Genomic DNA, 57,671 nt, shown 5'->3' with positions numbered 1-57,671 from the left:
TTTTGCAACCTGCCACAGCTGTGGCGCTACAGCTGTGGCATATGCCTCACCTTCAGTGAGGTTTTCCAATACCGAGGCGCCGTATACGGCGGTGGAGGGTCGTGCGGTCTATACCGAGCCGGCGGGCGGCCTCCGATACATTGCCGTTGCAGGCGGCCAGCAAGGCGCGAAGGTCGGTGCCGTTGCTGTCGATCATGGGCGTGGAGGATGCGGGGGTGAGCTGCTCCGGAAGGTCTTCCACAGTAATCACACCGTCGTCGCAAAGGGCTGCTGCAAAGGCGATCGCATTGTCCAGCTCACGAATATTGCCCGGCCAGCGGTGGTGCAGGATTGTCAGGCGGGCAGCGTTGGAAAGCGTCAGCGGCCGGCCGGGCATGCCGTGTTTTTCGAGTATCCTGTCGAGAAGCCACGGAAAATCGTCGCGCTCGCTAAGCGCCGGCAGCGTCAGGACCGCCGCGTTCAGCCGATAATAGAGATCTTCGCGGAATGCACCTGTTCGCACCATGTCGTTCAGGGGACGGTGAGATGCCGAAATCACTCTGAAATCCACTTTCTGCGGGGTGGAACCACCAACAGGCAGAACCTCGCCTTCCGCCAGAACGCGCAAAAGCCGGCTCTGGGCCGCAAACGGCATGTCGCCGATCTCGTCGAGGAAAAGCGTCCCGCCCTGCGCCTCTTCCACCAGCCCCTTGCGACCTTTCGCCAGAGCGCCGGTGAAGGCGCCCGGCAGATAACCGAACAGTTCACTTTCGATCAGCTGTTCGGGGATGGCAGCGCAATTGACGGCGACGAAGCGGCCGGAAACACCGCTGGCATCGTGAATGATGCGGGCGAGGTGCTCCTTGCCGGTACCGGTCTGGCCCTGCAACAGGATGGGTAGTCTTGCGGGTGCGAGTTTCTCCACCTTCCGCCTGAGATTTCGAACCGCCGGGCCGTCACCGCCGATCCTCTCCGTTACCGGCTGCGGTTTCGAGCGGGCAAGCGGAACGGTCGACCTGCGCTGTTGTGGTTCGATCGCGTGCGCATAAAGCACGGTCCCGTCTCTGACGATGATGCGTCTGTCCTGGGGCAGGCTGGAGCGGGTAAGTGAGGCAAGCTCATCGAAATCGGCTTCGAAAAACTCCTCCACCCGCTGTCCAAGAAGGCGCTCGGGCATGCGCCAGTCGAGGCCGCGGGAGGCGGCGAGAAGACGGGCTGCGGCGTGTGTCATGCCGGTGATGCGGCCGGAGCCGTCAACCGACAGCGCCGCTTCCGGGTCGACATCCAGAAATTCGGGCGCGCCTGCAAAGCGCAGAACGAGATCATGCCGGCTGCTTGCCATCAGATTGGCAAGTTCGATCCTGCGTACCGTCGATGAAACGAGGTGGCGGGCCATGTTCTGGCTTGTCTTCAGGATCGGCGAACTGAGCAGCGAAATATCCAGTACGGCGGTGAGCGCGCCCTGCGTATCGTAGATCGGCGCTGCCGTGCAGGAGAGCGGCGTGTGCGTGACATCGAAATGATCGGTCTGGTGGATGGTGAGCGGCTCGCCCGTTGCGATGCAGGCACCGACGGCACAGGTGCCGGCGCGGGGTTCCGACCATTCCGAGCCCAGATAAAGCCCGGCCTTGCGCAGATTATTGTTGAAGGAGGGATCGCCCAGGAACTCAACCGTCACGCCCTGCCGATCGGAAAGGAGAAGGACGTAATTCTGCTCGGCCACCTGCCGGTAAAGCCGTTCCAGGCCGGAGCGGGCAATGTGCACAAGGTCTTCCGCCTGCTGGCGATGCTCGCGAAGACGTGTCTCGGAAACGATGACCGCTTCGCGCGCCTTGGTCGGATCAAGCTGGTAGGTGTCGAGGCAACGCCGCCAGGATTCCAGCACCACCGCATCCCGGCCGGTATTCCTGCCCTGACCGACGGTCTCGATTTCCTTGATGTGATCCGAAAAACCCATAAACCACCGGCTCTGGACAGCCGCCTCCCGTGATTTTTCCGGCGATCATAACCAGTTTTATGAAACCTGGCTAATCTTCCGGCGATTTTTCAGCCCGTGGGATCGGATGAACTGGCGGCGCTATGTGAGGCCGGGTTTCCCTTCATGGTCCGGGCATCATCAACTGACATTTGAGCTGCGTGTCTGCAAACGTCGCAACCGGACCTCCATCTGCCTTTTTGCCTGAATGTCACCGCACCTGATGGCCACGGCCACGCCTTCCACCCAGGCCACTGCGGCACCGTCATTGTCTCCCAACCGCGCTCGGCACTCGCCGAGTTCCGCCCAGACCGCCGAATAGTCGGGATTCTGCCGGATGGCCTCTTGCAGATGTTGCGCGGCGTCTTCGAACTGCCGCGCTTCCACCAGCGCCTTCGCGATGGAAAAGCGCAGGACGGCGCTATCCCTTCCGCTTTCCAACACCTTCATGAGCTTTTCAATCATCGTTATTCCGTTGCAATGGTGGTGCCTGTTGCAAATCGGTACGACGTCAAGCGTGGTTGAGGTCAAGCGAAGATTTCGGCCCTTTTGGCAGGGTGTTTCACTTCGCCATGCGCCGCAATGCAACCGGGTCCCATATGTCGTCAAGCGGCCCCTTGAGGGCGGTTCGCGGGGGAATGAGTTGCGGTTCGATGATGGTGACGTCGGGTTCCGTCCGGTTTTCCTCCAGCAGTTCGAAGCCTTTTTCGAGCATCTGCGCGATATCGGGTTTGATCATGTAAACCGGGAAGGGAAGAAAAGACGCGAAGGGGTCGTAGTCGAAGCAGCCGACGACGATGTCGCCAAAGGCCTCGCCGTCATGGCGCCCCATGAAACGCAGCAGCCCCTCGAAATTGATCGAGGAATTGACGAAGAAACAGCGGGGCAGGCGGCCCCTGCGGGCAAAGAAACGCTCAAATGCCAGTTCCGTCATGTGCGGTGAATAGCCGGTGATCTCGATGTCATCACCGCTCTCAACGCCGAAATAATCGGCTTTCGCGGCATGAAAGCCGTCAATACGCTCGCGGCTGGCGTGGTCGTCATGGCCGCCGAACAGTATGACGTCATCCGGGCCAAGAGGACCGCCCTTTTCCGCATGGGCAAGGATCGCCGCTGTCAAAATTTCCGCGCCGTGCCGGTTGTCGGAAATGACCGAGGAGACAAATTTGCCCGGCAGGTCGATGTTCACATGCGGAAGGGCCGCGCGTGCGCAGACCTGATGCACGCCATCGGGATCTGTCACACCGGCGATGAAGAGGGCATCGATCGAATAGGCGATCAGGGTCTCGACGGTGCGCCGCTCCTCCTCGGGGTCGCGCCGGCCGGAAACGACCATGGGCGACAGGCCACGTTTGCGGGCTTGCCCCTCGAAGGTTTGCGCCATCGATGAAAAGAACCGGTTGTCATAAACCGGCACCAACAGTCCGACGAGGCCGGATTTCGAACTTCTGAGGCCGCGCGCCTGCAGGTTGGTGGTGTAGCGCTGGGCCTTGGCGAGCGAGAGAATCTTGTCAGCGGTCTCCTCCGAAATCCGCCGCTTGCGCCATGATCCGTTCAACACCGCACTGACCGTCGAGGCGGAAGCGCCGGACAATATCGACAAGTCATAAATGGTGGCTTTCTTGGAACTTATGCCCGTCACTGTGATCTCCCCAACTGATTCCAATTATTAGAGCACGCATCCCCTTGACGGAAGGGCGCTTCATGTTATGGTTATTGCACCATCGATTGTGCAAATTGGCAATATCGATTGTGCATGGTGGTTGCTGTGGGAGTGGCAAGGGAGAGTCTCGAATAAGCGAGATGAGAAATTTTGAACGCGTCCGGGAAAAACGGGCTGCGGGCGGATTTTGTTTGCCGAATTTTTGAGGAGGAACATCAATGAAGAAAATTATTGCTGCGGCGGTTGGTCTGTCGCTTGCGTTGCTCTCATCCGCAGCCTTTGCCGAAGGGCCGAAGGTTGGCGTCGTTGTGAAGATCGGCGGTATCCCGTGGTTCAACGCCATGGAGGCCGGTATCAAGGAGCAGAGCAAGAAGCTCGGCGTTGACGGTTTCATGGTCGGTCCCACCAGTGCCGACCCGGCCCTGCAGGTTCGCGCGATCGAAGACCTGATTGCCCAGAAGGTCGATTTCATCGGTGTCGTGCCGAATGATGCCAAGGTGCTGGAGCCCGTGCTGAAAAAGGCGCAGGCCGCTGGCATCAAGGTCATCACCCATGAATCCCCGAAGCAGCTCGGCGCCGACTGGGATTTCGAACTCGCCTCCGCCAAGGGTTTCGGTGAAGCGCATGGCAAACTGCTCGCGGAAAAAATGGGCGGCAAGGGTTCTTATGCCGTCTTCGTCGGTTCGCTCACCGTTCCGCTTCACAACGCCTGGGCCGATGCCGCCATCGCCTATATCAAGGCAAACTATCCCGACATGAAGCTGGTCGGCGACCGCTACGGTGTGGCGGAAGATCTCGACAAGAGCCGTTCGACCGCACTTGACCTGATGTCGGCCAATGCCGACCTCAAGGGCTTCCTTGCCTTCGGTTCGCAGGGGCCGATCGGCGCCGGACGTGCCGTCGAAGAGCGGCGTAAGGACGGCAAGGTCTTCGTCATCGGTCCGTTCTCTCCGGGGCAGGGCGCCAAGCTGATCAAATCTGGCGCGCTGACGGGTGGCTTCATGTGGAACCCGAAGCAGGCCGGTGAAGTCTTCATCACGCTCGCCGACCGTATCGCCAAGGGCGAGACACCCAAAGCCGGCGACAATATCGAAGGTCTCGGCACCATCAATCCCGAGGGTAACACCATCGTCGTCGACCAACTCTTGAAGATCGACAAGGAAAGCATCGACAAGCTCGTTTCCATGGGCCTCTGATCCTCCCCAAGGCCGAAGGCGTCGCGCGGGGAAAACGCCCGCGCGACGTCCAACCGAAATTTATGCCGAGCGCCACGTCTGCGATGCTTTCGCGGCGAAAGGAGAGATACGCTATCATGAGCGCAGAACCGCTCCTGTCCCTCAAGAATGTCAAGGTCACCTTTGGTGGCGTGCGCGCCTTGAAGGGCGTTTCCTTCGAGGTCAATCCGGGGGAAGTGCATTGCCTTGCCGGCGAAAACGGCTGCGGCAAAAGCACCCTGATCAAGGTCATTACCGGGGTCTACACGCCGCAAAGCGATGCCGAGCTCTATTTCGATGGCAAACCCATCGCTGCTATGACCCCGACGCTGGCGCAATCGCTTGGCATTCAGGTGATCTGGCAGGATCTGGCGCTGTTCGATGAAATGACGGTGGCAGAGAATATCGGTTTCCAATATGCGGTGAACGGCAGATTTGGGCTGGTCGACAAGCGCGCAATCGAGAAGGCTGCCGAAAAAGCGCTGGCGCGTCTCGGCGTCTCGTTCGATCTCGACCGGCCGCTCAAGGAGCTGCCGATTGCCCAGCGCCAGATCGTGGCGATTGCCCGCGCGCTGGTTGGCGAAGCCCGTCTCGTTTTCATGGATGAACCCACCGCATCGCTGACGCAGTCGGAGACGGATTATCTGATCGACATCGTCCGCAACCTCTCGGCATCCGGTGTCGCGGTCGTCTTCGTCTCGCATCGTCTGGCGGAAGTGCTGGAGATATCGGATCGCATCACCGTTTTGCGGGACGGATCGCTTGTTGGTGTTTTCCCGGTCGAAGGCATGACCCAGTCGCGCGTGACCGAGCTGATGACCGGCCGCAACTTCGACAGCGCCGTCATTGCCGCCGACCACGATGACAAGCCTGTCGTTCTTTCCGTGCGCGGCCTGAGCCGGGCGGGTGAGTTCGAGGATGTTTCCTTCGATCTGCGGCGCGGAGAAACGCTCGGCATCACTGGCCTGCTCGGGGCCGGACGCACGGAACTGGCCCTGACGCTGTTTGGCATGCACCGGCCGCAATCGGGCGAAATTCTCATCGATGGAAAGAAGGTGGATTTCCATTCCAACCGGGACGCGATCCGGGCGGGTGTTGCCTATCTCTCCGAAGACCGACTGTCGCTTGGCCTGAACCAGCCGCAATCCATTGCCGACAATCTCGTCATGGCCTCGCTCGATAAGTTGCTGAGCGGCGGCCTCATCTCGCCATCGAAAAAGGCGGATGTCGTTTCCCGCTGGATTTCAGCACTCGGGGTGAAGATCGGCCTGCCGGAAGATCCGATCCGCACGCTCTCAGGCGGCAACCAGCAGCGTGTGGCGATTGCCAAATGGCTGGCGATCGGGCCGAAAATACTCATCCTCGATGCGCCGACCGTGGGTGTCGATGTCGGTGCCCGCGCCGGCATCTTCGAAATCGTCCGCAAGCTCGCGGCAGAGGGCCTGTCGATCATCGTCATCTCCGACGAAGCGCCAGAAGTCTATTTCAATACAGACAGGGTCATCCACATGGTCGAAGGCCGCTTCCACGCCACCTATGATCCGCGACGCCTGTCGCTGACCGAACTGGAGGCCGCCATCTATGCGTAGGCTCATCCTCGGACATACGACCGAATTCACGTTGCTTGTGGTCATGGTCCTGCTCTGCACCGGGCTTTCTTTCGCCACCGACCGTTTCCTCACCATTTCCAACGCCTTCGATGTGCTGAATGTCTCGGCGGTCAACATCATCTTTGCGGTCGGCTTGCTTGTCGTGCTGATCTCCGGCGGTATCGACATTTCCTTCGCGGTCGCGGCCTCCGTCGTTCAATATGTCACGGTGCTGGCGCTCAATGCTCTCGGCGGCGGTAACTGGGCGGAGGGTTTCATCATCGCCGGTGCCGTTGGCCTCAGTCTCGGTTTCGTCAACGCCTTCCTCGTCTGGCGGCTGAACATCATCTCCATCGTCGCGACCATCTCCACCTTCAACATCTTCTTCGGCCTGTTGATGTTCTTTACCAAGGGCGTGTCGATCTATGACCTGCCGGAATGGCTTTCGACGCGCGTGGTGTTTTACGAACGCGAAATGTCCGATGGTTCCTGGGTGGAACTGACGCTGCCTGTGGTGGTGATGATCCTCTGCTGCGTCGCCACCTGGTTCATGATTTCGCGCACCACTGTCGGACGCAAGCTCTATGCCTTCGGTGACAATCCGGAAGGCGCTCGCCGCTTCGGCATCAATATCGGCGCCATGCACTATATTTCCTTCGGCTGGCTTGGCCTGATGGCGGGCATTGCCGGGCTCATGCAGGCGCATTACGCGCAGGAGGTGGTGCCCAACGCGCTTTATGGTCGCGAGCTGGATGTGCTTGCTGCCACCGTGCTTGGCGGCGCGCGGCTCGGCGGCGGCAAGGGCTCCGTCATTGGCTGTGTGCTCGGGGTGCTGATGGTGTCGATCACCCAGAACGGCCTCAACCTGATGGGCGTGTCGCCCTTTGCCTTCAAGATGATCGTCGGCGCCATCATTCTCGTCGCCATCACACTCTCTTCGACCCGCTTCGACAAGCTTCTGCCGAGTGCGCTCCGCACATCCACGAAAAAGGGGAGCGTGCAGCGATGAACAGCCTCATCCGGAAATTCAACGCGATCTTCGGGGCCGACATGGCGGGCCCGGTGATTGCCTTCATCGCCGTCATGCTCATCTTCGGAACCTTTGCGGACAACTTCCTGTCGCTCGCAACATTCGGTTCGGTCGCCTTCCAGCTGCCTGAGCTTGGTTTGCTGACACTGGCGATGCTGTTGCCGCTGCTGACGGGCGGGATCAATCTGTCCGTCACCTTTGCGGCCAATCTGTCCGGGCTTGCCGCAGCCTGGGTGCTGCAGGCCCATGGTGGGGTGGATGCGCCGCCGAGCGCATTCCTGCTTGCCTGCCTTGCCGCACTTGTCACCGGCGGAGCCGCCGGAGCGATGACGGGAGCGGCGATAGCCTACACCCGCGCCCACCCCATTCTGGTGACGCTGTCGATGATGATCTTCCTGCGCGGACTGGGCGAGTTTCTGACGCGCGGCGGCGATGTCTCCGGTTTTCCGGCCTATATGGCGCCGCTCGGTCACGGCACGCTTCTTGGCCTGCCGATCCCGCTTCTGATTTTTACCGTCTGCGTCGGCCTTTGGCATGTGCTGTTGACGCGCACCAAGCTCGGCTTCGGCCTGTTGATGATCGGCTCGAATATCGAGGCTGCGCGTTATTCCGGTCTCAATACCCGCAAGATTCAGGTGCTCGTTTATACGCTATCGGGTCTGATGTGTGCTGTCGCCGGCATCATCATGCTTGCCCGTTTTAACTCCGTGCGTGTCGGCCATGGGGAATCCTATCTGCTGATCACGGTGCTGGCGGCCTTTCTCGGTGGCATCAATCCGTTCGGCGGTTTCGGCCGGGTGCTACCCGTCTTCGTCGCGCTCATCGTGCTGCAGCTCCTGTCGTCCGGCCTCAATCTTCTCGGCGCCAACCAGCATCTGGCGACCGCGCTGTGGGGCGTGCTGATGATCGTCGTCATGGCGGCGCGCGGCCTGTTTTCCAGTTACTTCGCATCTCTCAGAAAGAAGGTATGACGTGAAGGGCCTCGGTGTTCACGCAATGATGTGGTCTCTGAAATGGGACCATGAAAATGCCGCCCGCGCCATTGCCGGTGCAGCCAGTTATGGTCAGGACTTCATCGAAATCCCGCTTGTCGATATCGCGTCCGTCGATGCGGAACACACGCGCAGCCTGCTTGAGCAGCATGATCTCAGTGCTGTCTGTTCGCTCGTGCTGCCGGAACCGGCCTGGGCTTCTGTCCGTCCGCAAGCCGCTGTCGAGCATCTCAAGGCCGCCCTCGACAAGGCTTCCGCCATGGGGGCGAAGGCGCTGACCGGCGTCACCTATGGCGGCACCAATGAGCGCACCGGTTTTCCGCCGACGCAGGGTGAATATGACAATCTGACAAGGGCGCTCTCCGAGGCCGCCCGCCACGCAAGAACGCTCGGCCTGCAATTCGGCATCGAGACCGTCAACCGTTATGAAAACCATCTGCTCAACTCCGCCAAACAGGCGGTGGCGCTGGTGGAGCGCATCGGTGCCGACAATATCTTCATCCATCTCGATACCTTCCATATGAACATGGAAGAAAAGGGCATAGCCAACGGCATCATCGCTGCCCGCAACCATCTGAAATATATGCATATGTCGGAAAGCGACCGCGGCACGCCGGGTTTCGGCAACGTCGCCTGGGACGAGGTGTTTTCGGCGCTTGCGGCCATAAGGTTCACCGGCGTCCTTGCCCTTGAGGGCTTTGCCGCGATGCCGGTGGAGATGGCGGGTGCGATTTCGACGTGGCGGCCCGTCGCGGCCAGCACTGAAGAGTCCCTGGAGAAGGGGCTGGCCTTTCTACGCGACAAGGCAAATCAGTACCGGATTTTCGAATAGCCGGTGGCGAGAACCACTTTTCGAGGCGAGGAGCATCTTGAGTAAAATTGACGATAATGCCGGTGAAATTGCCGGCCTCGCGCTGAAGCGTTTTGCCGGCTCGAATGGCCGGCGCGTGATGATTGCGATTGCCGGCGCCCCCGGATCGGGAAAATCAACTCTTGCCGAATGTGTGGTCGACGCACTGAACGCGGGCAACGGCGTGTCCGCTGCGCTGTTTCCGATGGATGGCTTTCATTATGACGATGCCGTGCTTGAGGCGATGAACCGGCGTGCCTTCAAGGGTGCCATCGATACCTTCGACGCGCACGGGCTGCGCCATATGCTTGAACGTCTCAAGGCTAATGAGGACGATGTCGTTGCCGTGCCGGTCTTCGATCGCGCCATCGAGATTGCCCGCGCCGGCGGCCGGCTGATCCCGCAATCCGTCGATATCATCGTCTGTGAGGGCAATTATCTCCTTGCCAGCCAGTCGCCATGGCATCGTCTCAAATCAATCTTCGATCTCACAGTTTTCGTCGATGTCGAGGAGGACGATCTGCGTGCGCGGCTGCGAGACCGCTGGCTGAGCTTCGGTCTCGGCGAGGAGGAGATCAACCGCAAGGTGGAGGAGAACGATCTTCCCAATGGCCGCTTCATCACGTCCACAAGCGCGGAACCTGATTTTCGCGTCAGAAATCCGGGAAAAGGCGCCGCGTCCTGAGCCCGCCTGAATGACTGCGCCTCCCTATTCAAAGTCAAGCGAAACAGAAAAACGAAAGAGACACCCATGAAACACGGCATCTATTATTCTTACTGGGAACATGAGTGGAGCGCCAAGTTCGGTCCCTATATCGAGAAGGTCGCCAAGCTCGGTTTCGACATCATCGAAGTCGCCGCACACCACATCAACGAATATGGCGACGCCGAACTCGCGACCATCAGGCAGAGCGCCAGGGATAACGGCATCATCCTCACCGCCGGCATCGGCCCGTCGAAAACGAAGAACCTGTCGTCGGAAGATGCTTCGGTGCGTGCGGCCGGCAAGGCGTTCTTTGAACGGACCCTTTCCAATGTCGCCAAACTCGACATCCATACCATCGGCGGTGCTCTGCATTCCTATTGGCCGATCGATTATTCGCAGCCCGTCGACAAGGCAGGCGATTATGCGCGCGGCGTCGAGGGCATCAACGGGATCGCTGATTTCGCCAATGATCTCGGTATCAATCTGTGCATCGAAGTCCTCAACCGTTTTGAAAACCACGTCCTCAACACGGCGGCCGAAGGCGTCGCTTTCGTGAAGGATGTCGGCAAGAACAATGTGAAGGTCATGCTGGATACGTTCCACATGAACATCGAGGAAGACAGCTTTGGCGAGGCCATCCGAACGGCTGGCCCGTTGCTGGGTCATTTCCACACCGGAGAGAGCAATCGCCGCGTTCCGGGCACAGGCAGGATGCCGTGGCATGAAATCGGTCTTGCGCTTCGCGAGATCAATTACACCGGCGCGGTCGTCATGGAGCCCTTCGTGAAGACGGGCGGCACCATCGGCTCGGATATCAAGGTCTGGCGTGACCTCAGCAATGGCGCCGATATCGCGAAAATGGATGAGGATGCCCGCAATTCACTGGCATTCTCCCGCTTCGTCCTTGGTGGCTGATTTGCGATCATATCCTGACCGGGCGGCCGCGATTTGCGGTCGCCCGGTTCGGCACTGCCACCATCCGCGAGTTGAACAGGCCATCGCTTGCGGCTAAAACTCCAGTGTCTCTTCAGGATCAAAACGATCCGCCCAAGGCCACTGGTTTCATGATCCCTGTCGCACTGCCATCCGTCGAAGCGCTGCTTTTCCTCGCCTTCCTTCTCGTCACGACTTTCGTCTGGATCGTCTGGACACTGGGGCTTGTCCTTCGATATGCGGCGGGACGCTGGAAGCGGCCGATGCTGCTGCCCTATGGGCTGGTAAGCGCTGTCGCAATTTTCACCCTGTGGCAGATCGGTGATTTTTATATCCAGATGAATGCCTATGAAAATGAGAGGGTGGCGCGATACCGCCCGGAACTCTCGGAGCCGACACGCCTTGGCCAGATCGATATGCCCAAAGGCACGAAACTCGAACTGTCGGTCGCCGATACACCGGAATCCTTCAATCGCGCCCTGTTTCCGCATCCCGTATCGGTCGCGAATATCGATGCCGTGGAGATCGCCCGTTATATCTCGATCAAAACCAACGAGAATTACGAGACGATCGGCTTTACGCCTGACAATATGCGGATAACCGGCAAGGGCGTGACTACCCAGAGCGGCTGGCGCTGTGACGCGACACAGCCTGTGCAATTCGACCTGAAGCCCGATGGCGGCATATCCGCCTTCAGCACATGTATTCTCGCCGATGGCAATGTTGTTGATGGCATCACCTTGCCGAAAGGTACGTTCCTGCGGTCCTCAACCGGCAATGTCTACACCGATGGCTTTGTCGATTCCGACAGATGGGTTCTCGATACGCCGGAAGGTCAGGGCGTCCGGATCGATAATTTCGATCTTTCGGAGGCAACACTTGCCCTTGATGGCGAGCGAAAACTCCACGAGGTTCGAAGAGGCGTCCTGTCAAAAGATGCAACGCTCGGAACGCATCACCATGCCGCCGGCAGCACTGTTCGTTATAATCCCCGGCATCTTCGCAATGACTATCCCGGTGCGTGGCTGATAGCTCCGCCTCTGCCCGCCTCCGATGCTCCACCGGTTCCGGCGCATGATATCGTGCAGGGCAGAGACGGAAAGCTTCTGGCCGTTCTCGCGAACTGAGCCCCGCGGGGCGCGAGATGCCTGGGCATGGCTTCCGGTAGTTACCTTACCAGCCATAACTGAAGGTCAGGCCGCTGCCGTTGTCGCCATCCTGCACCACATTGGTGTCCGTGTTGCGGCCATACTGGAAAATGCCATAGGCATTGTTGTTGCCGTTCTGCTGAAGTGTCGCGGAATGGCCGTTGCCGCGTTGCCGGATGAAGCCGAGATTGCCGCCGCCATTCTGGGCGATGCCCGCCGCATTGCCGCGGCCGAACTGCTTTATGTCGGCATCCTTGAAGTTGCGGTAAAGCGAATAGGCGCGCAGCCCGGTCGAAAGCAGATCGCCATCAGCACTATTGCTCGGTGCGAGATCAAAGGAGATGCGGCCACCGGCATGGGCAGGTGCTGCAAATCCGACCGGTGCCAGACCGCCAACAAGCATGGTGACGGTGAGAAGTTTCAATATGTTGCGGGCCATTCTTATCTCCATCTGTCAGCACCTTGCCGATGATCCATAATTGCATCCCGCAACTGAACCCGACCGGAATTACCCATTCACATCGCGTTCAGTCACTCGGCGCGCGCAAAAGAAAAGGGCGCCGGAACCGGCGCCCTCTCAGATGAAAATTTATGGCGCGCGGCGACTTAATCGCCGCCGATCTGCTTCGTGCAACTGAAGCTCCTGCCATCGATCACGAGATCGAGCACCGCCTTGTAGCGGGCTCCCTTCGCATCGAGCGTCACCGAGCTCAGCAGTTGCGAACGTCCGGCAGCGGCGTTGAAGTCGCCTCCCTGGCTGATGACGGAACTGCCGCTGCCGCCTGATTTTTCGACGTGAAAGGAGTAGGTCCCGCCGGCACCGGTGTCACCCTTGGCGAGGGCCTCCAGCTTCACCATGCCCGCCTGCGGTGTCGCCTTGATCTCGCAGAGCTGTCCGTCGGCCGGTTCCTTTGCAGTCGAGATGGCCGCAACGGCGCCGACAGGAAGCAGGGCCAGCGCGAGGATTGCCGCCAGGCGGCGCGACTGTCTGAGGGTATGGGGCATGGTTCGTCTCCCAATGATCCGATGTTTTGATCGACCCGTTTCACGTCATTGCAGGCTGCTTACGGGCAGGCCTGCACGAAGGCCGCGACATTGTCGTTGCCGCCCTGGCTCACATTGGCGCTGCAGCCACGGCCAACCTGAACACCGGCGGCGATGTTGCCATTGCCGTCCTGGGTCAGGATGGTGGTGTGGTTGGAACCGAACTGGCCGATGCCGGCCACGTTGCGATTGCCGTTCTGATAGGTGGAACCGTAATTGTCTTGCCCTTCCTGACCGACAGCCGAAAGGTTACGATGACCATATTGATGGCCGACGATCCGGTTGTAACCGCCATTCTGGTAGGTGCGGATCCGGTTGCCATAACCTTCCTGCGCGCCGCCGGCAGAATTGGACCAGCCATATTGTTCGATGCGCACATCATTGGCCATGGCGGGTGCCGCAGCAGAGATGCCAACGAGAGCAACGAGTGCACTTGCAATGAAAGACTTCCGGATCATGACTGTGTCTCCTCAGGCGGATGGGACCGCGGTTGAACGTCTTTGTTTTAGACGGTCCCATTGGAACGGAAGCTGAAGAGACTATTCAGTCGGAGTTCATGCGCCGGAAGCGGCAGGTTGCTCCTGCAGGGTGTGCCGGTGTCAGACCAGAGCCAGGATACGCGCCGGCCCACCCGTTCCGCCGCGATGTTTGGGTGCGCCGACGATTATGGTCGCGCCCTTGACCGGCAGGGCCTCGAGGTTGTTCAGGCCTTCGATCCCGTAACGCCCGGCCGGGAGCCAGGAATTGTGAACGGCGAAATCTGCCGAATTGCCCGGGTCCAGTGAAAGCGTGTCAACGCCAATGGCGACGGCGTCGCGCTCGAGCAGAAGGTCGGTCGCGGACTTGCCGAAACCGGGGAAGGCGAATTTTCCGGCGTCGTCGTTGCGGAATGACGGGCTTTTCACTTTCGTCGCCCAGCCGGAGCGCAGAGCCACGACCGCACCTGCCGGTATGTCGCCATTTGCGGAGATCCAACGCTCGATGTCTTCGGCCTCGACGGTGGAATTGGCATCTTCTTTCGCGCGGTCGGTAATATCGATGATGACCAGCGGCGCGACGAGTTTCTGCGGCTCCAGCTGATCGACGCTCGCGCCGTTGGCACTGAAGTGGAACGGTGCGTCGATATGCGTCCCGGTATGTTCGTAGATGGTGAGCTTGTGGAGCTGATAACCGCTCTTGGCGATCTCTTCCGCCCACTCGAACTCTATTCCCGGTTTGCCGTCGAATGTGGGAAATGTGGAATCATAGGCGTGGGTAAGATCGACGACCTGCCGGGGTGACTGTGCCAGCGCCGGGGCCGCGAGGCTGCCCGCCGCCATTGCCGTTACGCCGGCCACCGCACCTTTGAACAGCAGGCGTCGTGACAGCATGTTCCGTTTCACGTTCTCGATTACGCAGCTATTGCACATGCCTCAGTCCCTCCATTGAGAAATCCCTGATTGCAAGGGTAGCGCAAAGGTGGAGTGACGCAAGGCAGGAGCCCCACTGATTTTTGACCCGTATTTACATCGCGGTTTCGGCAAGCCGCCGCCCATAGGCGGCAATTCCCTTGCCCACCGGCAGGCGGGTTCTCTGATATCGCGAAAGGGCAGTGGGCAGATCGTCCGTTTGCCGCAGCACATCGCGCAACGCCATCGCGTCGCCCGCGGCCTTGGAAACGCCCATCGCCGTGTGAGGGCGAACGACAAAGGCGGCATCGCCGACCAGCGCGATACGCTGCGACACCATCTCTCCGGCCTCATAGTCAAAAATGCCCTGGATGGATGGGGTTTCCTCCGCTTCCACGGCGAGCGCCAGTTGCGGCGGCAGAAGCGAAAACGCGTCTTCGCGCAATTGCCTGCGGCGATGCTCCGAGAGTTCTCCACGCGGCAGGGAATGTTCGAAATGCCGGCCGTCGCGGCCGGTGAAGGTCAAGTCAAGCTCATCAGTCGTCGTCGGGCGATACCAGACCCAGTTGTAACGGCGCTGCCCCGGCTGTGTCTCACCACGCGGTCCCGGCACGAGATAACCCAGAACATGAATTCCGGGCGCGATGTAGAAAGCAAAGCGGTCGAGCAGCAGGGCCGCATCGGCAGGCAATGCTGTTTCGGGGATAAGCCCGCGCCAGGCGACATAACCCGCATAGGCGTTTTCCGAATGGCGGTTGACGGCGCTCCGGATTGCAGAACCCAGACCGTCCGCGCCGATCACCAGATCGGCGCGTTCCTCTGTGCCGTCGGCGAAGGACAGCGTCACCCCTTCCGGGTCTTCCCGAACGGCATCGACCTGATGTCCGAGACGATAGGTATCGGCGTGGAGACGGGAGGATACGCGTTCAAACAGATAGTCCCATGAAACCTGCATCTGCGGCGTTTTTTGGCGCTGGGCGACCCGGCCATCGGCATCGAGGTAGATGCGTTCCTTTGCAACCACCCCGACATGGGCGACGTCTTCGCAGCCGATCTGACCGAGAACCTCGAACAGGTCTTGCTGCGGCACCAGCCCCGCACCGCGCCCGGCGAGGCCGGACGACGAGCGTTCATAAACTCTCACATCGTGTCCGTCCTCCTGCAGCAATATCGCCGTAAAGAGACCGGCAAGCGAGCCGCCGGCGATGCGGATTGTCAATGGTTTCATGGCTCGTTCCTGTCTTTCGAAAGTGTTTTGCGGCGTAATGTCTGGTCTTCGCCAGAAAGACCGGCGGATCGGACATGCCGAAACGCCGGTCTATAAGCGGACAGGGTATTCAACCCGGCATGATCGCTGGCTGGTTTGCGGGAAATTTCGCCACATCCTCGATGCTGACGTTCAGGTGCTGGGCCACCAGCGCCGGCGGGGTATGGGTCAGCCAGGACGACAGGCTGACCTCCTGATATTCGGCGGCCTTGAAGACCGCGACGAATTGCAGGTCGGTCTTCCCGGTATTTTCGATGATGTGACCCTGGCTTCTTTTCACATAGCCAATATCGCCGGCACGGAAATCGGCGGTCTGGCTGCGCGGGCCCGCGTCGAACACGGTCATCCGGCCTTCGCCCTTGATCCAGTATTGCCATTCATCCGCATTGGGGTGCCAGTGCATTTCACGCACGCCGCCGGGCTTGATCGTTTCGATGGCGGCGGCAATGGTTTTGGACACGGTAAAGGCGCTGCTGTCCGCAAGGCGAATGACGCCGGCGGTATTTTCCTTCAGAGGCTTGGATGCCGCGAGCTTGTAGGTGAAGGGGAAAGGCGGCAGACCGGCACCGGCAACGGCTTCCTGATCCCTGGAGAGTGGTCCCGGCTCCTTGCCTTGGAAGATCCAGAGGTTCTGCAGCGGAATGTTGCGGAACACATCCTGCGCGACGCCGAAATTCTTGGCCAGCAGTTCGGGGGAGGTATGCGCCAGCCAGTCCGTCAGAAGCAAGGTGCCATATTCGGATTGATCGCCTTCGTCGAACACGATGACGAATTCGCATCCATCAGGACCAAGGCCCTGCAGCGAATGGGGGTAACCGGCCGGAAAATACCAGAGGTCACCGGCCTCGACATCCTGCACATAGGCGCGACCCTGTGGATCGAGCACGGTGATGCGGCAGCGGCCATTGGTCATGATCGCCCATTCGGCGGCACGGTGCCAGTGCATCTCGCGAATGCCGCCCGGTCCGAGCCGCATGTTGACGCCGGAGACGGCATCCGAAATCGCGAAGTCCGACTTGGTCACCTGACGGGCCCAGCCGCCGTTCTGGATACGCTTGGCGGCATTGTTGAACGAGCCCCAGAAGAGCTGCATGTCGCCGACATCGGTCGCGGGCGGGCTCTGGAAGGAGGGAAACTGGTCGTTGATCGCCGGGTTCTTCGGGCCGGGATCGCTGAGCCCCGCGGCATTGGCATTGATGGCTCCCTCGGCGGGCTGGTCGGGATTGCCGAAAGATGCTGCTCCGGCTGCGCTGGCGGCAAGGGCGGTGCCGCCGACGGCGCCGATTGCGAGAACTGCACGTCTGGTCAACGTTTCCATTTCAGAACTCCTTGTTCATGGCGAGTTGGGACGAGCTGTCGATAGAGCGGGTTTGTGATGCGAGCTGGAGCACCGCGATGCGGTCGATCAGTTCGGCATTGAAGAGGCGTTGCTGCAACTGGCAGAAGGCCTTGGGATCGAGTGCGTCATGCCGGTCCGTTTTCCGGGCGGCGCGGGTGGCGACGCAGGAGGTCTTGTCCTCGGCCGGAACAGGCTGCGCGCCATCGTCCGCATCGCTGCCATCCGCAACGGGCGCGGAAAGTCCCGCCAGCCTGTCGATCGTCTGCGGTGCGAGGATGTGCAACGCGCCTGCCGACGTGATCTCTTCGGAGGCCGCGAGCGCCGGTTCGGCATCTCTGATGAGGAGGAGATTGCCGCCGAGCACTGCAATCGCACCCAATGCCAAAACCGCTGCGACTTTGAGACGACGAGGTTTGCGCTCGTCCGCATTCTTGCTGATGGAGGTCATGCCGTGCTCCACAAAAAGGGTGATGGTGTCGTCAGGATCGTCCCTGAAGGGAGGCGCTTGACTGGAGCAAAGGCTACGGCGGGGCGGAGGCGCCGGCATCTATACAGAGGTCTAGTTCGTATGGCAGAAGGTGTTGGTGGCTGGGCGCAGATGGAAGGCGGATGGCTGCCACGCCGGTTCGGCCCGCGCGGCAGCCGATGCCGGAGAGCCCCCGGCATCTTCACATGGACGACGATGCAGCCGATGTCCGGCTGCTGCTGTTACATGACCTGAGATAAGGAAGCGCGGCACCGGGCCGCGCTTGCAGAATGATAGTGGCTCTCAGCGCAGATTTCTGAAAGCTTCGCGAAGCTCCCTGGAGAAAATTTCCGGCTGCTCCCATGCCGCGAAATGTCCGCCATGATCCACCCGATGATAATAGGAGAGGGATGGATAGGCCTGCTTGCTCCAGCTTTCGGGCGCTTGATAGATCTCTTTTGGAAACACCGTTATGCCGACCGGGATTTTGATTTCCCGTGTCTTCTGGGCGTCCGCGCTGAAGTTGTTGTTGTTGTTTTCCCAGTAGAATCGCGCGCCGGACGCACCGCTATTGGTCAGCCAGTAGAGGGTGATGTCGTTCAGCATTTCATCGCGCGAAAGCACGCTTTCGGGCTGTCCGTTGCTATCGCTCCATTGCGCGAACTTCTCGTAGATGAACGAGGCAAGCCCGGCCGGGGAGTCGGATAAGGAATATCCGATCGTCTGAGGTCTTGTGACCATCATCGCGCCATAGGCGGCGTTCCTGCCGAAAAATCCCTGCAGCGCGTTATAGGCATCTCGTTCCGATGGCGACAGGTTCGCCGGTGCTGGATCACCGCCATTGATACCCTTCATGAGCGCTCCGGGAACGGTGGCCGGCATGTTGAGATGGATGCCGGCGAGACCTGCTGGAGCCTGCCGCGCCAGGGCATCGGAAATGACCGAACCATGGTCCCCGCCCTGGGAAACATAACGCGTATAGCCGAGGCGCTTTACAAGGGTGTCCCACGCCCGGGCGACGCGATCCGGACCCCAGCCCAGATCGGTCGGATGGCCTGAAAAGCCATAGCCGGGGATGGAGGGAATGATCACGTCGAACGCGTCCTCGGCTTTGCCGCCATAAGCGGTCGGGTCCGTCAGCGGGCCGATGACTTTCGTGAACTCGAAGATGGAACCCGGCCAGCCGTGGGTCAGGATGACGGGCAGGGCGTTGGGATGGCGGGAGCGGACATGAATGAAGTGGATGTCGACGCCGTCGATTTTGGTGACGAACTGGGGCAATGCGTTGAGTTCCTTCTCGGCATTCCGCCAGTCATAATCACTGCCCCAATATCGAACGAGGTCCTGAACCCGCGCCAGCTGGATGCCCTGCGAAATATCGCCAACGGTTTCCTTGTCCGGCCAGCGCGCATTCCTGATCCGGTTCTTCAGGTCGTCAAGCTGGGCCTGATCCACATGGACCTGAAACGGCCGAATACTATCGTCGGCAGACGTTTCGGATTGGGCGGGCTTGGTCTGTTCAACTGCCAGAGCAGGGTGGAAGGCCATCAAAACAGTCATTGCAGACCCAAGGACAAGAGCGGTTCTTCGTCCGTATTTTCCGGGGTTAACGGCATCAGTCATGTTTCTCTCCATATCGGTGTGGTTCGCGATCATCTCGCGCTAGGAACAGGTAGATGTTGATCGTATCCCGACTGTTTCTTTCCACCTGCCGTTGCGTCACAAAACGTTGGCTTCCGCGCGGCTGACACATAGGGATACAAATCAGTCTGCCGCAGTGACGGGCGCCCGCCGGGGCAGGCGCCCTGAAATATTCAGGTTACGGGGTGAGAATGGCTCGCGGTTCGAGCATGCCGTCGAGACCGAACGCACCGATCTCCCTGCCAATGCCGGATTGCTTGAAACCGCCGAAGGGCGCGCGTGGATCATGCGGGGCGCCGTTGATCACGACGCGGCCAGCCATCAGCCTTGCGGCGATCTGTTCGGCCTGTCTCAGGTCGGATCCCAGCACATAGGCCTGAAGTCCGTAGTTGCTGTCGTTGGCAATCTCGACGGCTTCGTCCTCATCCCGATAGGCGATGAGGCACAGGACCGGACCAAAGATTTCTTCACGGGCGATGCGCATGTCGTTTCTGACATCGGTAAAGATTGTCGGACGGGCGAACCATCCTTTTTCAAATCCCGCTGGTCGCCCGGTTCCGCCCGTCAGCAGGGTTGCCCCTTCTTCGATGCCAAGCCGGATATAGGCTTGAATTCTCTCCCACTGGGCGGGATTGGCGAGCGGTCCGATCCGGACGTCCGGATCGCGAGGGTCGCCAACCCTGAACCTCCCGGTTTCGATCTTCAGCCGTTCGGCAATCTCGGTGAGGCGGGACCGAGGGGCGAGGATGCGGGTGCCCGCGACGCAGGCCTGACCGCTATTGGCAAAGCCCGACATCAAGGCGACGGGTATTGCCCTGTCGAGGTCTGCATCCGGCAGGATGATGGTGGGTGCCTTGCCTCCCAGTTCCAGAACCACTCTCTTCATGCTGTCGATTGCGGCGCGTTGAATGATCTTTGCCGCCTGGGTGGAGCCGGTGAAACTGATGGTCGCCACGTCGGGGTCTTCCGTCAGCGCCGCACCGACCACCGGACCCGTGCCGTTGACGACGTTGAAAACGCCGGCCGGCAGGCCAGCCTGATGCAGCCTTCTGACCAGAATATCGGTCTGAAACGCACTCTGTTCGGCCGGTTTGATGACAAGGGGAGAACCGGAACCGATCGCATGCGCAAGCTTGGTGGCGATGAAGCCGAAATTGCTGTTCCAGGGCGTGATGGCGGCGAGAACGCCGCGCGGCAGCATCTTGACCGCGCTTTTACCCACGATCCGCTCGAAGTCGTAATTCGCGACGGTCTCCGCCATCACTTCGAAAACCGACGCTGCGTTCTGAAGGGAAAAAGTGGTGAAATAAGCGGGGGCGCCGTATTCTTCGGTCATGGCTTGAGCGAGCTCATCGGGCCGCTCCGCGATCGCGTCGCGCAGGCTCCGCAGCATTTCGATACGTTGCGCCTTGGTGGAGGCCGCCATGGCGGGAAAAGCGCGTTTTGCGGCTGCCACCGCTGCCCTTGCATCATCAGCGTTGCCAAGCCGTACATCGCCGATTTTTTCTTCGGTGGTGGGATTGAAAAGGTTCAGCCGCTCGTTGCCGGCTGGCACCACAAATTCACCGTTGACGTAGATATGTTCAATGGATCGCATTGATCTGACCTCATTCGAGATTGAGTGGCGAACTCGGTTGTCCTGGCTGTTCCGGCCATCGAATGACGCGCCTGACGCGGGCAGCATGAAACGTCGGGACGTTTCGCTGAATTCGTCACGGGGGTGGGAAGGAAGAGAGGAAAAAGCGAAAACGGCACCGGCAGATGCCGAGCCGTTCTCTTGTCATTCACATCGTTGAGATCGCGCCCAGAAGTCCTGCAAGCGGCGAGGGTTCTTGGGAGGTGAGATCGTAAATGCACGGCGCTGCGAATATCGCGGCAGACACGATCACGATGACGAGTGCACGCATGGAGACAGCCGTCCTAAGCGAGTGTGAGCGAGACATCGATGTTCCCCCGGGTTGCCTTCGAATAAGGGCAGATCTGGTGCGCATCCTCGATGATCGCCTGCGCGACGGGGCGGTCGATGCCGGGCAGGCTGACCGACAGGCGCGCCTGCAGAAAGAACGCGCTGTCCGTGGTGGCGAGATCGACTTCCGCATCGACGGCGGTGTCGGCGGGAAGCCGCAGCTGGCGTTTCGCCGCCGCTTTTGTCATGGCGCCGATAAAACATGCCGACCAGCCCGCGGCAAAAAGCTGTTCGGGATTCGTGCCCGGCTTTCCGCTGCCGGGGGGCGAAAGCTTGATGTCCAGCGCGCCGTCATCGCTGCGGGCCGATCCGTCGCGCCCGCCGGTCGTGTGGGTCTTGCCGGTATAAAGAACGGTATCGATGCTGGTCATGGGAGGCTCCTTTCATTTGCCGCTGCTGCGGCGTTTTCTGATAGGAGCTTTGTGACGGACCAGCGTATCCGGCATGTTTCCGGAAACGGCGAAACTGTATCGAAACGTAGCCTCACTTCTGCCGATGGTCGTCTTCGGACGTCGCCCTATCAGCGGAAAGTCACCTCGGCCGCAAGCCCGCCGCCCTGCCTGTTATAGAGCCGCACCGAGCCACCAATGGTTCCGGCAAGCTGCTGCGCGATCGCAAGGCCAAGACCTGTCCCGCCCGTGTCGCGGTTCCTTGATGTTTCGATCCGGAAGAAGGGCTGCATGGCGTTTTGCAGCATCTTGTCAGGAATACCCGGCCCGCGATCCAGCACCGTGACGACCACGGTGCCTTCGTCCTGCCGGTCCACTGCAATCTCGGCACTGCCGGCGAATTTGAGGGCGTTATCTATGAAGTTCGTCAATATTCGTCGCAATGCATGGGGCTTGGTCGAGACCGTGCCGCGGACGATGCCGGAAACCGAGACGGCTTTTCCGGTGTCCTGATAGTCGTAAGCGATGCTGTCGATGAAAGAGGCCAGATCGATGCGCGACGCTTTTTCGCCACTGCCATGCGTGCTGCGTGCATAAGCAATGCCATCCTGCACCAGACGTTCGATTTCACGCAGGTCCTTGACCAGTTTTTCCTTTTCCGGCGTATCGTCGGCCATATCGGCCCGCAATCGCATGCGGGTGATGGGCGTCTGCAGGTCATGCGAGATCGCCGCGAGAATCTGGACACGCTCCTCGAGATATTGCGCGATGCGATCGCGCATGGCGTTGAATGCGCGGGCGGCGTGGGCAACTTCGCTCGGGCCGTTCTCACTCATCGGAAGGCCCTTCTCCCCCGGATCGAGCGCCTCCGCTGCCGCGGCAAGCGCGCTCAGGGGACGGGTTGCCTGTCGGACCGCAAACCAGGTGCAAAGAAGCAGAAGCACCATTTGCGCGGCGAAGACGTAGGGCAGCCAATCCGCCAGCGGCATCACGCCGCGCGGAGTCACGTCGATTGTCAGTGGTGCGCCGTCCGACAGGGTCAGATGCGCCTGGAGCCTCTTGCCGTCACCGGGAATGGACTCGACCTTGACGGGAAACCTGTGTCCCGCCGCTTCCTCGATCCTCTGCGCAATTTCCGCGCCGCGTCCGGACATGTCGGAAACACCGGGAAGGCCGGGGCCGAGGACAAGCTGATAGTTACTGCGGCTCAGGCGATTGACCCATTTGGCGCGCTCATCCGCAGGCAGGCGGTCGATGATGGCAATCGATACCGCAAGGTCGCTCTCCAGCGTGCCGAGCATGACCGCCTTCGCCGACATGTATCTTTCGGCAAAAAGGATGCTGAAGGAGAGGCTGTAGGCAATGGCCAGACCGGCGAGCAGGATGAGAAAGAGCCTCGACCGCAACGAGCGTGGCCACCAGCCGACAGGCAGGCTTCGGCCGTTCATATCCTCGGCTCCGAAATCTCCACGGGAACCGAAAAGACATAACCTTCCGCCCGCACCGTCTTGATGTAGACGGGTTCCCGCGCGTCATCTCCCAGCCGCTGCCGCACACGGCTGACGAGAAGATCGATCGACCGGTCGAAGAGTTCGGCATCGCGTCCCTGGGTGAGGTTCAACAGCTGGTCCCGGTTAAGGACGCGCTGGGGATGATCGATGAAGACCCTGAGAAGCCGGTATTCAGCGCCGCTCAGCGCCACTGCCGTTCCCTCCCTGTCGAGCAGGTGGCGGCTGACCGTGTCGAGACGCCAGTCGCCGAAAGTCAGGAGTTGCCCCGCTTCGCTGATCTGCAGGTTGGGAGGCAGCATCCGGGTGCGACGCAGGATCGCCTTGATCCGCGCAAGAAGCTCCCGGGCCGCGAAGGGTTTAGACAGATAGTCGTCAGCACCCATTTCGAGACCGATGATGCGATCCATCTCGTCATCGCGGGCGGTCAGCATGAGCACCGGCGTCGCCTTGTGTTTGCCGGCCCGCAACTCACGGCAGAGAACGAGCCCGTCATCGCCGGGCATCATTACGTCGAGCACGATCAGATCGACGGCATTGCCGTCGAGAAAACTCCGCATCTGCCGTCCGTCGGCCGCTACACTTGCGCGCAGGCCGTTCTTCTTCAGGTAGCTGGAGACCAGCTCCCGGATTTCCCTGTCGTCATCCACGACGAGAATGTGGTCGATATGTTCCATTGGATGCCTTCGTCGTCCGGACGGTTCGGGTGGCCCGCAACCCGCGTCACTGCTGTCACATGCAGTAAGACAACGGTTCGCGGGCTTCGGCAAGCCTAAAGCTTTGCAACGTCCAGAACGGCCTTTGCAAATGCCTCGGGCGCTTCCTGCGCAAGGTTGTGGCCGATGCCGCCGGTAATGTTGCGATGCTGGTATTTGCCGGAAAACTTCGCCGCATAAGCGGAAGGATCCGGATGCGGCGCGCCATTGGCGTCACCTTCCAGCGTTATGGTCGGAACGGCGATGACGGGGAGTTTCGCAAGCCGGCGCTCATAGTCGTCATATTTGGCTTCCCCATCGGCCAGCGCCAGCCGCCAGCGGTAATTATGGATGGTGATCGCTACATGGTCGGGATTGTCGAATGCCGGGGCTGAACGATCGAATGTCTCGTCGCTGAATTTCCAGGTCGGAGACGCCGTCTGCCAGATCAGGCGGACGAAGTCGCGGGTGTTGGCGGCATAGCCTGCACGGCCGCGTTCTGTCGCGAAATAGAACTGATACCACCAGGACAGCTCCGCCTTGGGCGGAAGCGGCTTCTTGTTGATCTCCTGGTTGCCGATCAGATAGCCGCTGACCGACACGAGGCCCGTGCAGCGTTCGGGCCAGAGCGCCGCCATGATATCGGCCGTGCGCGCGCCCCAGTCATAACCGGCCACGATGGCCTGTTTCACGCCGAGCGCATCGAGAAAGGCGATCATGTCGACCGCAAGCGCCGCCTGCTGTCCGTTGCGTGGCGTGTCGTCCGAGAGAAAACGTGTCGTGCCATAGCCGCGCAGATAGGGGATGAGCACCCGATATCCCGCCGAAGCAAGAATGGGCGCGACATCCACATAGCTGTAGATGTCATAGGGCCATCCGTGCAGCAGCAGAACGGCCGGGCCGTCCGCCGGACCGGCTTCGGCATAACCGACGCTCAGCACGCCCGCTTTGACCTCTTTCAAGGCGCCAAAGGAGGTCGCTCCTTCGCGTCCGGTTGATGGACCCTGCGAAGGCGCTTCGCCCTTGGCGTGAGCGAGGCTCGCCGCCCCGAATTCGACGGCGGCAACGGTCATCGCGGCAATGCCGAAGAAGCGGCGGCGCTGTAAATCGATCCTGGAATTCATTGCTGTCTCTCCTGTCCTTGTTGGATGACGGGCAGGAAACGCGGTTCGTGTATCCTCGATGTGTCCCGGGGGAGGCGAATGTGAATGGTTTTGTAGCAGGGGCCATTCTGGATACATAAGGATACATTCGGCCTGTTCCCCTGAACGCAATCAGCCGCCCCATCGTCAGGAGCGGCTGCAACAGGACCCGTGAACGGGCGATGATGGTCGGGGCTCCGGGCGGTAAAGGCGGCCCGGCGACGACGCCAGCCTCCCGGCCGAACGATCCTGTCATGCGTCAGGGCGCGTATCGCGTGAAGACGAAATCATGGTCCTTGACGTTGCCCTCATGGCAGGAGAGACAGGTCTCATGCTGCGCGACATCGACCGGTTTGCCGTTGACGAACCGCCCGAAACCCCAGCCGTGGCTGTCGGGATATTTTTTGGAGTCCTTCACCATCACCTGCACGGTGGTTGCCGCTCCCGGCACCGTGGCCGGCGGAAACTCCGTTGATTGCTGCCTCTTATAGGCAAGCTTCACCAGGATCGAGCCGTCGGGAAAGGGTAAGGTTCCGCTCTTATAGGCGTCGACCGCGATATCGTTTGCCAGAACGGCGCGCAGCTCGTCCAGGGGTGGGGCTTCCTGGGCGGGCGCGATAAACTGCCAGTCACGATATCCTTCCGGAAGCGTGACACCATAGATGGGAGAGGCGTTTTCCGGCGGTGTGTCCGCAAGGCTGGAATAAACGGCCCCAAAACCTGCTCCTGCGACCGAGAGAGCGACGGCGAAGAAAATCTGGCTCTTCATGAAAAATCCTGCCTGATCCGAAAAAGATCAGGCGATGATCTGCGCCGCAGGTATCCGGCATGTTTCACGAAACCCGCATTTATGTATCGGATTGTAGCCGGACGCCGTGCCGCCCCCGGCCGGGCGTCGTTTTAGATGCCGGCCAGCCCGTTCACGTCGTCGTCCTTTCGTGCCTCCATCGCGGCCCTGATCGCCTTCTGGATTTCGTCCTCTATGGCCTTCCTTTCGTCGGGCGGCATGGCGGCGAGGTCTCCCTCCGACAATCCCCGTGCCTCCAGATATTGCGCCCGGATTTTCTCACCGAGGCTCATATGCGCCCATTTGCTCAACTCCTCCTCCTCCGGGCTCGGTCCGCCGCCCTGCAGCGGAGCCTCCTCGATAGACCCCTGCTGCTGCCCCTGGAGCGACCAGAGCGCATTGGCAAGATTGGAGGAAATGGAGGGCGCAGCCCCACCCGAGATCGGCGAAGCCGACCGCTCGGAAGCCTGGCCAAGGGCCGGTTGAGAAACGTCCTGCGGCCGCGCGCGCGTGTAGAGCAGGGCAGTGGAGCCAATACGATCGATAGTGGACATGGGTGTATCTCCCTTTCGCCCGCAACCTGACGCAACTTGCTTGCGCCTGGCTTGCCGCCATCATCGCCTGCGGTCAATGAACCGCGAAGCGGCATCCGGACATGGCAGATCCGAACCTCCGCTGGAGAGGACAATGCACGGCGCTATGGCGATCCTTACCGCGCTTTTCGTTATCCTTTCGATGGTGGGGTCCCGTCGCCCGGCTGCCCGGAAATCGGGAATGTCAGGGACACACGAGCGCCACAACCGGGCTGAGACGTGATTTTGGCATCACCGCCGCTCTGGCGCAGGAAACCGTAGACCATGGCGAGGCCAAGGCCCGTGCCGCCCTGTTGGGCACGCGTAGTAAAATAGGGTTCGAAAGCGCGGTCCACCGCGTCCTGATCCATGCCTTGCCCGTTGTCCTCCACCGAAATCTCGACTGCATTGTCCGATGTCTGCGCAGCGATGATGATGACCCCTCCGCCTGGCATGGCTGCGGCTGAGTTGAGGCAAAGATTGAGAATGGATTGTTCGAACAGGGCGGCGTCCAGCGCCAGCCTTGGTAGATCATCCTGGAGGCGAAGGCTGATCTGGTTGCGCGTACCGACCGCAATCTCGAGAACATCCACCATTCCCTTCAGGAGCGAGGCGACATCCACATAGACGGGATGGATCGGCTGCTGGCTGCCGATGGAGAGCATGCTGCTGGCAAGCTGGCGGCCACGATCGGCGGCTTTGCGGATGCGATTGATGTTGCGCTGCTGGCGCTCGCTGAAGCCTGTTTCGCGCTCCAGAAGCCCGAGGCTTCCGGTAATGATGCCGATCATGTTGCCGACTTCGTGGCTGAGCTGATGGGTCATGCGCATGATGCCGTCAAGCCGCTGCGCCTTTGCAGCTTCTGCCTCCTGGCGGTCGAGCGCTGTCACGTCGCGGGCCAGAAGCACGATGCCGCCGTCCGGTTGCCGGGAGACGGCAATCTCCGTGACCTGCTGGTCCAGTGTGCGGTGGCGCACGGTTATCCGGCTGGCAAGTCCGCCGGGATCTTCGGAGGAGGGCAAGAGGGCTGGATCGATCTCCGGTATCGTTTCGACGAAGGAGCGCAACGGCAGCTTCCTGGAATAACCGCCACGTTTTCCGACAAGCTCGATGATGCGCCTGTTCATGGTGATGGGCAGGCCGGCGGCATTAAACAGCGCGATGCCCTCGTTCATTGTCCGGAAGGTGGAGCGGATTGTCCGGGCCGCGGCTTCGGCCGTGCGGCGAAGACGGGACACGCGGTCGACGCTGTCCTTGAAGGCACGAAATGCGTCCGACAGGCGGATGAGTTCGGTTTCCGAGCCACGATAGGTGGGCAGGCTGACATTCTGCTCGCCATTTGCGAGGGAATTCATGCCGCCTGAAAGTGTCGTTATGCCGTGTGAGACCCGCATGACGGAGCGGATGGAGAGGGTCGAGAGAATGATGACGACCACAAACGCGATCGCGACCATGACGATCAGCCGGGTGAGCGCCGCCGAAGCCGAGGCGAGGCCCTGCGTCAGTCTGTGTGCGACGGCTTCGCTCTGCGTTTCGGTTGCGTGGGAAAGGTTGCGGGAGACGACGTGGAGTTTCGATACGGAGGACTGGATCGCAAACATCTCCAGAAGATATTGCGTCTGGGCGTCGAACACCCGTTTGTAAGGTGCAAGCCCCTCGGCTCCTGCGTCATCCATCGCGGCCGGCTCATTCATGAAATAGCCGGTTTCCGAGGTGAAACGACGCTGCAATTCACCCAGCTGGAACAGGCTGGCGGAATTGGCGGCAGCCTGTACGATGGCGTTCAGGCGCTGGCGAAGGGCTCCTTCGGTGACGGCCTGACCCGTTGCGATTTCGCCGAGTGCCGCTGCCGCCTCCGCCTTGTGCTGCTGGGCTGCATCCGCATCCGCCGCGAGCGACAGGGTTTGCTGGCGAATGGCCTGGAGCAGCTCGACGATATCGTCGTTTGGAATGGCGTTCTGCGTTTCGGCTTTCTTGTATTGGGCGATGGTCACAAGAAGGCTGTCCACCTGCGAAACGACCGCGCGACTTTCGCTCGATACGCGGTAAGGCGATGTCGCATTCATCAGCAGCGGCGCGCTGGAAACGAGATCGGCTACCTGCCGCGACACGAGCGAAGCGCGTGCAAGGCTGGAGAAGGCCTGCAGGCTGTAAGTCGCCATTTCGGTTTTCGCCTTCTGCAGGCCGTAGATTGCGACCGCCGACAGAATGAAGACCGATGAGCATATGAAGACGATGGCAAAGGGCAGGCGAAACGCGATTGACTGGAGGAAGAGCCTGTTGATCACAATTGCGGCTCGGCATTGTCTGTATGGAGGACGTAACCCTTGCCTCTGCGTGTCTGGATATGTTGCGGCAGATCCGGGTTGCGCTCGATCTTCCGGCGCAGGCGAAGCACCAGAACATCGACGTTGCGATCGATGAAACGGTCGCTTTCCGCGCCGAGGCGATCGAGGATATGGGATCGGCTGACCGGCCTGTTCGGCGTTTCCGCCAGGATCTCCAGAAGCGCGAATTCGGCCGTCGTCAGCGTCCTGCTGCGGTCTGCAAGGCAGACGGCGCGCCGCCCAGAAAGATCGACCGCCCAGTCTCCAAGCCTCAGCGAATTCATTTCGGTTTCGCGTTCCGGCTCTTTTTCGACCTTGAGGGAGGGAGCGATGCGCCGAAGAACGGCCTTGATCCGTGCCGTCAGTTCAATCGGCTCGAAAGGTTTGACGACATAGTCGTCTGCGGCGGTTTCCAGACCCAGCACGCGCTCGGTTGCGCTGCCAGCCGCCGTTACCATGACAATGCCGACATTCAGTCCCAGCTCGGTGCGGATGCGCTGGGCGAAGGTTCTGCCGGAAATTCCGGGCAGATTGTGATCGAGAAGCACGAGATGGATGTGTTCGTGTCCCAGTGTCGCCGCGGCATCTTCCGCCGAGTGTACCACAAGCGGAGACCAGCCTTCGGCCTCCACAAGATCGGCAATCAGTTCCGCCATATCAGGATCGTCTTCGACGATCAGTATCCCGATCCTCTGTTTCTGCACCATGAAGTCCTCCCATCACCGATCATATGCAAGAGGACCGAAATATTCAAAAGCTCGATGATGACTGGTTCTGTTACATTTGTAATATTCGTAACCAATTCCGCCCCGCAGCCGTCTTTTGTTGAAAAATCGGTAACCATTCAACGGATTGCGCAAATCGCGGGTTCTGGCATGCTTGTCCTCAAGAATGGAACGGGGAGGTTCCAGGGGAGGACAAGGTGAAAGCATCGCTTGCGGCATTCAGCGCCGGTTTAGCCCTTTGGGCCCTCGGCACTGCCGGAGCGCAGGCCGATGGAAGGCTGAACATCCTCTGCGCGGCGGATGATGCCTGGTGCGCGACGATGCAGCGCGCTTACGAAACGAAAACCGGCGTGCAGACCATCATGGTCCGCAAGAGCACCGGTGAAATTCTCGAACAGGTCCGCAAGGAAAAGGACGCGCCGACGGTTGACGTCTGGTGGGCGGGTACGGGTGATACCCATTTGCAGGCCGCATCCGAAGGGCTTCTGGAAGCCTATGCCTCGAAGAATGAAACCGAGGTTCTTCCCTGGGCGCAGAATTTCTTCACCATGTCGGGTGGGCAATCGGCCGGCATTTATGCGGGTGCGCTCGGTTTTGCCTATAATAGCGACCTTCTGCAGCGGCAAGGGCTTCCGGTTCCAAGTTGCTGGAAAGACCTGATCAGTGAGACCTATCGCGGCAAAATTCTGGCCGGCAATCCGAACTCGTCGGGCACCGCCTTCACCATGCTCGCGACCCTCGTCCAGCTTTTCGGCGAGGAGGAGGCGTTCAGCTACATGAAGGCGCTCGATCAGAACGTGGCCGAATATACCAAGGCGGGCTCCGCGCCGGTCAAGGCGGCGGCGCGCGGAGAAGCAGTGATCGGCATATCCTTCATGCATGATGCCGTCACGCAGAAGGAGGCGGGTGCACCCCTCGTCATCGTCGCTCCCTGTGAGGGAACCGGTTATGAGATCGGCGCAGTCAGCATCGTCAGGGGCACGAAAAACCGGGAGGAAGCCCGGCGGTTCGTGGACTTTGCGCTGAGCCCCGAAGGGCAGGCCACGGGGGCTGCTGCGGGGCAGAACCAGGTGCCGTCCAATGCGAAAGCAGCGTTGCCGGCGGGCGCGCCGGACCTCTCCCTGATCAAGATGGTCGATTACGACTTTGCGACATTCGGCACACCGGAAGAACGGGGGCGGCTTTTGCGCCGGTTTGATACGGAAGTACATCCCCCCAGCCAATAACCAGACGACTTGAAGCGGACAAAAACGACAGCCACCGGCATGTCGAACGGCGAAGCCATGTCCGCAGACTTATTCAGACGCAAAAAATGGAGGAAATCATGCGACTGACGATCATATCCAGCCTGCTTCTGGCAGGCACAACTCTCTTGAGCGTTCCGGCCCATGCTGCCGGCGACCTCAATCTCATCTGCGCTGCGGATGTGGTGATCTGCGAGCAGATGAAGGGTGACTTCGAAAAGAGCCATGACATCAAGGTCAACATGGTGCGCATGTCCTCGGGTGAGGCTTACGCCAAGATCCGCGCGGAGGCCCGCAACCCGAAAACCGACATATGGTGGGCCGGCACCGGCGATCCACATCTTCAGGCGGCTTCTGAAAACCTGACGCTGGAATATAAATCGAAGATGCTCGACCAGTTGCAGGACTGGGCGAAAAACCAGGCCGAAAGTGCCGGTTACAAGACGGTCGGCGTTTATGCCGGTGCGCTCGGCTGGGGATACAATACGGATATCTTCAAGAAGAAGGGCTACAAGGAACCGAAGTGCTGGGCTGATCTCCTGGCGCCCGAGCTGAAGGGCGAAATCCAGATCGCCAACCCGAATTCCTCCGGCACGGCCTATACCGCGCTTGCCTCGCTGGTGCAGATCATGGGTGAAGATCAGGCCTTTGATTATCTGAAGAAGCTCAACGGCAATATTTCGCAATACACCAAGTCGGGCTCGGCCCCGGTCAAGGCGGCGGCGCGTGGCGAAACGGCTGTCGGCATCGTCTTCATGCATGACGCCGTGGCACAGACGGCGGAAGGCTTTCCTGTGAAGTCGGTCGCGCCGTGTGAGGGCACCGGCTACGAAATCGGCTCCATGTCCATCGTCAAGGGCGCGCGCAATCTCGAAAACGCCAAGACCTGGTATGACTGGGCGCTTCAGCCCGACGTTCAATCGCGCATGAAGGATGCGAAGTCGTTCCAGCTTCCGTCGAACAAGACGGCCGAAATCCCCAAGGAAGCGCCGCGCTTCGAGGATATCAAGCTGATCAATTACGACTTCAAGACCTATGGCGATCCTGAAAAGCGCAAGGCCCTGCTTGAGCGCTGGGACAAGGACGTCGGCGCCGCCGCCAACTGATAATCCCATGCCGGCTGCCTTCGTTTCTCAATGACGAAGGCAGCCCCTTTCCGACACACTCAATTTTGTGAGGTTGACCATGACCCATGGCAATCGCAGGCTGGACATCGTTCTGGCCTTGGGCCTTGCTGCCCTGGTGCTGGTGCCGTGGTACCGCATCGAAAGCGGCTTTTTCGGCCTCGGCTGGCTATCGGAATTTCCGACATCGTCGCAGGTCGCGCCCGGCATTCTCCAGATGATAACCGAGGGCCGCACCTGGCTGTCCGGCGTCCTGTTCTTCTTTCTGGCAGGGGCCTTTGCGCGGATGCTCTCCGATCCTCTCCTGCGCGGCAGGCTTCTTGTGGCCGCTGGCGCGTTCGGGCTTGCCTTCCTCGTCCTTCAGGGACTGGCGATCGGCTTTAGCGGATGGACCTGGCAGGTGACTGAAAGCCTTTTCGGAGCCATGGCCGACGGGCAGCCCTCCATGGGTGCTGGCGCGGTGACGATGGCTTTCGTCTTTGTGCTCTTCATTTCCTTTGGCCTCGCCGAACGGGGTTTCATGAAGGGCGACGTCTTTGTCGTCTCCTCGATTTCACTTCTCGTCTTCCTGGTCTGCGTTTTCGTGTTCTATCCCATCGGCAGCATGATGGTCGGCGCGGTGCAGGACTTTGACGGCTCGTTCAATCCCGACGGATTTATCCGCAACATGCGCGATCCCGGCATCTGGAGCCTTGATTGCGTGATCGGTGCCGGCCGCTGCGGCGTCGCATGGCGCACACTCTTCCTCGCGATCATGACGGCGGCGGGATCGACCATCCTCGGTCTGGCCTTCGCGCTGGTCGCCACCCGCACGCGTTTTCCGTTCAAGAAAGGCCTGCGGCTGCTGACGATCTTGCCGATCATCACGCCGCCTTTCGTCATCGGCCTTGCCCTGACGCTGCTTTTTGGCCGTGCAGGCGTCGTCACCGAATTCATGTCGAGCATCTTCGACATCGAGCCGGGCCGCTGGCTCTACGGCCTGACAGGCATATGGATCGCGCAGGTCCTGTCCTTCACGCCGATTTCATTCCTCGTCCTGATCGGCGTGGTCGAAGGCGTCAGCCCGTCGATGGAGGAGGCGTCGCAAACGCTGCGCGCCGACCGCTGGCGCACCTTCTGGCGCGTGTCGCTTCCGCTGATGAAGCCGGGCCTTGCCAATGCGTTTCTGATCGGCTTCATCGAAAGCATGGCGGATTTCGGCAATCCCCTGGTGCTGGGCGGCAGCCACGGCGTTCTCTCGACGGAAATCTTCTTCGCCGTCGTCGGCTCGCAGAATGACCCGTCACGCGCGGCCGTCCTCGCCATCGTGCTGCTCTGCTTCACACTGTCGGCCTTCATTGCGCAGCGCTTCTGGCTCGCTGGCAAGAATTTCGCCACCGTCACCGGCAAGGGCGACAGCGGCGCGCATGCCGCTCTCCCGAAATCCATGTCGATTGTGGTGCACGCGCTCGTCGTTCCCTGGATGCTCTTCACCATCGTCGTTTATGGCATGATCCTCGTCGGCGGTTTCGTGAAGACCTGGGGCCTGGACAACACGCTGACGATCGAACATTACGTCCGCGCCTTCTCCGTCAGCCTCAGCAATGGTTCGATCGCCTGGACGGGCGTCGCCTGGAATTCCTTCTGGACGACGATGGAGATCGCCCTGATTTCCGCTCCGCTGACCGCGGCTGTTGGTCTCCTGACGGCCTATATCATCGTCCGGCAGAAGTTTGCCGGCCGGAACCTGTTCGAATTTGCCCTGATGATGAGCTTTGCCATTCCCGGCACGGTCATCGGCGTCAGCTACATAATGGCCTTCAACCTGCCGCCGCTCGAAATGACGGGATCGGCACTGATCCTCATTGCCTGCTTCGTTTTCCGCAACATGCCGGTCGGCGTGCGCGGTGGCATTGCGGCCATGAGCCAGCTGGACAAAAGCCTCGACGAGGCCTCGCTCACACTCCGGGCAAACAGCTTCCGCACCATCCGCCTGGTGGTGCTGCCGCTTCTGCGACCGGCCATCAGGGCAGCGTTGGTCTATTCCTTCGTCCGGGCCATCACGTCCATCAGCGCGGTGATCTTCCTCGTCAGCGCCCAATACAACATGGCGACGTCCTATATCGTCGGCCTCGTTGAAAACGGCGAATACGGTGTCGCAATTGCTTATTCCTCGATGCTGATCGTCGTCATGATCACTGTCATCGCAGGCTTCCAGCTCATCGTCGGCGAAAGACGTCTGCGGCGCGAAAACCGCGTCGCGGGCCTCGATGCAGCCAAATCCGTTTCTCACCCTCAGGAGAAAGTCGCATGATTACCGTCAAACCGGGCTCCGTCGTCTTCGAAAACGTCCGCAAGGCCTTCGGCGCATTCACCGCCATTCCAGATCTTTCATTGACCATCGAGCCCGGCACGCTCGTCACGCTTCTTGGCCCCTCCGGCTGCGGCAAGACAACGACGCTTCGCATGCTCGCCGGCCTTGAACATCCCAATTCCGGCCGCATTCTCATCGGCGGCAAGGATGTCACCATGCTTCCCGCCAATGAGCGGGATGTCTCGATGGTCTTCCAGTCCTATGCCCTGTTTCCGCATATGAGCGCGCTGGATAACGTCGCTTACGGCCTCCAGTCCTCGGGCCTGAAAAAGGCCGAGGCGCGGGAAAAGGCCGAAGAGGGGCTCAAGCTCGTCGGCCTTGCAGGCATGGGGCACCGCCTGCCGGCGGAACTCTCCGGCGGCCAGCAGCAGCGCGTCGCAGTCGCCCGCGCCCTCGTGCTGGAGCCGCAGGTGCTGCTTCTCGATGAACCCTTGTCGAACCTTGATGCGCGCCTGCGCCGGCGCGTGCGCACCGATATTCGCGAGCTACAGCAAAGGATCGGCTTCACCGCCGTTTATGTCACGCATGACCAGGATGAAGCACTTGCGGTGTCGGATCGCATCATCGTCATGAAGGAGGGAGAGATCGCCCAGTCCGGCGCGCCCCGCGAGCTTTACGAGGCACCCGCATCCTCCTTCATCGCGGACTTCATGGGGGAGGCGAACGTGGTGCCCTGCGAAGTCATTTCCCAGACGGGTGAAGAATCCCTGGTGCGGGTTGGCAATATGGAACATCGGGTCCGAAGTCGCGGCCCGCGCTCCGGCACCGCCAAGCTTGCGGTGCGGCCCGGCGCCATCACCATCGGTGCGGCGGGCGGCAGCGGCATGCCCGGTCGCGTGCTGCACACGGCCTATCTCGGTGGCCACATCGAATATGAAGTCGAAACCGAAGTCGGCACGCTCTTCATCGTTGACCATGAAATGAACCACACGCAACGCGAAACGAGCGATGTCACACTCAATTTCAAAAACCGTGGCATAGCCCTCATCGACGCTTGAAGACTCACAGACTTAAGGAAAATGGAAATGACAGGACAGAATGACGGCCTCGATCAACGCTTCGCGCTGGCAAAAACGCTGGCGGAAGAGGCCGGTTTAATGGCGCTCGACTATTTCAACAAGCGCGACAGCCTCGTGATCGAGACAAAGCGCGATCTGCAGGACGTGGTCTCCATCGCAGACCGCAACGTCGAGACCATGCTGCGCGAGCGCGTCGCCGCAGCTTTCGCGGATGATGGCTTCCTCGGTGAGGAGCACGGCTATCAGGACGGTACCTCCGGCTACACCTGGGTCGTCGACCCGATCGATGGTACCGCCCCCTTCGTTAATGGCATGCCAAGCTGGTGCGTTTCCATCGCCGTCATTCGCGATGGTGTCCCGGTCGTCGGCGTCATCAAGGTCCCTTGCGCGCAGGAAATCTACGCCGCCGCACAGGGCCATGGCGCGACATTGAACGGTACACGCCTGCAACTCGATCCATCAAGGAACCTGCAGAACGCGCTGACGGGCATCGGCAGCAACAACTATGTCACGCCGCAGCGCGTCGGTCACATCATCAGCGACGTGCTGGCCCGCGGCGGCAACTTCATCCGCAACGGTTCGGGCGCCTTGATGTTGGCCTATGTCGCGGCAGGACGCCTTGTCGGATATTACGAACCCCATATGCGCGCCTGGGATTGCATGGCCGGCTTCTGCCTCGTCAACGAAGCCGGTGGCCGTTCCCTGCCGTTTTCGCTGGAAGGTGAAAAGCTGTTCGAAGGACAGCCGGTCCTCGCCAGCAATATCTCGTGTTACGAAGAGCTTGCGGACATTCATCAGGCTGCTCTGGCCATGTGAAGCAGGGCGGTTCGCCCCGGTCCCACTGCCAACGAACATCAGCGGTCACCGATTGGCCGCTGATTGCCCGCTTCACCACGCGCCGAGGCTGCTGGTGTTGCCGACGAAAATCTCCGGCCGGGACTTATGCGAGGACTTGAAGCACCGAAGCTAAAAGCATGTTGCATCCGGCTATGCTGTGTTCGGGTTCGACGTACTCGGCCTCATTGTGACTGAGGCCATCGCGGCAGGGGACAAAAATCATGGCCGATGGCGCGACACGATTCATGAAGAGGGCGTCGTGGAACGCACCGGACAACATCCGTTGCGTCACGAAACCCCGCTCCTGCGCGGCGCTATCCAACGTCTTGAGAATATCCTCCGGGAAATTCGCCGGCGGCATGTCGAAGATCTGCGTGATCGTCGCTTCACAATTCTGGTCCTTTGCGGCCGCCTGGGTGACCGCGCGAATTTTATTCTCCATCGCGTCAAGCGTTTCGGATGAAGGGTGCCGGATATCGACGGTGAAAACGGCGGTTTGCGGAATGGCGTTGACCGCACCGGGCTGCAGTGCGATCCGCCCCACCGTGAAACGGGCGGTGGGATCCGCGGGCATCATGGCGGGAAACAGTGATCCAAGCGCATTGACCGCCGCGTGAAACGGATCGCGCCGGTAGATCAGTGCCGTCGTGCCCGCATGCGCGGTCTGGCCGGTGATGGATACCTCCAGCCAGCGTGTACCCTGTATGCCCGTCACTATTCCAATCGGCACTCCCTGTTTCTCAAGGGAGGGACCCTGCTCGATGTGAACCTCGATATAAGCAAATACAGGAAAACCGAGATCGCGCATGGTGGCTTCCGGAAGGCTTTCCAGTGTTGCGGAAAGCTCGCCAGCAAAATCGGCTCCGTTATCTGCGGCAAGGAGCTTCAGCCAATCCTGCGGTATCGTTCGGGAGGCGAAAGCCATCGATCCCATGCAGCCCGGAGCGAAACGGCAGCCTTCCTCATTGGTGAAGGCGACGACTTCAACCGGACGCTCCGTTTCAATTCCGAAATCCTCGAGTGTTTCGAGAACCTCGAATGCCGAAAGCGTCCCCAACGCTCCGTCAAACCGGCCGCCGGCGGGCTGGCTGTCAAGGTGACTGCCGATCAGAAGCGGTGGAAGCGTTTCGTCGCGGCCGCTCCTGCGGATGAAGAGATTGGCGACGGGATCCTGAAATACGGAAAATCCCCGATCCATGGCCAGTTTCGCCAGCAGCCGTCTTGCCTCGCGATCCAGTCCGGTCAGCGCCTGCCGGTTGACGCCGCCCTTTTCGGTTGCTCCGATCGCTGCAAACCGGTCCAGATTTGCCAGCAGTCTTTCACCGTTGATCGAAAACTTTGCCATCGCTGTCTCCCTTCTCAGGCTTCAAGGCCGGGGCGGGCTGCGGCAACAAAAGAGCGCACCCGCGCCAGTTCGACCGGGTTCCACCAGACGCCGCCTTCCTTGAGCGATGAGGCCACGATCACGCCGTTGGTGCGCTTGAGGATTTCAACGATATTGCCTTCATTGACACCCGAGCCGACCAGCAGCGGCAAATGTGTCGCCGCGCCGATTTCCTCGATCTCCTCAAGGGACGCACTGTTGCCGGTGCGCTGGCCCGTTGCGATGACGCCATCAGCGTCGAAGAAGGCGAGGTCGCGCGTCAGTTCATCAATGCTGCGATCCGCGGTGATGGCATGGGCGCCATGCTTGACATGGCTGTCGGCAAAAACCTTGATATGCTCTGCCCTCAGCAGCGAACGGTAGCGCATCGCCTCGGCTGCACGCCCCTCCATGAAACCCTCATTGGCGACATAGGCATTGGCCCATTGATTGACGCGGATGAACTTTGCCCCGCCCGCCATGGCGATGGCGAAGGCCGGGATGGGCGCATTGGCCAGCACGTTGATGCCGACGGGCACGCCGGCGGCGCGAACGATGCGGTCTGTCACCACGCTCATGAAGGCGGACGTTTCCGGCCCGATATCGTCAGGCTTGGAGAAAGGGACGTCTCCGTGGTTTTCGACGATCAGACCGTGCATGCCGCCTTCGACAAGGCGTTCCGCATCACGCATGCAGGCATCATAGATCGTATCCATGCTCGCGTTGCGATAACGCGGCGCTCCGGGAAAGGCCGGGCAATGGATCATGCCGATCAGTGCCTTGCTTCGACCGAAAATTTCCTGAATGGCATTGGCCGCGTTGTCGGATATGGTCTGCATTTCAGTCCCTTTCGAAAGTTCTCCATGCGTGCCTTTGTTATCGGCAATATCGCACTTGATGAAACCTATTCCATTGCCGCACTGCCTGCGGCAGGCGCTTCAATCTTCGGCGAGCAGGCCTCGCGCAGCCTCGGTGGCAAAGGCTGCAACCAGGCCATTGTTCTTTCACGATGCGGCGTCGAAACCACTCTGGTCGCCGCCGTCGGCAGGGACGATCGCGCCATTGCGATCGGAGAAGCGCTCACCCGCGAGCGAATGACACCAAATCTCATTCCTGTCGCCAGCGCCACCAGCGATATCTCCATCATTCTGACGACCCCGGACGGCGAAAACTCGATCATCACCACCCGGTCAGCCGCCGCAGCGCTCGATAAAGACGCGGCCCTGGAGGCACTTGGTGATGCCATATCCGGAGACCTCGTCGTCCTGCAGGGCAATCTCTCGGAAGAAACAACCCTCGCCATTCTCAATGCGGCGAGATCGAAGGGGCTGATTACGGCCTTCAATCCGTCGCCCCTGCAATCCTGGTTCGCAAGCGTCCTGGCCTTCATCGACATCGCCGTCCTCAATCGCATCGAGGCTGAGGCGCTGACCGGCGAAAGCGGCGCCGGGGCAGGCGCTTTTCTGCTGCGCGCGGGTGTCGGCCGCGTCATCGTCACGCTCGGCGGACAGGGCTGCGTGCTCGTGTCCGCCGATGGTGCCATCGAGGTGCCGGCCGCGCCCGCCACGATCGTCGACACCACGGGTGCCGGCGATTGCTTCACCGGTGTTGCGCTTGCCTCCGCCATGCTTCGTGGCGTCGCCGTGGATGCGCGCGCCCTTGAGGATGGCGCGAGGGCCGCAGCCGTCACGGTCGGCCGCCGTGGCACGCAGGATGCCTTTCCCAGCCGTGACGAGCTGGTGACCATCCTGCGGGCTTGAGCCCTCCCGATCACGGTTTTTCCGTCAACCAGCCGAGAATGTTCTTCCACAGGCGCCCATAACCGTCCCACTCGCAGAAGGCGGGAGAGAGCCAGTGCGGACCAATGTCGGAGGTCCATGCGGCCGTGCGGCCCTTGCCGAAACGTCCGGTGACGAGCAGGGGATGGGAGCCCTGATCTTCCGGCAGCCGGGCAACCACCTCGACATCGGCGCGATCACGCACCTCGACCTCGTTCACCCCAAGCAGAAGCGGCCACTCGCCGGAAAGGCCTGCGACGGTCGGATGGTCGGGTTTCAGAATGTCGGCCGTCGAGCCTTCCGGAATTTCCACGCGGTCGTCCCACGGAAGGCAGGTAACGGGCAGCGTATCTTCCACCGGCGTGCGGCGCCAGCGGGCCTTGCCGTCGATACCCTGGAAGGAAAAATAGCCGCCGACCATCAGCAGGCCGCCACCCTTTTCCACCCATGCCTTGATGAGCTTCAACCGGTTCGGCACGGTTTTCGACTGCAGCCAGACGGCCGGCGGCAGCAGGAGCGAATTTGCGCCGATATCCGAGAGGATGATGGCGTCATAGGCGTCGAGCCCCGCCATCTCGAAGGGGAACTTCTCCACCGCATCATGGGCGGTCATGTAGGTCAGCTCGTATTCGCTGTCTTCGAGCGCCTTGACCAGCGGTTCTGCACCCAGATGAAAGGTGACGCTGCCAAACTGATCGAAGCCCTTGTAGTGGGTGGCGGAGCTGACCCAGCTTTCGCCAACGAGGAGCACTTTTTTTGTCATGATCTTTCCATTTCCATAGGTTCGTCAGGTCTTCGCCTGGAAGACCGAGCGCGGATTATCCCGCATAAGGGTTTGAAGAGCGGCGTCGTCGAGCCCATGCCGTTTCAGGCGCGGCAGGAAATGCCTGAGAATATAGGCGTAGCCATTGCCGCCATATCGCGTCAGCATCATTTTCAGGAAGACGTCGTGGGAAAGCAGAATGCGGTCGAGATAACCGCCTTCCACCAGCGTGACGATCGAACGGGCAGCATCCTCGTCGCTGGGGCACTGGACCTGCTGGTCGGCATAGAAAAAATCCATGCCGATCATGTCGTATTCAATGAAGGCGCCGCGGCCTGCGAGTTCGCTCTGGTAGGCAATATCCGCGTGGGACGGGTTCATGTGGCAAAGAACGGTGTGGTTCAGATCCGCACCTTCCTCCGCGACAATGTCGAGAACCTTATGCCCCAGCCGAAGCCATCCGGGCAGATGAACCATCAGGGGCAGGCCGGTGCGAAGCTGGGCTTGTGCTGCGCCGCGCAGGGACTTTTCCTCGGCGGCCGTGAAATCCGCCGAGACCCCGATTTCGCCTATCAGCCCGATGCGGACATCGGTGCCATCGACACCGTGGAGCGCCTCCTGCACGATCTCGTCGGCGATGGCATCGACCGTGAGCCCGGCCACCTTTTCGGGGTGGGAGGACGCAAGGTAATAACCCGCTCCCATGACGATGTTGAGCCCGGTTGCCTCTGAAATCCGTCGCATCGCCAGCGGATTTCTGCCGATGCCCTGACAGGTTGGTTCCACGATCGTCTGTCCACCGGTGACAGCGAAATCCTTCAGTTCAGCAATCGCCAGCGGCTCGTCATCCAGCGTGATATTGTGCTTGTTGACGAAGGGATCCTGACGCAGTTCGCCGAGGATTTCCATGCAGACGAAACCTTCGGCGAGATATTGCCGCTCCGGCGTCTTGGGGGCGTGCCACCAGCAGCGGCAATCGTTGAGGATATGCTCGTGCATCAGCGTGACGCCGAGTTGATCCGCAGCGATCGGGCCTCGCACGGTCATGATCTTTCCCGATCGGATATGTCCTTCAGACAGTTCCGGGTTCATCGCATCAGCCCTTTCTCTTCACGCCAAGGCGGAAGTTTGCGGTGAAGATGCGCGTGTTGAGCCAGATTGCGGCTAGGATGATGGCGCCTGTCACGATCTGGGTGAAAAACGGAGAGATGTGCATGAGGATGAGGCCGTTGCCGATAACGGCAATGGTCATGGTGCCCAGCACCGTACCGAGGATGGTGCCGCGGCCACCCATCAGCGATGTGCCGCCCAGAACCACTGCCGCAACCACCTGAAGCTCGAAACCGACAGCCGCATTCGAAGATCCGGACCCAAGCCGCGCCGCAATCATGAGACCGGCAATGGCTGACGCCACACCTGCAGCCAGATAGACCGAGGCGAGAATCCACTTGGCGGGCATTCCTACGCGGCGCGCCGCTTCAGGATTGGAGCCGACGGCCACCACACGACGACCATATCGGGTGCTCGAAAGGACGATATAGGCGATCACGGTAACGACGACGCCGATCAGGGCAGGGACAGGCATACCGAGGAAATCACCTCTGCCGAGGTAAAAGAACCCGGGCGCTTCCGGTATCGGTACGGAATATCCCTGCGTGATATAGAGGGCGACGCCACGCAGGATGGAGAGACCGGCAAGCGTGACGATGAAGGCCGGAATACCCTGATAGGCAATGAACCAGCCCTGCACGAGGCCAAGCCCGCCGCCGAGCACCAGCATGGCGACGACAACCAGCGGCCAGGGATAACCGGCCGCGAGCAGGATGGCGCCAACGGCATTGATCAGGGCCACCATCGAGCCGACGGACAGATCGATGCCGCCGGTGATGATGACGAATGTCATGGCGACGGAGACGATCAGTATGGGTGCGGCCTGACGGACGACGTTCAGAAGATTGCCGGCCGTCAGGAACGTATCCGTGGTCACGGAGAAAAACACCATGCAGAGGGCAAAAAAGGCCGCGATGGAAAGCACCTGTGCATTCTCGGCAAAGAAATCCGAAAGCGGTGAGCCTTTGGCGCGTTCAGTATAGATGGTCAATGGCGTTGCCCTCCCACGATCAGCCGGACGAGATCCTCAAGGCTGGTGTCGTTGATCTGGCGCTCCGCCACCTTGGTGCCTTCATACATGACGGCAATGCGGTCGCAGACGCGGAAGAGATCCTGAAGACGGTGGGTGATGAGGATGACCGACACACCCTTTGCCTTGACGCGATTGATGAGCGAAAGCACGGCTTCCACCTCCGCAACGGCAAGCGCCGACGTCGGCTCGTCCATGATCAGGACCTTCGGATTGAAGGAGGCCGCCCGCGCGATGGCGATCGCCTGCCTTTGGCCGCCCGACAGTTTCTCCACCTTGGCAGTGAGACGCGGAATGCGGATTTCCAGTGCATCCAGCATCTTGCGGGCTTCCGAAAGCATGGCCGGACGGTCGAGAAACGGCCCCTTGGTAATTTCGCGTCCGAGGAAGAGATTGCCGACGACGTCGATATGGTCACAGAGGCTCAGATCCTGAAAAACCATTTCGATATTGCGATTGCGGGCATCGGCGGGGCCGGAAAAGCGAATGGGTTCGCCTTCCATCGTGATCGTGCCTTCGTCCGGGATGTAGGTTCCGGAAATCACCTTGGTGAGGGTTGATTTACCGGCCGCATTGTCCCCGACGAGACCGAGGCAAAAATATCGAGGTCGACGCCGCGCAGCGCCTGATGCGAGCCGAATGTCTTGCGGATATTGCGCAGGGAGATACGCGCTTCACGATCGGGCTGCCGGGAGAGAATATCTCCCCCGGCGCCGTCGACAGCGCCTGTGTGCTGTCCGGCCGCAATCATTTGAAAACCGCGCGGTAGGGTTCGACATTGGCCTTGGTGACGATGGTGACCGGCACGGCGATGGTCTTTTCGACGGTGCCGCCATCGGCGACCGTCTTGAGCGCCTTGACCGCGGCTGCACCCATGGCGGCGGGATCCTGCTGGATGACGCCTGCGACATAACCCGCATCGATGCCGGTGATCGCCTGTTTGGTCAGGTCCCAGCCAAAGACCTTGATGTCTTTCTGCTTGCTCTGGCTTTCAACGGCGGCGACTGCGCCCAGAAGGGCCGGCTCACCCGTTGCGTAAATTGCGGTCATGTCCGGATTGCCGGTGATCAGGTTTTCTGCTGCCGAAAGTGCGGTATCCTGAACATTCTGGCCATCAACGACGCCGGCGGCGGTAATGCCGGTCTTGTCCTTGATGGTGTCTTCAAAGCCCTTCTGGCGGATGTTCTGGATGAAGGAGTTCAGCGCGCCGACGACACCGATCTTGGCCTTGCCGCCCATGTCGGACTTCACGTAATCGAGGAAGAATTTCCCCATGTCGGCGCCCGCTTTGCCGTTGTCCACGCCGATCTGCGCCTTTTGCGGACCTTCCGGCAGGATGGCGTCAATCGCGACGACGGGAATATTGGCGGCAGCCGCCTGCTTTACGGCCGGCATGATACCGTTGACATCGATGGCGACCACGGCGATGCCGTCCACCTTCTGCTGGATATAGGTCTCGATCGCGCTGTTCTGGGCGGCGGGATCGTTATTGGCGTTGAAGATAACCAGCTTGACGCCGGCTTCCTTGGCAGCCTTTTCGGCCCCTTCATTCATCTGGTTGAAAAACAGCGCTTGCTGGTTGATCTGCACCAGGGCGATGGTCTTTTCGGCGGCCTGGACCAGACCGGCAGACAAGGTCGCGCCGGCAAGGACGGTCGCAGCGAGAGCTGCTGAAAAATATCGACGTTTCAAACTTGGCATTATCGTTCTTCCTCTGTTGGTTTCGTTGCTTTTTATTTGATCGCGGGCGGCGCAACGGATTCACGCACGACGATTTCGACGGGCAGCAGTTCCTCCGACAGTGGCGGAGTGTCCTGATCCCAATTGGTTTCAAGCAGAAGCGACAAAGCGCGCTGGCCGATTGCGCTGACGGGCTGGCGAATGGCGGTGAGCGGCGGGGCAAACAGATGCAGCGGCCCGACATCATCGAAACCGATCATCGAAACGTCCTGCGGGATGCGCACGCCTTCAGACCGCAGCACTTCGACGAAGCCGATGGCGATTTCGTCCGAACTCGCAAACACCGCCGTCGCAGGCCAGCCCTCGTCAAGGAACCGGCGCGCTGCCGCCCGGCCGAATTCCACCGTATAGGCGCCGCAATATCGGGAAATGGAAAGTTCCGCCGCAGATACCCGTTCGGCAAGGGCGGATGTCAGGCCGCGAAAACGACGCTCCGTGCTGATCATCTCTTCCGGCCCGCCAACATAGAGAACCCGGCTGTGCCCGTGTTGCGCCAGATGCTCACCGGCCAGACGCCCACCCTGTTCATTGTCGCAGAAAAGTTTCGGCACGGTCGCGCCGGGAACGTCCTCATCCACGACCACCACCTTGCCGGTCGTGTTGATCAGTTCCGCCAGTTCATCGGTATTGGGATGGTTGGTGATGAAGACGAGGCCATCGACGTGATTGCGGGCGAGCAATCTCAGATACGACAATTCGCGGCCCTTGCGGTTCAGCGTCGCAAACAGCGACAGGGCAAGGCCGCGCCGGTCGGCTTCTTCTTCCACGGCCGCGACCAGCATTCCGAAAAACGGATTGCCAATGTCGGGAACCACCAGACCGATCGTATCCGAGCGACCCCGGCTCAAGCGCCTGGCGTGGGGATTGGGAACGTAGTTGAGCTCGCGGATGGCGGTCTCGATCCGCGTCTTCGTTTCCGAGGGCAGTTCCAGCGTGCCGTTCAACAGCCGCGATACGGTCGCGACGGAAACGCCTGCCGCCTGGGCAACGTCTTTGAGACTGGTCGCATGGTTACGCGCCATCACACTCCCGCTTTCTGTTCCGCTCAATACGGGCCTTTTCGGCCTCTGTATGGTTTGTAAAGCGATTTACTAAACCGGTTTACAAGGAAATATAAAAACGCTGAGCTGTCAACGCAGTTTTTAAAAATTTGCTTTTACAGTTCGAAGAACCGGCGCATGCGAAGAGGCGGTAGTCCGCTATTTTTGCAGAAACTACAGTCGGCAGGGAGCTTCGAAATAGATCGGACTGTGCCTCTTCGATTCACATGGAATCGGACGATACCCATCTGTTCCGGCCGGTCTGTTTGGCGCTCAGCAGGGCGGCGTCCGCCCGTTCCAATACGCTGCTCACAGTCCCTGCGCCCGGTGCGGACGCGATACCGATAGATATTGTCACGGGATCGAGCAGCCGGCCCCTGTAGGTGAAAGGTGCCCGCTCAATGGCGTGTCGGAGTTTCTCGGCAAGCCTGGAGGCATCCTCGATGCCTGCATCCGGCATCAACACGGTGAATTCCTCGCCGCCGAACCGGAACAGCGCACCCTGATCGTCGATGGCTTCCGAAAGGACCTGGGCGACATATTGCATCACTGCGTCTCCGGCATCATGGCCGAAACGGTCATTGAAGCGCTTGAAATGGTCGATGTCCAGCATCAGGCAGGCCAGCGAACCGGGCGGCTTCTCAATATGCCGGTTTAACGCCTCGTCGAGTGAGCGACGGTTCAGAAGGCCGGTCAAGGCGTCCTGCCTTGCCATGCCAACCAGCCGCTGGCGGAGCTGGAGGTTTGCGACGGCAAGGCCGATATTCTCGGCGAGAAGTTCCAGATACAGCCGCTCCGTCTCCAGCGTGTCGTTCCTCTGGGGAATTTCGAGATATAGCAGGCCGACGGTTTCGCCGAGCGCAGTCAGCGGTATGCACAGGCCGGTTCCTAAGCTCCCTTGAAGGTGATGGCAGACGACATCGTCGCCGTCCTGGTTGCTGGCGTGGGGACGTCCACGACGCAGCGCCCAGCATTCGTCAATCGAGAATTCCCGGGCGGAAAACGACGGATCGGACCATTGTCCGGTCGATTGGAGAAGGGAACTGTTTTCCTTGAGCACAAGCAGGCGGCCGGCAATGGCGGGGAAGATCTGCGGCATGAATTTCGACACGACATCGGACAATTCATCCTGGTTCTGACATGCCTGAATTCGATGCATCATCTGCAGGATCAGGTCCTTGATGCGCTGGTTCCGGCGGTGCTCCGCGTCAAGCCGCTCCCGTTCCAGCCCGTTGCTGCGGAAGATCCTGATCGCCTGGTTCATTTCCCCAATTTCGTCACGACGTCCCTCGTCGGGCACCTCGATACTGTAGTCCTGCCGGGCAAGGCGCATGACGATATTGCTCATTCTGATGAGCGGGGCGGCAACGCGTCTGGTAAGGACGAAGTAGAGTACGGCCACAAACATCAGGGCGGTCAGGGCGAGCATCACCTTTGCGATCGACCCGTAGAAATCGCTTCGGCTTTTGGCCTGGTCGACCGTTGCCTGCGTGCGGGCCGCAACAGTGTCTCTCAGCGTCGTGACGTTATTCAGCAGGCCCGTATGGAGTTGATAATGCTCATCGCCGAACAGGACCCGTTGCGCATCGCTCTGGCGCCCGGAGCGGTAGAAACCGATGGCCTCGCGCTCCATCGTATCCAGTGCGTCGGCGCTCTTTCTTATATTCTGGAATAATCCTGCCTCCTGTGGCGAAACACTGCGCGCGGCGAGTTTATCCAGGGCGTTTTCGAGGTGCTTTTCCTGGTCTTCGTCGACGTAGAATTTTGCCAGATGCTGCTCGTCGCCGCGCATGATGTAAAGCCGCGCCTCCTCGGTGCGCTCATCCGCGATGATCGCCAGCTCCTCGGCCAGATCGCTCACGTCGAGATGATCCTGGATTGCCGCCCTCTCCTGGGAAGCGCTTCGGGCTGACAGAATGAAAGTGGTCGCCGATACCGTCGTGAGTATCAGGGTTACGGCATAAGCCAGGTTCGTGATGGTGCTAAGTCGCATGATGGCGCCGTCTGCTTGCCGCGCGGTCTTGAAAACCTCAGCGGCGGGTCCGATTCCAGAGTCTGGTTGTTCCAGGACATATCGTCAAACGGGAAATCAGCAAGCGGTTAACCATCGATTTTATCTTTCGCGCGGTACACCGGAACGTCGCGGATCCGGAGGCTTTTGAAAGGCTCGACGCCACACCGGAACTATATTTCACGCGGCATCACGAAGTCGTGAAACCTTTCAACGCGTCGTTCGTTTAGCGCCCATGAACGACAAAGACGCAGGACCGAAACCGGTCGTTGGTGCCGACGAGACCGGCACCCAAACCGCATCCGCAAAGGATGCTCCTGACACCGATGATCCGCCTCCGCCGGAAGAGATGGAACCTGCGCCAGACTTGACCCCGGAGCAGGCGGAGGAGGTTCGCAGGAAATATTTGCTGAAACGCTTCTGGATCAGCGCCCGAGGTTTCTGGAGCCGGCGTGGTGATGCGCTCGCGTGGCCGTTCACGCTCGGCCTATTGGTGATGATCGGTATTAATGTCGGCTTTCAGTACGGCATCAACATCTGGAATCGCGGGATTTTCGACGCCATCGAAAAACGGGACGCGTCGACAGTCTATTTTCTCGCCTCCATATTCCCCCCGCTGGTCCTGGGTAGCGTCTTCATCGTCACCTCACAGGTTTATGTGAGAATGCGTGTTCAGCGGCGCTGGCGATCCTGGCTCACGAAGGCGCTCGTCGGCAGGTGGATCGCAAATGGCAGATACTATCAGCTGAACCTGATCGATGGTGACCACCAAAATCCCGAAGCGCGGCTCTCGGAGGATATGCGCATAGCAACGGAAGCGCCGGTGGACTTTGTTTCCGGTGTCATCGCTGCCTTCGTGTCTGCCTCCACCTTCATCATTGTCCTGTGGACGATTGGCGGCGCTCTGACGCTGCCGATCGGCGGTATATGGATCACGATCCCCGGCTTCCTTGTCGTTGCAGCCGTTATCTATGCGGCCATCACATCGACGTCCATTGCCTTCATCGCCCGCAATTTCGTCAAGGTTTCCGAAGTCAAAAACCAGGTCGAGGCGGAATTCCGCTATACGCTCACGCGCGTCAGGGAAAATGGTGAGAGCATCGCCCTGCTTGGCGGCGAGGAGGAAGAAAGAAGCGATCTCGACAAAAGGTTCGGCAATGTCCGGCGGCAGTGGCGTCTCGTGGCGCAGCAATATATGCGCACAACGGTCGTCTCGAATGGCTCGATGCTGATTGCGCCCGTCGTACCACTTCTCCTGTGTGCACCCAAGTTTCTCGATGGAAGCATGTCGCTCGGCGAAGTTATGCAGGCCGCTTCCGCTTTCACGATTGTTCAGTCCGCGTTTGGCTGGCTGGTCGACAATTATCCGCGTCTCGCCGACTGGAATGCGTGCGCCCGGCGTGTTGCCTCGCTGATGATGTCGCTCGATGGCCTCGAACGGGCCGAAAAGAGCGATACGCTCGGCCGGATAATGCGCGGGGAAACGAAAGGCGAGACGATACTCAGTCTCAAGGACGTTTCCGTTTCTCTGGGCGACGGAACGGCCGTCGTCAAGGAGACGGACGTCGAAATCGGCGCGGGTGAAAGAGTATTGGTCGCGGGGGAATCCGGGTCAGGCAAGAGCACACTGGTCCGAGCCATTTCAGGCCTCTGGCCTTGGGGTGGAGGCAGCGTGAATTTTCGCGCCGAGAGCCGGCTGTTCATGCTGCCGCAAAGGCCATATATCCCCGCTGGTAGCCTTCGTCGCGCTGTCTGCTATCCGCAGCCAGCCGAAAGCTGGACCTCTGAAGAGATTGGCGCTGCGCTAGACAAAGTCGGTCTCGCTCAGCTCAAGGACAAGATCGAAGAAGAGGCGCCCTGGGACCAGACGTTGTCGGGCGGCGAAAAACAACGGCTGACTTTCGCGCGCCTGTTGCTGAACGCACCTGATATCATCGTCATGGACGAGGCGACGGCCGCTCTTGACGAGAAAAGTCAGGAAAAGATGATGCAGACGGTGATCGAAGAACTGCCCGATGCCACGATCATCAGCGTGGCGCATCGTGCCGAACTCGAAGCCTTTCACAGCCGGAAAATTACACTGGAACGTCGGGACGGCGGCGCCAAGCTTGTCAGCGACATTGAACTCATTCCACGGAAGACCAGAGCGGGTTCCATGCTCCGCAGAATGGTCAAGCGCAAGTGAGTCGATCCGAGGTTTTTGACCTAGAGCCTAATCTCATATGCTGTGTCGTGGGTGGCTACAAACGCCTCTCCAGACGCCGTCACCCAGCCGCGGAACATGCCCGATGTATTGTATGGAGCGGCAATGCCGCCCTCTGCATCAATCGCCACAAGGCCGGCTCCGATATCATGGGGAGCCAGATCCCTGTACACGAGATTGCCGGCCGCGGTCTTCAGGTCCTGCCCGAGATAAGCGACGCGGGACGCGATCTCGTGGCCAACGACATAACGGATGAAAAACTCACCCTTGCCGGTGCCGGAGACCGCGCAGGCTCCGTCCCGCGCATAGGTTCCCGCACCGATCACCGGGCTGTCACCCACCCGGCCGTCCGGCTTGTTGGTATAGCCGCCGGTGGAGGTGGCAGCGGCAAGGTGCCCCGCCGCATCGAGTGCAACCGCTCCCACGGTTCCATGCTTTTCGTTTTCCGTCGCTTCCGTACCCGTGGCTGCATGGCGCTTCATGGCCGCCAGCGCCTCGAGGCGTTTTTGCGTGGTGAAATAGGATTGGGGTTCTGTGGCCAGACCCTTTTCCCCGGCAAAGCGATCCGCGGCCTCTCCCGTCAGATAGACGGCACGTTCATCCACCATCAGCGCGCGAGCCGCCTTCACCGGATTGCGAATGGCGCGGGATGCGCTGATCGCGCCTGCCGCCAGCGTGGTCCCGTCCATGATCGAGGCATCGAGCTCGTGAATGCCGTTTTCGTTCAGTGCTGCCCCGTGGCCTGCATTGAAATGCGGGCTGTCCTCCATAACGACGACCGCTGCCTCGACGGCTTCGAGCGCGGTGCCGCCCGCCTTCAGCACGCCATAACCGGCGCGCAACGCCGCTGCCAGATCATCGCGGGCCGCAGCCCATTCCGCTGCCGTCATGCTGTCTTCCGGCATCACGCCGCAACCACCGTGAATGGCCAGTGCGATCTTCGTCATTTGCTCACTCCCTCGTCGCCCCACCATGGCAGGGCCTCTTACAATCAATGAAAGGCGATATCGCCGATGACCCGCACGCGAACCCGCCGCGCGCCACCAGGCAGATAGGCAATCGGGATATCCTCCACCTCAAGCGTCTTGAGGCTTGCCCGCTCTGCGCCAGACGCAACCGCCGCGTTCTGCGCCTCGGTCTCGGCTTTCGCAAGGGCCTCGTCGCGGCCCAGGCCGGAAAAGACCTGGTCGACTTCGCCGGAAACCTGCGCCATGGCCGCGCCGAGCGCATTGGCAATGCCGGCATTTTCCACACGCAGCACTTCCGACGCACCCGGAACCGTCTCGGGGATCAGGAATGCCCCGCCGCCGACCGCAACCAGCGGCACGTCTTCCGCAGACGTTTTCATCTGGTCGAAGCTGTCGGCCACCATGTCACGGATGCGTTGAAGCGTGGCCTGCACGAAAGCCGGATCAAGGTCTTTCACACGGTCACGGTCGCCCATCTCGATGAGGCCTGCGGCAACGGCGATATCCGATGTCGTCAGGGTCTCACCGCCGAAAACGCGGGCTTCCGTCAGGATGCGATAACCGACCGAGCGCGGACCGATCTTGCCTGTTTCAGGGTCGACGATGGTGCCGCCGCCGAGTGCAATCGGCAGAAGATCGGGCATACGGAAGAGCGTGCGCACCCCGCCAATATGGACGATATTGTTCGCCTCCCGCGGAAAACCGCCAACAAGACAGCCGATATCGGAGGTGGTGCCGCCGACATCCACCACCATGGCATCGGAAAGCCCGGTGAGGAAGGCAGCACCGCGCATCGAATTGGTCGGGCCGGAGGCGAAGCTGTGCACGGGGTTGGCGGCGGCCACATCCGCGAGCGCCACGGTACCGTCATTTTGGGTCAGATAGAACGGCGCCTTCACGCCCGCTTCGCGCAGCGCATCCGAAAATGCCTGAACCGTGGTCTTGCCAAGCGTTTGCAGCGCTGCGTTCAGAAGGGCGACGTTCTCGCGCTCCAGAAGCCCGATGCGGCCAAGCGTATGGGAAAGCGTGATGCGTGCATCGGGAATGACCGAACGGACGATTTCCGCCGCCTTGACCTCGCATTCCGTCGTCAACGGCGAGAAGGTTGCCGAAATGGCGATGGCGGTGATGCCCGCATCGCGGATTTTCATCGCCGCTTCACGGATTTCATCGGGAACCATCGGCACCAGCGGGCTGCCGTCATATTCATGGCCGCCGTGGACCATGAAGATCAGCGGATCGACGGCATCACGCAAATCCTTAGGCCAGTCACACATGGGCGGCAGTGAGGAACCCGTTGGCAAGGCAATGCGGATCGCCGCAACCCGCTCAAGCCGGGCGCGTTCCACCACCGCATTGGTGAAATGGGTGGTGCCGATCATCACGGCATCGATCGGCCGGTCCGCCGCGCCGACATAGCCAGCCACATGGGCAAGTGCCGCCTTTACGCCGGACAGGACATCCTGCGTGGTCGGGACCTTGATGGAAGCGACGATGGTGTCTCCATCGATCAGAACGGCATCCGTATTGGTGCCGCCAACGTCAATACCGATGCGTTTCATGGGAATACCGATCTGAAGTCAATGTCATAACCGAAGGAGCGCGGGCCGACGGCGGCGATGCCGGCAGGTGTCGTCAAAAGTTCCGGCGCGGGCAGGGCGACAACCGTGACACGCTGGCCGTAACGCACCGATTCTGTGCCGATGGCGCCGCCGGAAACCGTGTCGAGAAGGCAGAGCAGGTCAGGCGTCATGCCGACCGGCTGGCCATCGCGGAAGGCGACCGCCCATTCGTTCTGGAAGGCCAGCTCCATGCGCGAACCGCGGTCGGCATCAATGCCTTCGATGGTGGTGCTGCCGCGCAGGAAACCACCCGTGGTCTCGCGGGCGACATCCACAACCTTGCCGCGGAACAGCTGCTTGCCGCCCTCATGGTCGAGAACCGCCTGAACCGGATCGTCATGGCGCGCACGCGCCTCCATCACAGCGCGCCCAAGGTCAGTCGCCTTGGTGACGGTGTAATGAATGCCCCATTCCTTCACTTCCTTGCCGGTGCGCGGCGCCTTGCAGGTGGCGGCTGTGGAGCCGACTTCGGTGCAGACCTTGCGCGAGATGCGCTCCATCCATTTCCAGGAGGCGGCCCGCGTCACGATCACCTCGTTGTCGCGCACATCGACCAGCGACAGCGGGAACATCGGCAGGTTGCCGATGGCGAAGGATGTCATCTGCGCTTCCGGATAGGCGCGTCCCATGGCATCGGCATTAACGACCGGCCGGTCGAGCACGGCGGCGGCGAGGAAGGACGACAGCGCGTTCGAACCGCCGATTTCAACGCTCATGATCGCCCGGAACGGTTTGCCGAGATAATCCTCCATCACCTCGACAGCGCGGGCGAGATGCACGGGATCCCCCAGCCGCTCCTGACCGACAAGCGGTGCGCCCATCTTGGAGACGACAGCAACCATATCGTCATCGGCAAGCGCCATCGGGTCCATCACCTTCACCCGTCGTCCCTCGGCATAGAGGCGGCGCAGATTGAGCGTCGAGATATAGGGATTGCCGCCACCGCCCGTTCCCAGAATCCAGGCGCCGGTGGCCAGAGGTTCGATATCGTCTTCGGAAAATTCCTGGATCATGCGTCATCCTCGGGCATGCCACAGCCTTTCCGGCCGCAAGCGATGCTCCTTCCCTTTGAAGTTCCAAGTCTGGCCAACCCCGCCTTTGTGGCGGGGCCGGTTTTCATCAGGCGGAGATCACTCCGCCTTGCAGTCCCAATGGAAATTGGAGAAGTTCAGGTCCCAGCTCTGCATGGGAATGAACTCGTAACCCTGAAGGCACTTGTTCGCCGCATAACGGCGGTTCGGCGCAACCGCCCAGACGTCCGGCTGAAGGTCGGCGATCTTCGTCTGCAGTTCCTTGTAGGTGGCGTTCTGCTCGTTGACATCGGTGGTGGCGCGAACCTTGTCGATCAGGCCGTCGATTTCCGCATTCTGCAACCATTCCATCGACATCCAGGTGCCGGAAGCCTTGGAATGATACTGGTTGTAGAACATCGCGTCCGGCGACGGATAGGTCGGCGAAATGTTCACCTGCGTCGATGCCGGCGTCGTTTCCGGCTTGGAAGACAGCTCGACGATGCGGTTCCACGGCTCCGGCTTGATATCGAGCGTGATGCCGATCTGCTCGAGGCTGGACTGCAACAGCAACGCCACTTCGGCCTCGAAGGCGAGCGACGCGACATAGCTGTTGACCAGCGTGATCTTCTGGCCGGCATATTTCGACTTGGCCAGTTCTTCCTTGGCTTTTTCAAGGTCGTAGACGCCCGGCTGGATATCGCCGTTATGCGCATCCTTGAACGCGTCGGAAAGCGGTCCCTTCATATCGAAGCCCGGATAGATCACTTCCTGGATCGTCTTGTAGTCGGTCGCATAGGCGATGGCGCGGCGCACATGAACGTCATCGGTTGGATAGACCTTGGTGTTGAGCTTGATGACGAAACCGCCGGCGGTGCGGGTCTGGATCAGCTTGTAACCCTTCATCCGGCCGATGGATTCATAGGTGTCGTTGCCAAGACCGTGCGAGGAAAGGCCGAGTTCGCCCTTTTCCGCCAGCGCCTTGACGGTGGCGTCGTCGCTGGTCTGCACGAAGCGCACTTCATCGATCGGCTTGCCCTTCGTCCAGCCGAGGAAATAATCGGCATTGCGGGCGATGACCATATCGGCGGAACGATTGTAGCTGACGAGCTTGTAGGGGCCGGAACCGGCGGAATGTTCACCCACATAGGCTTCGCCCCATTTGTCTTCCGGCTTGGCATTGGCTTCGATCAGCGTCTTGTTCATCGCCATCATCAAGGGCGTTGCCGCCATGAAGGGCGAGAACTGGCGCTCGATCTTCATCACCAGCGTCGCATCGTCTGGCGCGGTGACGTTTTCGGGCTTCAGCACGCCAACGATGAGGTTCGACGGGCCCTTGTTGATGCCGAGCAGGCGCTGGATCGACCAGGCAAGATCGGCAGCCTTCACCGCCGTGCCGTCCTGAAACTTCGCATCGTCGCGCAGGTGGAAGGTGTAGGTCAGGCCGTCTTGCGAAATCTCCCAGGATTTCGCCAGATGCGGCACGATCTCGCCCTTGGCGTTCACCGTGGTCAGGCCGTCATACATGTTCACGATGGCCATGTAGCCGGTGTAATCAGTCACCTTCGCCGGGTCGAGCGAGCTGAATATCTGCATGGTGTTGACCGCAACCGACACCTTGTCTTCCGCAAGGGCTGCGGAAGAGATAAGCGGCAGCACGAGCGCCGTACCGAGCGCCAGCGCGGCGAGACGGGAAGAAAGTACAGGCATTTTCATTATCGTTCTCCTCTTTATTGCGGGTCATTGGCCCGCTTATGGTTAGGCAGCCTTGCTGACCGGGACGGGCAGCGGTGAGAAAGGAATGTCCGGATAACCGAAGGCCGCCGGCCCGACGACCTCAAGCGCGCGGGCGCTGCGCAGCAGGTCATGGCAGGGGATGGCGATGACGGCCACGCGCTGGCCATAACGCAGCACTTCGGTGGTGATCGGATAACCCGTGTCGACATCGAGCAGGACGATCAGGTCGGGAACCGTCACTTCCACCTTGCCGTCACGGGAAAACAGCAGGAACTCGTTCTGGATGGCGACGCCAGCCGTCTGGCCGGCGCAATCGTCGAAACCGGACAGCGTAAGATCGCCAACCGCGAAACCGCCGCGCAGGTGGCGCTTCAGATCGGTGATTTTGCCGTTGAAGATGCGCCGTCCGCCTTCCAGCGCGCAGACCGCGGCAATCGGGTCTTCCTGCTGTTTGCGGGCGCGGATCACCGCCTCACCGATGGCGATCGCCTTGGTGTAGGTTTTCGGAATGCCATACTGGTGCACGTAATGCGCCTGCATCGGCGCGGTCGCCAGCATCGCGCCGCCGCCCTGCGAAACGACGCAGGCGCGCGCCATGCGTTCGTGCCAGACTTCTGAAACGGCATGGCTGAAAATGACGGCATTGCCGTGCAGATCGCACATCACCGATGGCGTGGAACTATGGCCATAGATGGAGAAGGTGGTCATCTGCATTTCCGGGAAAGCCCGGCCCATGCCATCGCAATCGAGGATCGGCAGGCCACCCAGCGCCGCAGTCACCAGCGGGTTCATGGAATTGGAACCGCCGATTTCCTCGCAGACGATGGCGTCGACCGGCGTGCGGATCAACTCCTCCATCGCCCGCAGGCAACGCAGGCCCTCGCGGCCTTCGCGAATGCGTTCGACACCAACCACAGGTGCGCCGATGCCGCCGATCGACATGCAGAGCGCGTCCGGCTCGATGGCGTCGGTTGCGAGGATCTTCATTTCGTAACCGGCCTTCATGGCTTCCAGCGCCAAAAGCTTGCCAAGATACGGATTGCCGCCGCCGCCCGTGCCGAGAATGCCGGCACCGATTTCCAGCGCGTCGAGATCTTCACGGGTCAGCGTCCGCAATGCCGCTTCGTCATATTTCAGCTTGCGTGTCTCAGCCATGATTGGCTCCCATTTCTCCAACAACTTTCACATGAATGCGGGTGGCATTGCCGGGCAGGTAGGCAAGCGGCATGTCCTCGCGCTCGATGACTTCCAGCGTTTCGGCAATCGCGCCGGCGGCAATCGCCTTCTCGCGAGCCTCCGCTTCCGCCTCGGCCAGTGCGCTCTCTCGCGTGCGTCCCTCGATCAGCGAGAAGACCCGGTCGGTCTCGCCGCTGATCTGCGCGATCGCTGCGCCAACGGCATTGGCCACCGCGAAATTCTCAGGCCGGATGACCTCCAGGTCACCGATACGATCCGGCATCAGGATGGAACCACCGCCAACGGCGATCACCGGCACCGGTGACGACGAGATGCGGCTGCGCTCCACGCAGGCCTCAAGCATGTCGTTGATCTTGCCGACCGCCGCATCCACGAGCTTCTTGTCGAGGCTGGAAACCAGTGCCTTTTCGCCAACATCCGCTTTGCCGGAGGCAACCGCGATATCGGTCGCTGTCAGGGTCGAGCCACCGAAGCAGAGCGCCTCGCGGCGGACGCGGTAACCGACGGATTTCGGGCCGACGGTCAGGCCGTGATCGCCATTGACCACCAGCGAACCACCACCGAGACCGATGGAGAAGACATCAGGCATGCGAAAATTGGTGCGCACGCCGCCAATATCCACCGTGGTCGAGGCCTGACGCGGAAAACCGTGCGACAGCGAACCGACATCGGAGGTGGTGCCGCCGACATCCACCACCACGGCATCCTTGAGGCCGGTGAGGAAAGCCGCACCGCGCATGGAATTCGTCGGGCCGGACGCGAAGGTAAGCACGGGGAAACCGCGCACCACATCCGCCGCCATCAGCGTGCCGTCGTTCTGCGTGATGTAGAACGGGCAGGGGATGCCCGCCGCCTTCAGCGCCTCGCCGAAAGCCGCAACGGTGCGGTCGGCAAGCGACAGCAGGCTGGCATTCATGATTGCAGCACTTTCACGCGCAAGCAGGCCGTGACGGCCAATATCCTTGGACATCACCACCGGCAGGCCGGGGCAGCGTTCCTGCAGGATTTCCTTCGTCCGCAGCTCCATCGCATCATTGATGCCGCTGAAAACGCAGGTGACGGCAGCGGCCTTCAGGCCCTTGGCACGGATATCGGCGGCGATACGGACGATCTGATCCTCATCGAGCGGCGAAATCTCGCGGCCGTCGAACTCGTAACCGCCACGTACTTGGTAACCGTGGTTGCCGACGATTTCCTTCAGATCGTCGGGCCAGTCGACCATGGGCGGCAGGCCGGCGCCGGAAGGCAGCCCGAGACGGATGGCGGCCACCTCATCCATATGCCGGCGCTCGATCACCGCATTGGTGAAATGCGTGGTGCCGATCATTACGGCGCCGATGCGCGCCCGGTCGATGCCCGACGCCTCGATGACCTTTTCAAGGGCTTCGATGACACCGGATGTCACATCCTCTGTCGTGGAGGCCTTCACCCCCGCCAGAACGGTTTTATCCTGCAACACAACGGCATCGGTATTCGTGCCGCCGACGTCAATTCCAACGCGATACACGTCAGGCTCCTCTTTCATCAATCGGTCGTTTTTACGAGGAAGCGCATGCGCTCTTCCTCGGTCACGGTGGGTTTGAGACGTTCTTCCTCGTCGGTGACGACGGGGATGGCCGCGATCAGGGCGCGGGTATAGGGATGCGACGGCTCGGCGAAGACCGCCGACGTCACGCCCTCCTCGACAATTTCGCCGCGCAGCATGATGGCAATGCGCGAACAGAAATTGCGCATCAGCGACAGGTCATGCGAGATCATCAGATAGGTCAGGCCAAGCTCATCGCGCAGCTGCAGCAGAAGGTCGATCACCGTCTTCTGCACGGAGACATCGAGCGCCGCCGTCGGCTCGTCGAGGATGAGGATTTTCGGCTCGGCCGCGAGCGCGCGGGCAATCGCCACACGCTGCTTCTGGCCGCCGGAAAGCTCGTGCGGATATTTGCCGAGATAGGATTGCGGCAACCGTACCAGCCCCATCAGTTCCTGCATGCGGCTTTCACGCGTCTGCCCGTCCATGCCGATGGATTTCAGCGGCAGGGCAAGCGTCTGTTTCACCGTGCGCTTCGGATTGAGCGAGGTGCCCGGGTTTTGATAGACGATCTGCGTCAGCCGCTTGCCACGCTCAGGCGCCGGGGCGTCGATCACCAGATTGCCGGAGGTGGGGCGCGACAGGCCCATGATCATGCGCGC

50 protein-coding genes and 1 pseudogene (1 of these 51 only partly in view) are annotated in these 57,671 nt (G+C 60.6%); 15 read left to right on the top strand and 36 right to left on the bottom strand.

From position 1 onward, the window contains the following. Window positions 1–52: 52 nt before the first annotated feature. The 3 genes from QD336_RS13285 to QD336_RS13275 all read right to left on the bottom strand — a co-directional run bounded on the left by QD336_RS13285 (window position 53) and on the right by QD336_RS13275 (window position 3,596). On the bottom strand, window positions 53–1,936 hold the full coding sequence (locus tag QD336_RS13285; protein WP_499171035.1) for a sigma-54-dependent Fis family transcriptional regulator: 1,884 nt from the start codon (window positions 1,934–1,936) through the stop codon (window positions 53–55). Window positions 1,937–2,095: 159 nt separating this feature from the next. Next, entirely contained in the window at window positions 2,096–2,419 is a 324-nt protein-coding gene (locus tag QD336_RS13280; protein ID WP_499171034.1) for a tetratricopeptide repeat protein, read from the bottom strand. 97 nt (window positions 2,420–2,516) lie between these two features. Further along, window positions 2,517–3,596, bottom strand: coding sequence for a LacI family DNA-binding transcriptional regulator (locus tag QD336_RS13275; RefSeq protein ID WP_499171033.1), 1,080 nt, complete (start codon window positions 3,594–3,596; stop codon window positions 2,517–2,519). Window positions 3,597–3,835: 239 nt separating this feature from the next. On the opposite strand from QD336_RS13275, the gene QD336_RS13270 reads away from it, so the two are divergent. From QD336_RS13270 to QD336_RS13235, 8 genes are all read left to right on the top strand, one after another. Beyond that, window positions 3,836–4,813 (top strand): substrate-binding domain-containing protein, encoded by a 978-nt coding sequence (locus QD336_RS13270; protein ID WP_112416084.1) that lies wholly within the window; start codon window positions 3,836–3,838, stop codon window positions 4,811–4,813. A 116-nt stretch (window positions 4,814–4,929) separates the two neighbouring features. Further along, window positions 4,930–6,420, top strand: a complete 1,491-nt coding sequence (locus QD336_RS13265; RefSeq protein ID WP_499171032.1) for a sugar ABC transporter ATP-binding protein — start codon at window positions 4,930–4,932, stop codon at window positions 6,418–6,420. After that, window positions 6,413–7,429, top strand: a complete 1,017-nt coding sequence (locus tag QD336_RS13260; RefSeq protein WP_269345617.1) for an ABC transporter permease — start codon at window positions 6,413–6,415, stop codon at window positions 7,427–7,429. Before QD336_RS13265 ends, QD336_RS13260 begins: the two co-directional genes overlap by 8 nt. Next, on the top strand, window positions 7,426–8,421 hold the full coding sequence (locus QD336_RS13255; protein WP_269345619.1) for an ABC transporter permease: 996 nt from the start codon (window positions 7,426–7,428) through the stop codon (window positions 8,419–8,421). The genes QD336_RS13260 and QD336_RS13255 overlap by 4 nt, the downstream gene beginning before the upstream one ends. 1 nt (window position 8,422) lies before the next feature. After that, complete coding sequence (locus QD336_RS13250) at window positions 8,423–9,274, top strand: sugar phosphate isomerase/epimerase family protein (protein WP_499171031.1); 852 nt, start codon at window positions 8,423–8,425, stop codon at window positions 9,272–9,274. A gap of 37 nt (window positions 9,275–9,311) precedes the next feature. Beyond that, window positions 9,312–9,977, top strand: coding sequence for a nucleoside triphosphate hydrolase (locus QD336_RS13245; protein WP_499171030.1), 666 nt, complete (start codon window positions 9,312–9,314; stop codon window positions 9,975–9,977). 66 nt (window positions 9,978–10,043) lie between these two features. Then, the gene (locus QD336_RS13240) at window positions 10,044–10,913 is read left to right on the top strand and encodes a D-psicose 3-epimerase (protein WP_499171029.1); all 870 of its coding nucleotides are present in this window, start codon (window positions 10,044–10,046) and stop codon (window positions 10,911–10,913) included. Window positions 10,914–11,062: 149 nt separating this feature from the next. After that, the gene (locus QD336_RS13235; protein ID WP_499171028.1) at window positions 11,063–12,058 is read left to right on the top strand and encodes a hypothetical protein; all 996 of its coding nucleotides are present in this window, start codon (window positions 11,063–11,065) and stop codon (window positions 12,056–12,058) included. A 46-nt stretch (window positions 12,059–12,104) separates the two neighbouring features. On the opposite strand, the gene QD336_RS13230 is transcribed toward QD336_RS13235, so the two are convergent. The 17 genes from QD336_RS13230 to QD336_RS13150 form a co-directional block, all read right to left on the bottom strand. Then, window positions 12,105–12,518 (bottom strand): curlin, encoded by a 414-nt coding sequence (locus QD336_RS13230; protein WP_499171027.1) that lies wholly within the window; start codon window positions 12,516–12,518, stop codon window positions 12,105–12,107. Window positions 12,519–12,685: 167 nt separating this feature from the next. Next, window positions 12,686–13,084: a curli-like amyloid fiber formation chaperone CsgH gene (gene csgH / locus QD336_RS13225; RefSeq protein ID WP_499171026.1), complete on the bottom strand. Its 399-nt coding sequence runs from the start codon at window positions 13,082–13,084 to the stop codon at window positions 12,686–12,688. A 59-nt stretch (window positions 13,085–13,143) separates the two neighbouring features. Then, window positions 13,144–13,581: a curlin gene (locus tag QD336_RS13220; protein WP_269345631.1), complete on the bottom strand. Its 438-nt coding sequence runs from the start codon at window positions 13,579–13,581 to the stop codon at window positions 13,144–13,146. Window positions 13,582–13,722: 141 nt separating this feature from the next. After that, on the bottom strand, window positions 13,723–14,532 hold the full coding sequence (locus tag QD336_RS13215) for a cyclase family protein (RefSeq protein WP_499171025.1): 810 nt from the start codon (window positions 14,530–14,532) through the stop codon (window positions 13,723–13,725). A 94-nt stretch (window positions 14,533–14,626) separates the two neighbouring features. Then, entirely contained in the window at window positions 14,627–15,739 is a 1,113-nt protein-coding gene (locus QD336_RS13210; protein WP_269345636.1) for an FAD binding domain-containing protein, read from the bottom strand. 109 nt (window positions 15,740–15,848) lie between these two features. Then, the gene (locus tag QD336_RS13205) at window positions 15,849–17,096 is read right to left on the bottom strand and encodes an oxalate decarboxylase family bicupin (protein WP_269345638.1); all 1,248 of its coding nucleotides are present in this window, start codon (window positions 17,094–17,096) and stop codon (window positions 15,849–15,851) included. 1 nt (window position 17,097) lies between these two features. After that, window positions 17,098–17,565, bottom strand: a complete 468-nt coding sequence (locus QD336_RS13200; RefSeq protein ID WP_499171024.1) for a hypothetical protein — start codon at window positions 17,563–17,565, stop codon at window positions 17,098–17,100. Window positions 17,566–17,886: 321 nt separating this feature from the next. Next, on the bottom strand, window positions 17,887–19,131 hold the full coding sequence (locus tag QD336_RS13195; protein ID WP_269345783.1) for an epoxide hydrolase family protein: 1,245 nt from the start codon (window positions 19,129–19,131) through the stop codon (window positions 17,887–17,889). A 271-nt stretch (window positions 19,132–19,402) separates the two neighbouring features. Then, window positions 19,403–20,821 carry an aldehyde dehydrogenase family protein gene (locus tag QD336_RS13190; protein WP_269345641.1) on the bottom strand — a complete coding sequence of 473 codons (1,419 nt, stop codon included), beginning with the start codon at window positions 20,819–20,821 and terminating at the stop codon, window positions 19,403–19,405. Window positions 20,822–21,144: 323 nt separating this feature from the next. Then, window positions 21,145–21,561 carry an organic hydroperoxide resistance protein gene (locus tag QD336_RS13185; protein WP_269345642.1) on the bottom strand — a complete coding sequence of 139 codons (417 nt, stop codon included), beginning with the start codon at window positions 21,559–21,561 and terminating at the stop codon, window positions 21,145–21,147. Window positions 21,562–21,710: 149 nt separating this feature from the next. After that, window positions 21,711–23,027: a sensor histidine kinase gene (locus QD336_RS13180; RefSeq protein ID WP_499171023.1), complete on the bottom strand. Its 1,317-nt coding sequence runs from the start codon at window positions 23,025–23,027 to the stop codon at window positions 21,711–21,713. Beyond that, complete coding sequence (locus QD336_RS13175) at window positions 23,024–23,764, bottom strand: response regulator (protein WP_269345645.1); 741 nt, start codon at window positions 23,762–23,764, stop codon at window positions 23,024–23,026. Before QD336_RS13175 ends, QD336_RS13180 begins: the two co-directional genes overlap by 4 nt. 95 nt (window positions 23,765–23,859) lie before the next feature. Further along, window positions 23,860–24,906 carry an alpha/beta fold hydrolase gene (locus QD336_RS13170; protein WP_499171022.1) on the bottom strand — a complete coding sequence of 349 codons (1,047 nt, stop codon included), beginning with the start codon at window positions 24,904–24,906 and terminating at the stop codon, window positions 23,860–23,862. 277 nt (window positions 24,907–25,183) lie between these two features. Beyond that, window positions 25,184–25,693 carry a cytochrome P460 family protein gene (locus tag QD336_RS13165; RefSeq protein ID WP_269345648.1) on the bottom strand — a complete coding sequence of 170 codons (510 nt, stop codon included), beginning with the start codon at window positions 25,691–25,693 and terminating at the stop codon, window positions 25,184–25,186. A 131-nt stretch (window positions 25,694–25,824) separates the two neighbouring features. Then, on the bottom strand, window positions 25,825–26,265 hold the full coding sequence (locus tag QD336_RS13160; RefSeq protein WP_269345649.1) for a hypothetical protein: 441 nt from the start codon (window positions 26,263–26,265) through the stop codon (window positions 25,825–25,827). A 170-nt stretch (window positions 26,266–26,435) separates the two neighbouring features. Then, window positions 26,436–28,571, bottom strand: coding sequence for a sensor histidine kinase (locus tag QD336_RS13155; protein ID WP_499171021.1), 2,136 nt, complete (start codon window positions 28,569–28,571; stop codon window positions 26,436–26,438). Continuing rightward, window positions 28,568–29,317 (bottom strand): response regulator transcription factor, encoded by a 750-nt coding sequence (locus QD336_RS13150; RefSeq protein WP_442864949.1) that lies wholly within the window; start codon window positions 29,315–29,317, stop codon window positions 28,568–28,570. The genes QD336_RS13155 and QD336_RS13150 overlap by 4 nt, the downstream gene beginning before the upstream one ends. 215 nt (window positions 29,318–29,532) lie before the next feature. On the opposite strand from QD336_RS13150, the gene QD336_RS13145 reads away from it, so the two are divergent. The 5 genes from QD336_RS13145 (at window position 29,533) to QD336_RS13125 (ending at window position 35,891) form a co-directional block, all read left to right on the top strand. Next, on the top strand, window positions 29,533–30,561 hold the full coding sequence (locus QD336_RS13145) for an ABC transporter substrate-binding protein (RefSeq protein WP_499171020.1): 1,029 nt from the start codon (window positions 29,533–29,535) through the stop codon (window positions 30,559–30,561). Window positions 30,562–30,659: 98 nt separating this feature from the next. Further along, window positions 30,660–31,685: an ABC transporter substrate-binding protein gene (locus QD336_RS13140; RefSeq protein WP_499171019.1), complete on the top strand. Its 1,026-nt coding sequence runs from the start codon at window positions 30,660–30,662 to the stop codon at window positions 31,683–31,685. A 79-nt stretch (window positions 31,686–31,764) separates the two neighbouring features. Then, window positions 31,765–33,996: an ABC transporter permease gene (locus QD336_RS13135; protein WP_499171018.1), complete on the top strand. Its 2,232-nt coding sequence runs from the start codon at window positions 31,765–31,767 to the stop codon at window positions 33,994–33,996. Beyond that, window positions 33,993–35,054: an ABC transporter ATP-binding protein gene (locus QD336_RS13130; protein ID WP_499171017.1), complete on the top strand. Its 1,062-nt coding sequence runs from the start codon at window positions 33,993–33,995 to the stop codon at window positions 35,052–35,054. The genes QD336_RS13135 and QD336_RS13130 overlap by 4 nt, the downstream gene beginning before the upstream one ends. 27 nt (window positions 35,055–35,081) lie before the next feature. Further along, a complete protein-coding gene (locus QD336_RS13125) occupies window positions 35,082–35,891 on the top strand; it encodes an inositol monophosphatase family protein (protein ID WP_499171016.1) in 810 nt (269 codons plus the stop codon). 124 nt (window positions 35,892–36,015) lie between these two features. Here the strand turns inward: QD336_RS13125 and QD336_RS13120 are convergent, their stop codons facing one another. After that, window positions 36,016–37,257: a Zn-dependent hydrolase gene (locus QD336_RS13120; protein ID WP_499171015.1), complete on the bottom strand. Its 1,242-nt coding sequence runs from the start codon at window positions 37,255–37,257 to the stop codon at window positions 36,016–36,018. Between the two features lie 14 nt (window positions 37,258–37,271). After that, on the bottom strand, window positions 37,272–38,114 hold the full coding sequence (locus QD336_RS13115) for a BtpA/SgcQ family protein (protein ID WP_499171014.1): 843 nt from the start codon (window positions 38,112–38,114) through the stop codon (window positions 37,272–37,274). Window positions 38,115–38,138: 24 nt separating this feature from the next. On the opposite strand from QD336_RS13115, the gene QD336_RS13110 reads away from it, so the two are divergent. Further along, entirely contained in the window at window positions 38,139–39,035 is an 897-nt protein-coding gene (locus tag QD336_RS13110) for a ribokinase (RefSeq protein ID WP_499171013.1), read from the top strand. Between the two features lie 10 nt (window positions 39,036–39,045). On the opposite strand, the gene QD336_RS13105 is transcribed toward QD336_RS13110, so the two are convergent. The 7 genes and pseudogenes from QD336_RS13105 to QD336_RS13075 all read right to left on the bottom strand — a co-directional run bounded on the left by QD336_RS13105 (window position 39,046) and on the right by QD336_RS13075 (window position 46,729). After that, window positions 39,046–39,816, bottom strand: coding sequence for a glutamine amidotransferase (locus QD336_RS13105; protein WP_499171012.1), 771 nt, complete (start codon window positions 39,814–39,816; stop codon window positions 39,046–39,048). 24 nt (window positions 39,817–39,840) lie between these two features. Next, window positions 39,841–40,908, bottom strand: a complete 1,068-nt coding sequence (locus tag QD336_RS13100; RefSeq protein ID WP_499171011.1) for a phosphotriesterase family protein — start codon at window positions 40,906–40,908, stop codon at window positions 39,841–39,843. 4 nt (window positions 40,909–40,912) lie between these two features. Next, a complete protein-coding gene (locus QD336_RS13095) occupies window positions 40,913–41,917 on the bottom strand; it encodes an ABC transporter permease (protein WP_499171010.1) in 1,005 nt (334 codons plus the stop codon). Then, window positions 41,914–42,707, bottom strand: a pseudogene (locus tag QD336_RS13090) (ATP-binding cassette domain-containing protein). The gene QD336_RS13095 and the pseudogene QD336_RS13090 overlap by 4 nt, the downstream one beginning before the upstream one ends. After that, on the bottom strand, window positions 42,704–43,657 hold the full coding sequence (locus tag QD336_RS13085; protein WP_269345672.1) for an ABC transporter substrate-binding protein: 954 nt from the start codon (window positions 43,655–43,657) through the stop codon (window positions 42,704–42,706). The pseudogene QD336_RS13090 and the gene QD336_RS13085 overlap by 4 nt, the downstream one beginning before the upstream one ends. A gap of 32 nt (window positions 43,658–43,689) precedes the next feature. Then, on the bottom strand, window positions 43,690–44,718 hold the full coding sequence (locus QD336_RS13080; RefSeq protein ID WP_499171009.1) for a LacI family DNA-binding transcriptional regulator: 1,029 nt from the start codon (window positions 44,716–44,718) through the stop codon (window positions 43,690–43,692). Window positions 44,719–44,959: 241 nt separating this feature from the next. Further along, complete coding sequence (locus tag QD336_RS13075; protein ID WP_499171008.1) at window positions 44,960–46,729, bottom strand: diguanylate cyclase; 1,770 nt, start codon at window positions 46,727–46,729, stop codon at window positions 44,960–44,962. A gap of 253 nt (window positions 46,730–46,982) precedes the next feature. On the opposite strand from QD336_RS13075, the gene QD336_RS13070 reads away from it, so the two are divergent. Further along, window positions 46,983–48,932 carry an ABC transporter ATP-binding protein/permease gene (locus tag QD336_RS13070; protein ID WP_499171007.1) on the top strand — a complete coding sequence of 650 codons (1,950 nt, stop codon included), beginning with the start codon at window positions 46,983–46,985 and terminating at the stop codon, window positions 48,930–48,932. A 20-nt stretch (window positions 48,933–48,952) separates the two neighbouring features. Here QD336_RS13070 and QD336_RS13065 read toward each other — a convergent pair whose 3' ends face one another. The 7 genes from QD336_RS13065 to nikE form a co-directional block, all read right to left on the bottom strand. Further along, a complete protein-coding gene (locus QD336_RS13065) occupies window positions 48,953–49,897 on the bottom strand; it encodes an isoaspartyl peptidase/L-asparaginase family protein (protein WP_499171006.1) in 945 nt (314 codons plus the stop codon). 44 nt (window positions 49,898–49,941) lie between these two features. After that, window positions 49,942–51,480, bottom strand: a complete 1,539-nt coding sequence (locus tag QD336_RS13060) for a hydantoinase/oxoprolinase N-terminal domain-containing protein (protein ID WP_499171005.1) — start codon at window positions 51,478–51,480, stop codon at window positions 49,942–49,944. Further along, window positions 51,477–52,553: an S-methyl thiohydantoin desulfurase family protein gene (locus tag QD336_RS13055; protein ID WP_499171004.1), complete on the bottom strand. Its 1,077-nt coding sequence runs from the start codon at window positions 52,551–52,553 to the stop codon at window positions 51,477–51,479. The genes QD336_RS13060 and QD336_RS13055 overlap by 4 nt, the downstream gene beginning before the upstream one ends. A gap of 117 nt (window positions 52,554–52,670) precedes the next feature. Next, complete coding sequence (locus QD336_RS13050; protein ID WP_269345688.1) at window positions 52,671–54,266, bottom strand: ABC transporter substrate-binding protein; 1,596 nt, start codon at window positions 54,264–54,266, stop codon at window positions 52,671–52,673. 42 nt (window positions 54,267–54,308) lie between these two features. After that, on the bottom strand, window positions 54,309–55,442 hold the full coding sequence (locus tag QD336_RS13045; protein ID WP_004438394.1) for an S-methyl thiohydantoin desulfurase family protein: 1,134 nt from the start codon (window positions 55,440–55,442) through the stop codon (window positions 54,309–54,311). Beyond that, window positions 55,435–56,991, bottom strand: a complete 1,557-nt coding sequence (locus QD336_RS13040) for a hydantoinase/oxoprolinase N-terminal domain-containing protein (RefSeq protein ID WP_499171003.1) — start codon at window positions 56,989–56,991, stop codon at window positions 55,435–55,437. The genes QD336_RS13045 and QD336_RS13040 overlap by 8 nt, the downstream gene beginning before the upstream one ends. Before the next feature lie 17 nt (window positions 56,992–57,008). After that, on the bottom strand, window positions 57,009–57,671 hold the final stretch of the coding sequence (gene nikE / locus QD336_RS13035; protein WP_499171002.1) for a nickel ABC transporter ATP-binding protein NikE. The gene runs 984 nt beyond the window's last position; 663 of the gene's 1,647 nt are visible here — the last part of the coding sequence; its start codon lies off the right edge, out of view; its stop codon occupies window positions 57,009–57,011.

This window comes from Rhizobium sp. BR 250, from assembly GCF_047445855.1.
Taxonomy (GTDB): domain Bacteria; phylum Pseudomonadota; class Alphaproteobacteria; order Rhizobiales; family Rhizobiaceae; genus Agrobacterium; species Agrobacterium tumefaciens_I.
The sequence above is the reverse complement of the archived record's forward strand: the minus strand, read 5'-3'. Positions and strand labels throughout refer to the sequence as shown.

Excerpts from the sequence above, each read along its gene's own strand:
- QD336_RS13210 (WP_269345636.1), bottom strand. The coding sequence starts at position 15,739 with ATGAAACCATTGACAATCCGCATCGCCGGCGGCTCGCTTGCCGGTCTC.
- QD336_RS13235 (WP_499171028.1), top strand. The coding sequence starts at position 11,063 with ATGATCCCTGTCGCACTGCCATCCGTCGAAGCGCTGCTTTTCCTCGCC.
- QD336_RS13205 (WP_269345638.1), bottom strand. The coding sequence starts at position 17,096 with ATGGAAACGTTGACCAGACGTGCAGTTCTCGCAATCGGCGCCGTCGGC.
- QD336_RS13125 (WP_499171016.1), top strand. The coding sequence starts at position 35,082 with ATGACAGGACAGAATGACGGCCTCGATCAACGCTTCGCGCTGGCAAAA.
- QD336_RS13070 (WP_499171007.1), top strand. The coding sequence starts at position 46,983 with ATGAACGACAAAGACGCAGGACCGAAACCGGTCGTTGGTGCCGACGAG.
- QD336_RS13150 (WP_442864949.1), bottom strand. The coding sequence starts at position 29,317 with ATGGTGCAGAAACAGAGGATCGGGATACTGATCGTCGAAGACGATCCT.
- QD336_RS13115 (WP_499171014.1), bottom strand. The coding sequence starts at position 38,114 with ATGCAGACCATATCCGACAACGCGGCCAATGCCATTCAGGAAATTTTC.
- QD336_RS13215 (WP_499171025.1), bottom strand. The coding sequence starts at position 14,532 with ATGTGCAATAGCTGCGTAATCGAGAACGTGAAACGGAACATGCTGTCA.
- QD336_RS13230 (WP_499171027.1), bottom strand. The coding sequence starts at position 12,518 with ATGGCCCGCAACATATTGAAACTTCTCACCGTCACCATGCTTGTTGGC.
- QD336_RS13075 (WP_499171008.1), bottom strand. The coding sequence starts at position 46,729 with ATGCGACTTAGCACCATCACGAACCTGGCTTATGCCGTAACCCTGATA.
- QD336_RS13050 (WP_269345688.1), bottom strand. The coding sequence starts at position 54,266 with ATGAAAATGCCTGTACTTTCTTCCCGTCTCGCCGCGCTGGCGCTCGGT.
- QD336_RS13285 (WP_499171035.1), bottom strand. The coding sequence starts at position 1,936 with ATGGGTTTTTCGGATCACATCAAGGAAATCGAGACCGTCGGTCAGGGC.
- QD336_RS13220 (WP_269345631.1), bottom strand. The coding sequence starts at position 13,581 with ATGATCCGGAAGTCTTTCATTGCAAGTGCACTCGTTGCTCTCGTTGGC.
- QD336_RS13185 (WP_269345642.1), bottom strand. The coding sequence starts at position 21,561 with ATGACCAGCATCGATACCGTTCTTTATACCGGCAAGACCCACACGACC.
- QD336_RS13130 (WP_499171017.1), top strand. The coding sequence starts at position 33,993 with ATGATTACCGTCAAACCGGGCTCCGTCGTCTTCGAAAACGTCCGCAAG.
- QD336_RS13110 (WP_499171013.1), top strand. The coding sequence starts at position 38,139 with ATGCGTGCCTTTGTTATCGGCAATATCGCACTTGATGAAACCTATTCC.
- QD336_RS13135 (WP_499171018.1), top strand. The coding sequence starts at position 31,765 with ATGACCCATGGCAATCGCAGGCTGGACATCGTTCTGGCCTTGGGCCTT.
- QD336_RS13140 (WP_499171019.1), top strand. The coding sequence starts at position 30,660 with ATGCGACTGACGATCATATCCAGCCTGCTTCTGGCAGGCACAACTCTC.
- QD336_RS13065 (WP_499171006.1), bottom strand. The coding sequence starts at position 49,897 with ATGACGAAGATCGCACTGGCCATTCACGGTGGTTGCGGCGTGATGCCG.
- csgH (WP_499171026.1), bottom strand. The coding sequence starts at position 13,084 with ATGCCCCATACCCTCAGACAGTCGCGCCGCCTGGCGGCAATCCTCGCG.
- QD336_RS13105 (WP_499171012.1), bottom strand. The coding sequence starts at position 39,816 with ATGACAAAAAAAGTGCTCCTCGTTGGCGAAAGCTGGGTCAGCTCCGCC.
- QD336_RS13240 (WP_499171029.1), top strand. The coding sequence starts at position 10,044 with ATGAAACACGGCATCTATTATTCTTACTGGGAACATGAGTGGAGCGCC.
- QD336_RS13085 (WP_269345672.1), bottom strand. The coding sequence starts at position 43,657 with ATGCCAAGTTTGAAACGTCGATATTTTTCAGCAGCTCTCGCTGCGACC.
- QD336_RS13170 (WP_499171022.1), bottom strand. The coding sequence starts at position 24,906 with ATGAATTCCAGGATCGATTTACAGCGCCGCCGCTTCTTCGGCATTGCC.
- QD336_RS13160 (WP_269345649.1), bottom strand. The coding sequence starts at position 26,265 with ATGTCCACTATCGATCGTATTGGCTCCACTGCCCTGCTCTACACGCGC.
- QD336_RS13080 (WP_499171009.1), bottom strand. The coding sequence starts at position 44,718 with ATGGCGCGTAACCATGCGACCAGTCTCAAAGACGTTGCCCAGGCGGCA.
- QD336_RS13270 (WP_112416084.1), top strand. The coding sequence starts at position 3,836 with ATGAAGAAAATTATTGCTGCGGCGGTTGGTCTGTCGCTTGCGTTGCTC.
- QD336_RS13255 (WP_269345619.1), top strand. The coding sequence starts at position 7,426 with ATGAACAGCCTCATCCGGAAATTCAACGCGATCTTCGGGGCCGACATG.
- QD336_RS13100 (WP_499171011.1), bottom strand. The coding sequence starts at position 40,908 with ATGAACCCGGAACTGTCTGAAGGACATATCCGATCGGGAAAGATCATG.
- QD336_RS13260 (WP_269345617.1), top strand. The coding sequence starts at position 6,413 with ATGCGTAGGCTCATCCTCGGACATACGACCGAATTCACGTTGCTTGTG.
- QD336_RS13265 (WP_499171032.1), top strand. The coding sequence starts at position 4,930 with ATGAGCGCAGAACCGCTCCTGTCCCTCAAGAATGTCAAGGTCACCTTT.
- QD336_RS13165 (WP_269345648.1), bottom strand. The coding sequence starts at position 25,693 with ATGAAGAGCCAGATTTTCTTCGCCGTCGCTCTCTCGGTCGCAGGAGCA.
- QD336_RS13120 (WP_499171015.1), bottom strand. The coding sequence starts at position 37,257 with ATGGCAAAGTTTTCGATCAACGGTGAAAGACTGCTGGCAAATCTGGAC.
- QD336_RS13200 (WP_499171024.1), bottom strand. The coding sequence starts at position 17,565 with ATGACCTCCATCAGCAAGAATGCGGACGAGCGCAAACCTCGTCGTCTC.
- QD336_RS13055 (WP_499171004.1), bottom strand. The coding sequence starts at position 52,553 with ATGATCCAGGAATTTTCCGAAGACGATATCGAACCTCTGGCCACCGGC.
- QD336_RS13195 (WP_269345783.1), bottom strand. The coding sequence starts at position 19,131 with ATGGCCTTCCACCCTGCTCTGGCAGTTGAACAGACCAAGCCCGCCCAA.
- QD336_RS13175 (WP_269345645.1), bottom strand. The coding sequence starts at position 23,764 with ATGGAACATATCGACCACATTCTCGTCGTGGATGACGACAGGGAAATC.
- QD336_RS13280 (WP_499171034.1), bottom strand. The coding sequence starts at position 2,419 with ATGATTGAAAAGCTCATGAAGGTGTTGGAAAGCGGAAGGGATAGCGCC.
- QD336_RS13060 (WP_499171005.1), bottom strand. The coding sequence starts at position 51,480 with ATGAAACGCATCGGTATTGACGTTGGCGGCACCAATACGGATGCCGTT.
- QD336_RS13190 (WP_269345641.1), bottom strand. The coding sequence starts at position 20,821 with ATGCGATCCATTGAACATATCTACGTCAACGGTGAATTTGTGGTGCCA.
- QD336_RS13180 (WP_499171023.1), bottom strand. The coding sequence starts at position 23,027 with ATGAACGGCCGAAGCCTGCCTGTCGGCTGGTGGCCACGCTCGTTGCGG.
- QD336_RS13045 (WP_004438394.1), bottom strand. The coding sequence starts at position 55,442 with ATGGCTGAGACACGCAAGCTGAAATATGACGAAGCGGCATTGCGGACG.